Annotated in this window: 59 protein-coding genes and 3 pseudogenes (1 of these 62 only partly in view); 21 read left to right on the plus strand and 41 right to left on the minus strand. The window is 66.8% G+C overall.

From position 1 onward, the window contains the following. Positions 1-171 precede the first annotated feature (171 nt). The 3 genes from merB to merA form a co-directional block, all read right to left on the minus strand. The gene (gene merB, locus NS1_RS19195) at positions 172-816 is read right to left on the minus strand and encodes an organomercurial lyase MerB (RefSeq protein WP_062986571.1); all 645 of its coding nucleotides are present in this window, start codon (positions 814-816) and stop codon (positions 172-174) included. A gap of 66 nt (positions 817-882) precedes the next feature. Beyond that, entirely contained in the window at positions 883-1,335 is a 453-nt protein-coding gene (locus tag NS1_RS19200; RefSeq protein ID WP_255284599.1) for a MerR family transcriptional regulator, read from the minus strand. 21 nt (positions 1,336-1,356) lie between these two features. Next, positions 1,357-2,796, minus strand: coding sequence for a mercury(II) reductase (gene merA / locus NS1_RS19205; protein ID WP_062986573.1), 1,440 nt, complete (start codon positions 2,794-2,796; stop codon positions 1,357-1,359). Between the two features lie 123 nt (positions 2,797-2,919). Here merA and NS1_RS41710 point away from each other — a divergent pair, with 123 nt between their 5' ends. Both NS1_RS41710 and merT read left to right on the plus strand, forming a co-directional pair. Beyond that, positions 2,920-3,309 (plus strand): ArsR/SmtB family transcription factor, encoded by a 390-nt coding sequence (locus NS1_RS41710; RefSeq protein WP_084503835.1) that lies wholly within the window; start codon positions 2,920-2,922, stop codon positions 3,307-3,309. A 62-nt stretch (positions 3,310-3,371) separates the two neighbouring features. After that, positions 3,372-3,446: pseudogene (gene merT / locus NS1_RS42705) on the plus strand (mercuric ion transporter MerT); the annotation flags it as partial. A 51-nt stretch (positions 3,447-3,497) separates the two neighbouring features. On the opposite strand, the pseudogene NS1_RS41715 reads toward merT, so the two are convergent. Beyond that, positions 3,498-4,058 (minus strand): annotated as a pseudogene (locus NS1_RS41715) (MFS transporter); the annotation flags it as partial. Positions 4,059-4,301: 243 nt separating this feature from the next. Between NS1_RS41715 and NS1_RS19215 the strand changes: the two are divergent. Beyond that, positions 4,302-4,718: a MerR family DNA-binding protein gene (locus tag NS1_RS19215; RefSeq protein WP_255284600.1), complete on the plus strand. Its 417-nt coding sequence runs from the start codon at positions 4,302-4,304 to the stop codon at positions 4,716-4,718. Positions 4,719-4,810: 92 nt separating this feature from the next. On the opposite strand, the gene NS1_RS19220 is transcribed toward NS1_RS19215, so the two are convergent. The 6 genes from NS1_RS19220 to NS1_RS19245 are packed head-to-tail and all read right to left on the minus strand — an operon-like array spanning position 4,811 to position 7,817. Next, the gene (locus tag NS1_RS19220) at positions 4,811-5,083 is read right to left on the minus strand and encodes a hypothetical protein (protein WP_062986579.1); all 273 of its coding nucleotides are present in this window, start codon (positions 5,081-5,083) and stop codon (positions 4,811-4,813) included. Then, complete coding sequence (locus NS1_RS19225; RefSeq protein WP_062986581.1) at positions 5,080-5,760, minus strand: methyltransferase family protein; 681 nt, start codon at positions 5,758-5,760, stop codon at positions 5,080-5,082. The genes NS1_RS19220 and NS1_RS19225 overlap by 4 nt, the downstream gene beginning before the upstream one ends. 49 nt (positions 5,761-5,809) lie before the next feature. Continuing rightward, positions 5,810-6,010 (minus strand): zf-HC2 domain-containing protein, encoded by a 201-nt coding sequence (locus NS1_RS19230; protein ID WP_062986583.1) that lies wholly within the window; start codon positions 6,008-6,010, stop codon positions 5,810-5,812. Positions 6,011-6,047: 37 nt separating this feature from the next. Next, on the minus strand, positions 6,048-6,404 hold the full coding sequence (locus NS1_RS19235; protein WP_157125300.1) for a DUF2933 domain-containing protein: 357 nt from the start codon (positions 6,402-6,404) through the stop codon (positions 6,048-6,050). Positions 6,405-6,409: 5 nt separating this feature from the next. Next, the gene (gene lgt, locus NS1_RS19240) at positions 6,410-7,411 is read right to left on the minus strand and encodes a prolipoprotein diacylglyceryl transferase (protein ID WP_084503851.1); all 1,002 of its coding nucleotides are present in this window, start codon (positions 7,409-7,411) and stop codon (positions 6,410-6,412) included. 13 nt (positions 7,412-7,424) lie between these two features. Next, positions 7,425-7,817: a hypothetical protein gene (locus tag NS1_RS19245; RefSeq protein ID WP_062986587.1), complete on the minus strand. Its 393-nt coding sequence runs from the start codon at positions 7,815-7,817 to the stop codon at positions 7,425-7,427. 356 nt (positions 7,818-8,173) lie between these two features. On the opposite strand from NS1_RS19245, the gene NS1_RS19250 reads away from it, so the two are divergent. The 4 genes from NS1_RS19250 to NS1_RS19265 are packed head-to-tail and all read left to right on the plus strand — an operon-like array spanning position 8,174 to position 13,143. Next, complete coding sequence (locus NS1_RS19250) at positions 8,174-10,684, plus strand: heavy metal translocating P-type ATPase (protein WP_169812806.1); 2,511 nt, start codon at positions 8,174-8,176, stop codon at positions 10,682-10,684. Then, on the plus strand, positions 10,681-11,382 hold the full coding sequence (locus NS1_RS19255) for a response regulator transcription factor (protein WP_062986591.1): 702 nt from the start codon (positions 10,681-10,683) through the stop codon (positions 11,380-11,382). The genes NS1_RS19250 and NS1_RS19255 overlap by 4 nt, the downstream gene beginning before the upstream one ends. Beyond that, entirely contained in the window at positions 11,375-12,757 is a 1,383-nt protein-coding gene (locus NS1_RS19260) for a HAMP domain-containing sensor histidine kinase (protein WP_062986593.1), read from the plus strand. The genes NS1_RS19255 and NS1_RS19260 overlap by 8 nt, the downstream gene beginning before the upstream one ends. A 59-nt stretch (positions 12,758-12,816) precedes the next feature. Continuing rightward, positions 12,817-13,143: a metal-sensitive transcriptional regulator gene (locus NS1_RS19265; protein ID WP_062986595.1), complete on the plus strand. Its 327-nt coding sequence runs from the start codon at positions 12,817-12,819 to the stop codon at positions 13,141-13,143. 34 nt (positions 13,144-13,177) lie between these two features. On the opposite strand, the gene NS1_RS42260 is transcribed toward NS1_RS19265, so the two are convergent. The 5 genes from NS1_RS42260 to NS1_RS19290 all read right to left on the minus strand — a co-directional run bounded on the left by NS1_RS42260 (position 13,178) and on the right by NS1_RS19290 (position 19,120). Continuing rightward, positions 13,178-14,710 carry a 2Fe-2S iron-sulfur cluster-binding protein gene (locus NS1_RS42260; protein WP_084503836.1) on the minus strand — a complete coding sequence of 511 codons (1,533 nt, stop codon included), beginning with the start codon at positions 14,708-14,710 and terminating at the stop codon, positions 13,178-13,180. Beyond that, positions 14,683-15,615, minus strand: a complete 933-nt coding sequence (locus tag NS1_RS19275) for an FAD:protein FMN transferase (protein ID WP_157125301.1) — start codon at positions 15,613-15,615, stop codon at positions 14,683-14,685. The genes NS1_RS42260 and NS1_RS19275 overlap by 28 nt, the downstream gene beginning before the upstream one ends. Further along, on the minus strand, positions 15,605-15,985 hold the full coding sequence (locus tag NS1_RS19280; protein WP_062986599.1) for a hypothetical protein: 381 nt from the start codon (positions 15,983-15,985) through the stop codon (positions 15,605-15,607). The genes NS1_RS19275 and NS1_RS19280 overlap by 11 nt, the downstream gene beginning before the upstream one ends. Positions 15,986-16,171: 186 nt before the next feature. Next, positions 16,172-16,750, minus strand: coding sequence for a hypothetical protein (locus NS1_RS40115; RefSeq protein ID WP_062986601.1), 579 nt, complete (start codon positions 16,748-16,750; stop codon positions 16,172-16,174). A 57-nt stretch (positions 16,751-16,807) separates the two neighbouring features. Further along, a complete protein-coding gene (locus NS1_RS19290; RefSeq protein WP_373864348.1) occupies positions 16,808-19,120 on the minus strand; it encodes a heavy metal translocating P-type ATPase in 2,313 nt (770 codons plus the stop codon). Between the two features lie 135 nt (positions 19,121-19,255). Here NS1_RS19290 and NS1_RS19295 point away from each other — a divergent pair, with 135 nt between their 5' ends. Then, positions 19,256-19,714, plus strand: coding sequence for a heavy metal-responsive transcriptional regulator (locus NS1_RS19295; RefSeq protein WP_062986603.1), 459 nt, complete (start codon positions 19,256-19,258; stop codon positions 19,712-19,714). 536 nt (positions 19,715-20,250) lie between these two features. Here the strand turns inward: NS1_RS19295 and NS1_RS19305 are convergent. Genes NS1_RS19305 through NS1_RS19315 form a run of 3 tightly spaced genes read right to left on the minus strand, consistent with a single transcriptional unit; the run spans position 20,251 to position 22,200 of the window. After that, entirely contained in the window at positions 20,251-20,535 is a 285-nt protein-coding gene (locus tag NS1_RS19305) for a glutaredoxin family protein (RefSeq protein ID WP_062986610.1), read from the minus strand. Next, entirely contained in the window at positions 20,532-21,257 is a 726-nt protein-coding gene (locus NS1_RS19310; protein ID WP_062986611.1) for a peroxiredoxin family protein, read from the minus strand. The genes NS1_RS19305 and NS1_RS19310 overlap by 4 nt, the downstream gene beginning before the upstream one ends. Beyond that, complete coding sequence (locus tag NS1_RS19315; protein ID WP_062986612.1) at positions 21,238-22,200, minus strand: cytochrome c biogenesis CcdA family protein; 963 nt, start codon at positions 22,198-22,200, stop codon at positions 21,238-21,240. Before NS1_RS19315 ends, NS1_RS19310 begins: the two co-directional genes overlap by 20 nt. A gap of 374 nt (positions 22,201-22,574) precedes the next feature. On the opposite strand from NS1_RS19315, the gene NS1_RS19320 reads away from it, so the two are divergent. After that, positions 22,575-22,985 carry a heavy metal-responsive transcriptional regulator gene (locus tag NS1_RS19320; RefSeq protein ID WP_062986613.1) on the plus strand — a complete coding sequence of 137 codons (411 nt, stop codon included), beginning with the start codon at positions 22,575-22,577 and terminating at the stop codon, positions 22,983-22,985. 80 nt (positions 22,986-23,065) lie between these two features. After that, the gene (locus NS1_RS19325; protein WP_062986614.1) at positions 23,066-23,515 is read left to right on the plus strand and encodes a DUF2752 domain-containing protein; all 450 of its coding nucleotides are present in this window, start codon (positions 23,066-23,068) and stop codon (positions 23,513-23,515) included. On the opposite strand, the gene NS1_RS19330 is transcribed toward NS1_RS19325, so the two are convergent. From NS1_RS19330 to NS1_RS19340, 3 genes are all read right to left on the minus strand, one after another. Continuing rightward, positions 23,516-23,731 (minus strand): heavy-metal-associated domain-containing protein, encoded by a 216-nt coding sequence (locus NS1_RS19330; RefSeq protein ID WP_062986615.1) that lies wholly within the window; start codon positions 23,729-23,731, stop codon positions 23,516-23,518. It abuts the gene before it with no gap. Between the two features lie 14 nt (positions 23,732-23,745). Then, the gene (locus NS1_RS19335) at positions 23,746-24,831 is read right to left on the minus strand and encodes an urease accessory protein UreH domain-containing protein (RefSeq protein ID WP_062986617.1); all 1,086 of its coding nucleotides are present in this window, start codon (positions 24,829-24,831) and stop codon (positions 23,746-23,748) included. A gap of 116 nt (positions 24,832-24,947) precedes the next feature. Next, positions 24,948-25,415, minus strand: a complete 468-nt coding sequence (locus NS1_RS19340; protein WP_062986619.1) for a hypothetical protein — start codon at positions 25,413-25,415, stop codon at positions 24,948-24,950. 365 nt (positions 25,416-25,780) lie between these two features. On the opposite strand from NS1_RS19340, the gene NS1_RS19345 reads away from it, so the two are divergent. After that, positions 25,781-26,227, plus strand: a complete 447-nt coding sequence (locus NS1_RS19345) for a heavy metal-responsive transcriptional regulator (RefSeq protein ID WP_062986621.1) — start codon at positions 25,781-25,783, stop codon at positions 26,225-26,227. A gap of 245 nt (positions 26,228-26,472) precedes the next feature. Here the strand turns inward: NS1_RS19345 and NS1_RS19350 are convergent, their stop codons facing one another. The 6 genes from NS1_RS19350 to NS1_RS19380 form a co-directional block, all read right to left on the minus strand. Beyond that, positions 26,473-27,276: a cytochrome c biogenesis CcdA family protein gene (locus NS1_RS19350; RefSeq protein ID WP_062986623.1), complete on the minus strand. Its 804-nt coding sequence runs from the start codon at positions 27,274-27,276 to the stop codon at positions 26,473-26,475. Continuing rightward, positions 27,273-27,926, minus strand: a complete 654-nt coding sequence (locus NS1_RS19355) for a TlpA disulfide reductase family protein (RefSeq protein ID WP_157125302.1) — start codon at positions 27,924-27,926, stop codon at positions 27,273-27,275. Before NS1_RS19355 ends, NS1_RS19350 begins: the two co-directional genes overlap by 4 nt. Next, positions 27,923-28,576, minus strand: a complete 654-nt coding sequence (locus NS1_RS19360; RefSeq protein ID WP_062986625.1) for a TlpA family protein disulfide reductase — start codon at positions 28,574-28,576, stop codon at positions 27,923-27,925. Before NS1_RS19360 ends, NS1_RS19355 begins: the two co-directional genes overlap by 4 nt. Before the next feature lie 63 nt (positions 28,577-28,639). Next, positions 28,640-29,287 carry a vitamin K epoxide reductase family protein gene (locus NS1_RS19365; protein ID WP_084503838.1) on the minus strand — a complete coding sequence of 216 codons (648 nt, stop codon included), beginning with the start codon at positions 29,285-29,287 and terminating at the stop codon, positions 28,640-28,642. Then, entirely contained in the window at positions 29,268-29,906 is a 639-nt protein-coding gene (locus tag NS1_RS19370) for a DsbA family protein (RefSeq protein WP_062986627.1), read from the minus strand. Before NS1_RS19370 ends, NS1_RS19365 begins: the two co-directional genes overlap by 20 nt. 859 nt (positions 29,907-30,765) lie before the next feature. Then, positions 30,766-31,398 (minus strand): class I SAM-dependent methyltransferase, encoded by a 633-nt coding sequence (locus tag NS1_RS19380; protein WP_062986631.1) that lies wholly within the window; start codon positions 31,396-31,398, stop codon positions 30,766-30,768. Between the two features lie 537 nt (positions 31,399-31,935). On the opposite strand from NS1_RS19380, the gene NS1_RS19385 reads away from it, so the two are divergent. The 4 genes from NS1_RS19385 (at position 31,936) to NS1_RS19400 (ending at position 35,171) form a co-directional block, all read left to right on the plus strand. Then, positions 31,936-34,092, plus strand: coding sequence for an MMPL family transporter (locus NS1_RS19385; RefSeq protein ID WP_062986633.1), 2,157 nt, complete (start codon positions 31,936-31,938; stop codon positions 34,090-34,092). Positions 34,093-34,179: 87 nt separating this feature from the next. Beyond that, positions 34,180-34,449 (plus strand): metal-sensitive transcriptional regulator, encoded by a 270-nt coding sequence (locus NS1_RS19390; RefSeq protein WP_062986635.1) that lies wholly within the window; start codon positions 34,180-34,182, stop codon positions 34,447-34,449. Positions 34,450-34,497: 48 nt separating this feature from the next. Then, entirely contained in the window at positions 34,498-34,737 is a 240-nt protein-coding gene (locus NS1_RS19395; protein WP_062986637.1) for a YgaP family membrane protein, read from the plus strand. 26 nt (positions 34,738-34,763) lie between these two features. Further along, a complete protein-coding gene (locus tag NS1_RS19400; RefSeq protein ID WP_062986804.1) occupies positions 34,764-35,171 on the plus strand; it encodes a DUF302 domain-containing protein in 408 nt (135 codons plus the stop codon). Between the two features lie 72 nt (positions 35,172-35,243). Here the strand turns inward: NS1_RS19400 and NS1_RS19405 are convergent, their stop codons facing one another. Further along, positions 35,244-35,588: a DUF3703 domain-containing protein gene (locus NS1_RS19405; protein WP_062986639.1), complete on the minus strand. Its 345-nt coding sequence runs from the start codon at positions 35,586-35,588 to the stop codon at positions 35,244-35,246. Positions 35,589-35,617: 29 nt separating this feature from the next. Next, entirely contained in the window at positions 35,618-36,490 is an 873-nt protein-coding gene (locus NS1_RS19410; protein ID WP_062986806.1) for a sterol desaturase family protein, read from the minus strand. Positions 36,491-36,782: 292 nt separating this feature from the next. On the opposite strand from NS1_RS19410, the gene NS1_RS41730 reads away from it, so the two are divergent. Then, positions 36,783-38,795 carry an N-acetylmuramoyl-L-alanine amidase gene (locus NS1_RS41730; protein ID WP_063816196.1) on the plus strand — a complete coding sequence of 671 codons (2,013 nt, stop codon included), beginning with the start codon at positions 36,783-36,785 and terminating at the stop codon, positions 38,793-38,795. Between the two features lie 25 nt (positions 38,796-38,820). On the opposite strand, the gene NS1_RS19420 is transcribed toward NS1_RS41730, so the two are convergent. From NS1_RS19420 to NS1_RS19445, 6 genes are all read right to left on the minus strand, one after another. Then, positions 38,821-39,519, minus strand: coding sequence for an AraC family transcriptional regulator (locus NS1_RS19420; RefSeq protein ID WP_255284603.1), 699 nt, complete (start codon positions 39,517-39,519; stop codon positions 38,821-38,823). Between the two features lie 171 nt (positions 39,520-39,690). Continuing rightward, positions 39,691-40,278 carry a cadmium resistance transporter gene (locus NS1_RS19425; RefSeq protein ID WP_062986641.1) on the minus strand — a complete coding sequence of 196 codons (588 nt, stop codon included), beginning with the start codon at positions 40,276-40,278 and terminating at the stop codon, positions 39,691-39,693. 267 nt (positions 40,279-40,545) lie between these two features. Then, the gene (locus NS1_RS41735; protein WP_255284604.1) at positions 40,546-41,175 is read right to left on the minus strand and encodes an MFS transporter; all 630 of its coding nucleotides are present in this window, start codon (positions 41,173-41,175) and stop codon (positions 40,546-40,548) included. A gap of 119 nt (positions 41,176-41,294) precedes the next feature. Next, entirely contained in the window at positions 41,295-41,825 is a 531-nt protein-coding gene (gene lspA / locus NS1_RS19435) for a signal peptidase II (RefSeq protein WP_062986642.1), read from the minus strand. Then, positions 41,822-43,786 carry a heavy metal translocating P-type ATPase gene (locus NS1_RS19440; RefSeq protein ID WP_062986644.1) on the minus strand — a complete coding sequence of 655 codons (1,965 nt, stop codon included), beginning with the start codon at positions 43,784-43,786 and terminating at the stop codon, positions 41,822-41,824. The genes lspA and NS1_RS19440 overlap by 4 nt, the downstream gene beginning before the upstream one ends. Continuing rightward, positions 43,783-44,172 (minus strand): ArsR/SmtB family transcription factor, encoded by a 390-nt coding sequence (locus NS1_RS19445; RefSeq protein ID WP_062986810.1) that lies wholly within the window; start codon positions 44,170-44,172, stop codon positions 43,783-43,785. Before NS1_RS19445 ends, NS1_RS19440 begins: the two co-directional genes overlap by 4 nt. 209 nt (positions 44,173-44,381) lie before the next feature. Between NS1_RS19445 and NS1_RS19450 the strand changes: the two genes are divergently transcribed. The 5 genes from NS1_RS19450 to NS1_RS19470 all read left to right on the plus strand — a co-directional run bounded on the left by NS1_RS19450 (position 44,382) and on the right by NS1_RS19470 (position 51,447). Beyond that, the gene (locus tag NS1_RS19450; RefSeq protein ID WP_084503841.1) at positions 44,382-46,553 is read left to right on the plus strand and encodes an MMPL family transporter; all 2,172 of its coding nucleotides are present in this window, start codon (positions 44,382-44,384) and stop codon (positions 46,551-46,553) included. Between the two features lie 1,051 nt (positions 46,554-47,604). Then, positions 47,605-48,024 (plus strand): putative copper homeostasis (lipo)protein LpqS, encoded by a 420-nt coding sequence (lpqS, locus tag NS1_RS19455; RefSeq protein ID WP_062986648.1) that lies wholly within the window; start codon positions 47,605-47,607, stop codon positions 48,022-48,024. Between the two features lie 105 nt (positions 48,025-48,129). After that, positions 48,130-49,245, plus strand: coding sequence for a PLP-dependent cysteine synthase family protein (locus NS1_RS19460; RefSeq protein WP_084503842.1), 1,116 nt, complete (start codon positions 48,130-48,132; stop codon positions 49,243-49,245). Continuing rightward, a complete protein-coding gene (locus NS1_RS19465) occupies positions 49,239-50,657 on the plus strand; it encodes an MDR family MFS transporter (protein WP_373864350.1) in 1,419 nt (472 codons plus the stop codon). Before NS1_RS19460 ends, NS1_RS19465 begins: the two co-directional genes overlap by 7 nt. Positions 50,658-50,766: 109 nt before the next feature. Next, entirely contained in the window at positions 50,767-51,447 is a 681-nt protein-coding gene (locus tag NS1_RS19470) for a YcnI family copper-binding membrane protein (RefSeq protein ID WP_062986651.1), read from the plus strand. Positions 51,448-51,528: 81 nt separating this feature from the next. On the opposite strand, the gene NS1_RS19475 is transcribed toward NS1_RS19470, so the two are convergent. From NS1_RS19475 to NS1_RS41740, 6 genes and pseudogenes are all read right to left on the minus strand, one after another. Next, positions 51,529-51,744: a heavy-metal-associated domain-containing protein gene (locus tag NS1_RS19475; RefSeq protein ID WP_062986653.1), complete on the minus strand. Its 216-nt coding sequence runs from the start codon at positions 51,742-51,744 to the stop codon at positions 51,529-51,531. 15 nt (positions 51,745-51,759) lie between these two features. After that, positions 51,760-52,836, minus strand: coding sequence for an urease accessory protein UreH domain-containing protein (locus NS1_RS19480; protein ID WP_062986656.1), 1,077 nt, complete (start codon positions 52,834-52,836; stop codon positions 51,760-51,762). Between the two features lie 106 nt (positions 52,837-52,942). Next, positions 52,943-53,404 carry a hypothetical protein gene (locus NS1_RS19485; protein WP_062986658.1) on the minus strand — a complete coding sequence of 154 codons (462 nt, stop codon included), beginning with the start codon at positions 53,402-53,404 and terminating at the stop codon, positions 52,943-52,945. A gap of 56 nt (positions 53,405-53,460) precedes the next feature. Beyond that, positions 53,461-53,940 carry a DUF2752 domain-containing protein gene (locus NS1_RS19490; RefSeq protein WP_063816197.1) on the minus strand — a complete coding sequence of 160 codons (480 nt, stop codon included), beginning with the start codon at positions 53,938-53,940 and terminating at the stop codon, positions 53,461-53,463. Between the two features lie 95 nt (positions 53,941-54,035). After that, positions 54,036-54,983: a M56 family metallopeptidase gene (locus NS1_RS19495; protein WP_062986660.1), complete on the minus strand. Its 948-nt coding sequence runs from the start codon at positions 54,981-54,983 to the stop codon at positions 54,036-54,038. Positions 54,984-55,375: 392 nt separating this feature from the next. Beyond that, a pseudogene (locus tag NS1_RS41740) lies at positions 55,376-55,385 on the minus strand (M23 family metallopeptidase) (its annotated part continues 335 nt past the right edge of the window); the annotation flags it as partial.

Consider the following 55,385-nt stretch of genomic DNA (forward strand, 5'->3'; position numbering starts at 1 on the left):
TTCGATCCCCTCTCAAGCAATGGTGAGCGTGCCGGAGTACATGCCCATGCCGCAGGTGTAGTCCAGACGGCCGGGTCGCAGAATCCCGAGGTCGATGCGGGTTTCACCGGTGCTCGGCAGGGTGTCGAAGACGATCCGCGCCGTGGCGATGGTTTCGGTTGGACCTGTAGCTCAGCAGCAGTGCGACTTTCCGGCACCGGTGCGCACACTGTCGCTGATCGGGCGGAGCTGGTCGTAGGCGTCGGCGAGCGGCAGCAGCACTCCGGTGGGGTGCTGGGCCTGCCAGTCGGCGCCGGCCTGCGCGGAGGCGAAGTAGCGGCCGGGGTTGCAGGTGGTGGCCCGCACCTGGGACATGTCCAGCTCGTCGGGACCAGGCAGCGAAACCACTGCGGTGGCCGGTTCCAGACCGCTGATCCCGGAGTCCGGGTCAACGGTCAGCCGGATCGTGGTTCCGGTTGCCGGGCAGGGTGATTCGACCTGGGCGGGGCGAACGAGGATCGCGGGGAACAGCAGGGTGTCGGCGGCGCACCAGGCGTAGAGCAGGTGGCCGTCGACGGTGAAGCGGTGTGGTGTGGGGTTGCTGGTGAGTCCCCAGCCGAGGATGCGGTGCCGCTCGTCGTATTCGATGTCGCTGGCTGCGGGCGCGGATTCGATGTCGGCCACGCTGACTCCGGCGGTGGTGGCGAGCTGTTCGACGGTGATCGGTTCACCGTGGGCGAGCAGCCGCATCGCGGTGCCCATCAGCGTGGTTCCGGTGGTTCCAGCGGGGTCGAACAGTTTGCCGATGATGGTGTCGGTGAATTCGTTGGCGGTCATGCCGGTGGTCCCTTCCTGTGGAGGTGCTTCCGACATCCAGCGTGGCGTCTGCCCCCGGTGGGAGAGTCAAGCGCAACCGGTGGATTCCCGGGCCCGGTCGCAGCTACGCGGGTTCCCGGCCCAGCACAGGTCATCGGCGACCAGGTGCGCGCGGTACTCGGACTCGAACTCGTCGATGCGGTCCAGGATCTGCTGGTAGTCGGTGATGCGTTGGCGTAGCCGCTGGCGGGACCGCCGCAACAGCTCGGCCAGGCGGGAGCCGACCGACTGCCCAGCATCGTCGTCCAGGGCGGCCACCAGGTGGCAGATCTCGGCGATGGTCAAGCCCAGGCCCCGCAGTTCTCCGATGAACCGGACGCACCACAGGGCGTCGGTGGTGTAGAGCCGGTAGCCGGCCGGGCTGCGGCCGAGGGTGTAGATCAACCCGAGGTCGCTGTATTCGCGCAGCGCCTTCACCGGAACACCGCTGCGGCGGGACAATTCACCGATCGTCATGGGCTGGATGGTCGTGGTACCCATTCAATGTCTCCTTCCTCGGTCTCAGCCGGCGCAGCAGGACAGCTTGGCGACATCGGCGGTGAAAGTTTGTGCGGTGAGCATCAACGCCTCGGCCATGGTCAGGTACGGGGCCCAGGCGCGGGCGAGCTGCTCGACAGTCATGCCTGCGGTGATCGCGTATCCGGCGGCGGTGATCAGATCGCCGGCGCCCTCGGCGATCGTGTGCACGCCCAGCACCCGCCCGGTACCGGCCTCCGCGACCAGCTTCACCACACCGCGGGTATCACGATTCACCAGCGCGCGCGGCACACTCGCACCGCCGAGCACCCGGAACTCGGTCCGGTGCCCGGCCTCGGCGGCCTGGGTGTCGGTCAGCCCGACAGCGGCGAGGGCCGGGCTGGTGAAGGTCACGCGGGGCACCGTCGTGTAATCCAGCACCCGGGCCTGATCTCCGAAGGCGTTGTCGGCAAACAGCGTTCCCTGCGCGGCGGCGACGTACACGAACTGCGGGCCACCGGCCACGTCCCCGGCCGCCCAGATCCGCGGGTTGACGGTGCGCTGATAGTCGTCGGTGACCACCGCGCCGCGCCCGTCGGTGGCGACTCCCACCATTTCCAGGCCCAGCCCCGCGGTATTCGGACGGCGACCAGTGGCGATCAGCACCTGCTCGGCGCGCAGCTCGGTGGTGGAACCGTCGCGGGTGCGCACGGTGGCGACCTTCTCGCCGTCGACGGCGAGCACTTTGTCGAGGGTGGCTCCGGTGAGCACGGTGATCGCTTCGTCGGCGAACACCGCTTCGATCGCAGCCGAGAGTTCGGGTTCCTCGAACGGCGCCAGCCGATCCAGAGACTCGACCACGGTCACCCAGGTACCGAGGCGGGCGAACATTTGCGCCTGTTCGAGCCCGATCGCGTTGCCGCCCACCACGATCAGCGATTCCGGCAGGGACTGTAGGTCCATGGCGGTGGTCGAGGTCAGATACCCGGCCTCGGCCAGACCGTCGACCGGTGGGATCCACGGCGAGGCGCCGGTCGCGACCAGGTACTGATCGGCCACGATCGTCCGCGAGCCGCCGTTGTTCAGCGCGACCCGCAGCGTGGGCGACCCGACCGTGCCGTCGAATACGGCTGTGCCGAAGACGATCTCCCACCCATAGCCGGTGGCCAGGTCGACGTACTTGTCGGCCCGCAACTGGTCCACCAGGGCGTTCTTGCCCGCAATCAGGTCGGCGAAATCCACCGGCACCGCAGCGGAGCCCAGTCCGGGGAACCGGTCGGCCGCAGTCGCGGTATGCCGGGCCTCGGCGGCAGCCAGCAGCGCCTTCGACGGCACGCAGCCGACGTTCACACAGGTCCCGCCGACGGTGCCGCGTTCGATCATCACTACCTGTTTGCCGAGGTTGGTGGCCGCGATGGCGGCGGCGAACGCGGCCGAACCGGAACCGATGATCGCCAGATCGATACGAGGACTCGTGGTGGTCACAGGTCCGTCTCCTCACTCGGAACCCCCAGGCCCCGCACAGTTGCTATTCGTGTTGACGAATATCTTCCATCACCATACTATTCGCTTACACGAATTTTTCACCCTTCTGTGGAGGCAATCCGTATGGCCCGGCGTAGTGCCGCCGCTCTCACCCGAGATGCTGACGAGGAGGCGTGTACGCATCTGGATACGACAGCGAAGTTCTTTCGCGCCCTGTCGGATCCGACGCGATTGAAGCTTCTGGAATTCATCCTGGCCGGCGAGCGCACCTCCGCCGACTGTGTCGAGCACGCCGGGATCTCCCAGCCGCGGGTATCGATCCACCTGTCCTGCCTGGCCGACTGCGGATATGTGGTGGCGCGCCGCGACGGCAAGAAGCTGCGCTACTCCGTCGGTGACCCACGGGTGGCGGATCTGGTGATGCTGGCCCGCTCACTGGCCGCCGACAACGCCGCGGCCCTGACCTGCTGCGACCGCATCGCCCCAGCCCAGGAAGGTGGTGAGCCGACATGAACGACCAAGACGGCTCCCCGGGGCTGCGTGGCCCGCTGTCCGTGACGGGCGCCGCGGTCGCCATGATCGCGTGCTGTGCCCTGCCCGCACTCATCGCCGCAGGCGCGCTCACCGCGGTCGGTGCCGCACTGCGCAGTTGGGGGCCGATCGCGGCGGCGTGGAGCGTCGCCGTCGAGCACCGAGCGGTGTGCCACGAGAACGACGAGCACGATCGCGGCGAGGCCGGCCACGCCGAGGAACAGGCCCCTCCATCCGATGACCGGCTCGAGCAAAGCTCCGGCGCTCGAGCCAAAGGCCATCCCGCCCGCCATCGCGCCGAACAGCCACCCCAGCGCGTGGCCACGCCGCTCGTAGGGGAACAGATCACCGATCAGCGCCAGCGAGATCGGCACCACGCCGCTGGCGCCGACCGCGGTCACCGCGCGGACGGCGACGAAAGCCCCCGCGCTGTCGGCGAGTGCGGTCAGTGCGGTGAGCGCGACGAACGCCGTGGCCGACCCGGCGATCACCGCCGCCCGGCCGATCCGGTCCGACAGTGGACCCCACAGCAGTGTCTCCACCCCGTAGGGCACCAGATACGCCGGGACCGCCAGCCCCACCACGCCGGTCGAACTGCCGAACTCGCGAGCCAGCTGGGCGATCAGTGGCGCGATCATGAACGCCTGGAAGAAGACGAGAAAGGTTGCCGCGCACAGCAATCGCAGCAACCATTCCCGAGTCGGCGCTTCCGGCCCCGCCGGGGGACGCACTCAGCTGACCTTTGCCATCGTGTTCCCGCAGCAACAGGTGGGGTTCTGTTGCCCCTGACAGGACGGCGGCGCGCCCTTGGTCACCGTCAATTCGCACCCGCACTGCGGGTCAGGGCAGCGGTACACCTCGTGCTCGACAAACGCCATGATTCGGCCTCCTTGTAGTGTTGTTCCTGCACAACGACGCTAAAACCTGGCCCCGAGGGCCAGGTCAAGCCGGAGAGAGCAGTGATGGAGTCAGCGATGCTCACCGCGGGACAGGCCGCCACCCGGGCCGGGGTCACCCGCAAGGCCATGCGCCTGTATGAGGCCAAAGGACTGCTCGACGAGCCCGTACGCACCGCCGTCGGGTACCGGCTCTACACCACGGGCGACATCGACGTGCTCGTCTTCATCCGACAGGCCCGCACCCTGGGCCTGCACCTGGACGACATCGCCACGATCCTGGACATCCGCCGCCACGGGGTCGCGCCGTGCCCGACGGTGCACACGCTCATAGGCACCCGCATAACCGAGATCGACACCGCCATAGCGGACCTGCGTGCGCTGCGCCGCTCCCTTGTCCACACTCGAGATACCCCATCCTCGGAGCGACCGGCGGCGGACAGCGAACCGGCCGCGGTGTGCCCGATCGTCGAACACACCCGCCACGCGCGCTGATCCGGGTCGGCGGACGACACCCGCCACGCCCCCAGCACGACCGAGAGTTCCACGGCCCCGGCTGATCTGCGCATGCCCCTGCGTGAAGCCGGTCAGTGCGGAGGCTCAGGCGGGCCGGTGTTGCGGTACATCGACATGTTGCCGTGTTCGCGTTCGGCCGCTTCGAGTTGGTCGATCCTGGCTTGCAGGCGCATGATCTCTGCGTGGTTTGGACCGAGGGCAGGGCGCACGGTCTTCCGGTCGTGCAGGCGATCCCATTGGTCGCGGATGTCCTTGCGGTAGCGGCGTTCCAGCCATACCACCACGCCCATCTCCGTGGCGCAGGCCAGTAGCACGATGAGCACGACGGCCTCGGACAGGTTCATGGCATGTGCACCTGCCGATTGTCGGCCGGCGGTGTCGGCGTGGAGTTCGCCGTCGTTCGGCGGGTGGGGAGGAACCTGGGTGTGCGGGCAGCGTATTCGGTCCATTCCGGTCCGAAGCGGGCGGCCACTTCTGTTTCCTCACGGATCGCCAGGCGCCGATACATCCATGCCAGCACCGGGAACATGATCAGGGTGGGCAGGGTCGGCCACATGAGCAGGAACCCGATCATGATCGCCAGAAAGCCGGCGTACTGCGAGTGACGCGCATATCGGTAGACGCCGGAGGTGGCGAGGGTTCCGGATCGCGCGGAGGCATGCAGGTGCTGCCGGCCCGCACCGATGAGAAGGAATCCACCGATGATGAATGCGTAGGCGGCGAGGTGGAACGGGCTGATGTGGGGGTCGAGTTCCCAGCCGATCAGGTCGTTCCAGAGGTGACCTTCTGCATGGGTGAACCCGAGGTTGGGGAACCGGTTGCCCAGCGGTCCGGCCAGCAGGTAGATGGTGAGCGGGAAACCGTACATCTCGGTGAACAGCGCTACCGCGAAGGCACTGAAGCCGCCCAGGGCCCGCCAGTCGCGGCCGGTGTGTGGGTGGAAGAATCCGGCGGCGAAGACCACCAGCACGACCGTGTTGATCACCACCAGCGCCCAGAGGCCGTATCCATAATCGTTCATGGGACCTTCTCCTCAATCGCGGTGGCGGTGTGCACGTCGATCACGATCACTACCGGAACCCCGAGACGAACGGGCGGGCCCTAGCCAGGAGTTCGACCACTTCGGTCAGGTCGTCGCGCTCGGATCGGCATGGGGCACATCGTGTCAGGTGCTCGGCCACCCTGGCGGCCCCGTCCTCTTCCAGCGCTCCGAGGGCGTAGGCGCCCAGCAGTTCGCTGATCTCGCCGCATTCCGTCGAATGATTCGACATGTGCCATCACCACCTGCGCCGCTCGCGGTCTGCGTCCTCAGGAGCGTTCGTTGCGCCACGTGCCGGAGCCGTGGCTCGTCGGTTCGGCAGAGCCAGCGGCGAAGTCCCCGCTCGGGTCGGTCTTCGGCTGGTTCCATACGGCGTCGAACCGGTCGATGATCGTCGCCTTGCCGATATTTGGTGCCGCCTGCAGGCCGCCTGGTTCGGCGGCAGAGCCCTCGACAGGGGTCTTGGCCTGGTCGGCGTTCATGGATTTCATCATGAACACCATGCTCAGTGGGCAGGCCGCGAGGATCAGCAGGGGCGCCGCGGCTACGATCCAGCCCGGTTGCAGTACGAGTACGGCGACGGCGATGATGCCGAGGGTGATGAGGATCTTCTTGTTGAAGCACATGGTGATCACTCCGAGGGGGATGGCCGTGGGGATCGCGGCGCCTTGTATATCGGTTGTAATGAGACGGTAGGTGTCGGCTGTGAAGAATCTGTGAGCTCGGGATGGGTGCTCGATGTGCGTCCGGGTCCCACCGCGATCACACTGTCGGCGGGTGGTGAATCGGATGCGGGAACAGTGGTATCCGCGGCGGCGGGCGGGCCGCTGTGACGCCGCGGTCGGCGCGCGTAGAGGAACGCAGCGGCTGCGGTGAACAGCAGTGCGCTGGTCCACACGTTCAGCCGCAGTCCGAGTATCTGGTTGGCGGGGTCCACGCGCAGCATCTCGATTCCGCCGCGGCCTGCGGTGTAGGCGGCGATGTAGAGGGCGAATACGCGGCCGCGGTCGAGGTGGAACCGTCGCTCGGCCCACAGGATCAGTCCCACGGCCAGCAGGTCCCAGGTGGCCTCGTAGGCGAACACCGGGTGATAGGTGTCGGTCAGCGGGGTCGCCGCAGGTCGATGTGCTGGGTCGATGACCAACCCCCACGGCAGATCCGTGGGCCGGCCGTAGAGTTCCTGGTTGAACCAGCAGCCCACCCGTCCGATCGCCTGACCGACCAGCAAGGCCGGTGCCATGGCGTCGGCGAAGCCGGCGAAGCCGGCGAAGCCGATACCGCGACGACGCAGCGCGATCCACGCGCCGAGCACACCACCGGCGACCGCACCCCAGATGCCAAGTCCTCCCTGCCAGACATACAGGGCGGCAACCGGATTGCGGCCGGGTCCGAAATAGAGCTGCCAGCTGGTGAGCACGTGGTAGAGGCGGCCACCGGCGATGCCGAAGGGCACCGCGAGGACCGCGACGTCGACAACGGTGCCCGGTGCGCCGCCGCGCGAACGCCACCGCCACTCACCGACCGCGACTCCGGCAAGGATTCCCAGGAGCACCATGATCGAATACCAGTGCAGCATCAGCGTGCCCACCTCCAGGTAGGGGCTGGGCGGGCTCGGTATCGACGCCAGATTCATCGGCACGGGTTTCCTACCCTCGGCACGGTGTCACGGTCGAGCGCACCGGTGACATGGCGGCCGCGCCGGTCATGCCATGATGGCCACTCTCGGCGCTGGTGCCGCCCATCATCGGCCCCGGCATCATCTGGCCACCGGTCATCGGCGCCGACATCATGCCGCCGGTCCGCATCATGTCCTGCATCGTCGCTCGCGCTTGGTCGCGGTCACCGGAGGGTAGGGCGTCGGTGCAGTGGCGGATCATCGATTCCTGGTCCTGCCCGGAGCCGGGGTCCTGTTGTGTGGTGGAGGGTGGTTGTGTGCCGGGCCCGGTGGGTTCGGGTGTCTGGGCGGTGGCGATACCGAAGGCACCGGCGCCGAGCAGAACACTCCCGGCGATCGCTGCGATTGCTGTGCGTTTCTTCATGGGTTTCGCCCTCTTTCAGGTGAGATTGCCGGGCCCAGTTTGTGGTGGTGAGCCTCGGGTGATCTCGAAATTAGGCAGCGGCTGTGAAGAAGCCGTGAAGGGCTGATGTGGGACCGCTGTGCGCATGCCTCGACCGGTATCAGCGCCAGGGCAGCGCCGGTTATACCTACCGGTACCGCGCATCGGTAAGTGAGTTCGACACGACTCCACGCGGTGCGGTGGTCTGTCCCGTCTCGTGGGACGAGAGACAACAATGGAGGTGAGCGTATGCGGAATCGGATTCACCGACGGCAGGGCCGGGTGAGCGCGCTAGCGCGTCCGGTGTCGGCTCGGCAGCTGAGGAGAAGGTCGTGAGTATGGACAAGATCGCGGTCATGATCGGGTCGCTCGCCGCGATCGCGGCGTTGGCGTGGTTCTTCTTCGGGCCGCGCAAGTCACGGACCGCGCAACTGCGGGAAGGGATTCAGCAAATCGGTGTCACCGTCAAAGGCGGGTATGCCCCGGACCTGATCCGGGTCCGCCAGGGCGTCCCGGTGCGCATGCTGTTCGACCGGCAGGAAAGCGGCGACTGCACCTCACGGGTGGTTTTTCCCGACCTCGGCCTCAGCAGGTCGCTGCCGGCGTTCGAAACGACGGCGGTCGAATTCGTGCCGGACACGGTGGGCCGGTTCGGGTTCGCCTGCGGAATGAACATGGTCCACGGAACGCTGATCGTCGACCCGAACGAAGAAACGAGCCAGACCACCAGGCCGGACCAGTCTGCCCAGCATCCGACGGATTCGGTGGCCGGGGACGGCGCGGCCGAGGAGGACGCCGAGGCCTCCGAGCGGCGCGCCGAGATCAAGGATCTGTCGCGTCGGGTGCTGGTCGGCGCTCTGCTGTCCGCGCCGGTCGCGCTGGCGGTGATGCTGCACGAATTCTTCGGTGTCGACGTGCCCGGGCTGTTGTTGAACCACTGGTTCCAGTTCGCGTTGATCACTCCGGTGATGTTCTACACCGGTTACCCGATCCATCGCACCGGTTGGCGGGCGCTGCGCAACCGGTCCGCGGAGATGAACTCGCTGATCACGTTGGGTACGTGCGCGGCGTACGGGTACAGCGTGCTGGTCACCGTCGCGCCGGGGTTGCTGCCGGAGTCGGTGCGGGAGGTCTACTACGAGGCGGTCGGGGTCATCTTGACTCTGATCCTGCTCGGGCGGTTGTTCGAGGCGAAGGCCAAAGCCGGTACCGGGCAGGCGATCCGGGAGCTGCTGGGCCTGCAACCCAAGACCGCGCGGGTCGTGCGCGACGGCGTTGAGGTCGATGTTGCGGTCGAGGAGGTCGTGGTCGGTGATGTGATCGTGGTCCGGCCGGGTGAGCAGGTGCCGGTGGACGGTGTCATCGTCGATGGCCGGTCCTCGCTGGATGAATCGATGGTCACCGGGGAGTCGATCCCGGTGACCAAGACTGTCGGCGACGAGGTAGTCGGTGCGACGGTGAACCAGACTGGTGCGTTCCGGTTGCGGGCCACCCGGGTGGGATCCGATACCGCGCTGGCGCAGATCATCCGGCTGGTGCGCCAAGCCCAGGCGTCACGGGCGCCGATCCAGCGAATCGCCGACCTCGTGTCGAGCTACTTCGTGCCCGCTGTCGTGTTCATCGCCATCACCGCGTTCGCGGTCTGGTACGTCGTGGGGCCCAGTCCAGCGTTCACCCTCGGTCTGGTCTCGGCGGTGGCGGTGCTGATCATCGCGTGCCCATGCGCACTAGGGTTGGCGACTCCGCTCTCGATCATGGTCGGCACCGGAAAAGGTGCTCAGTCAGGCATTCTCATCCGGTCGGCCGAAGCGCTCGAGACCGCGCACCGGTTGCAGACCATCGTGCTGGACAAGACCGGCACCATCACCCAGGGTCGCCCTGCCCTGACCGACATCGTCCCCGCGGCGGGGTTCGGCACCGACGAGATCATCGCGCTGGTCGCCTCCGCCGAACGGTCCTCCGAGCATCCGCTCGGGCGAGCCATCGTGGACGGGGCTACCGAGCGCGGCGTCGTCACCACGGATCCGGTCGAGTTCGACTCGGTCACCGGCCAGGGCATCCTCGCCACGATCGCAGGACGCCGGGTGCTGGTGGGTAAGGCCACGCTGCTCACCGAGGCCGGTGTGGACGTGGGCCCGCTGCGCGGGGATGCGGATCGGCTGGCTGCTCAGGGCAGGACCACTATCTTCGCCGCGGTCGATGGACGCCTGGCCGGTGTCGTCGCGGTCGCCGATACGGTGAAGGCGGATTCGGCCGCGGCGGTTGCCGCGATGCAGGGGCTCGGCTTGGACGTGGTGATGATCACCGGCGACAACCGGTACACCGCCGAAGCCATCGCCCGCGAGGTCGGGATCGGCCGGGTGCTGGCCGAGGTGCTGCCGGAGAACAAGGCGATCGAGGTCCGCCGACTGCAGGAGGAAGGTCGGCGGGTCGGCATGGTCGGCGACGGCATCAACGACGCCCCCGCCCTGGCGCAGGCCGATGTCGGGTTCGCGATCGGCACCGGCACCGACGTGGCGATCGAAGCCTCCGACATCACGCTGATTTCCGGCGCGCTGGGTGGGGTGGTGACCGCGATCCGGCTGAGCCGGGCCACGATGCGCAACATCCGCCAGAATCTGGTGCTGGCCTTCGTCTACAACACCGCGGGCATCCCGTTGGCGGCCGGAGTGCTGTATCCGTTCACAGGGTGGATGCTCAGCCCGATCATCGCGGCCGCGGCGATGGCATTGTCCTCGCTGTCGGTGGTCGGCAACGCCAACCGGTTGCGCGCGTTCACCCCGGCGCCACTGCCCGCGGTGCCGGCGCAACGTATCGATGTTCGTCCAGTGGAGGTGGCGACCCCATGACGGGCGAGACGGTGCTGGTCGTCGACGACGAAGCCAAGCTGCGGGCGCTGGTGCGCGACTATCTGGAACGCGACGGATACCGGGTGCTGGAGGCGGTCGAGGGCCGCGGGGCACTCGACCTGGCGCGCACCGCCCAACCCGATCTGATCATTTTGGATCTGGGCCTGCCAGGGCTGCCCGGTGACGAGGTCGCGCGGCTGCTGCGCCGCGACTGCGATGTACCGATCGTGATGCTCACCGCCCGCGCCGCCGAGCACGACCGGGTGGCGGGGCTGCGGCTGGGCGCCGACGACTACGTCGTCAAACCGTTCAGCCCCCGAGAACTGGTGGCGCGGGTAGAGGCGGTGCTGCGGCGCGCCGGCAGCGGTCGCGCCGACACCGAGACCGCGGTGTCCTACGGCGATGGGCGGCTGCGGATCGACACCGAGCGCCGGGAGGTCTACTCCGGGGGCGAGCCGGTCGAGCTCACCCGCTCGGAGTTCGACCTGCTCGCCGCGCTCGCGTCCCGGCCCGGACGTGCCTGGAGCCGCATGGAATTGGTCGGCCGGATCCAGGGCCACACGTTCGAGGCATACGAACGCACCACCGATGTGCACGTGAAGAACCTGCGCCGCAAGCTCGGCGACGAATCCCCGTTCCAGATCGTGGTGACCGTCGCCGGGATCGGGTACAAGCTGGGAGTCGAGCGCGATGGGTGAGTTCTTGCGTGGCCGCTTCGCGCGCCGCCTCGCGTTGGCTTTCGCGACGCTGGGCGCGGGCGCGGCCCTGTTGACCGCGGTCCTGGTCAATCTTGCCTTCGGCGCCCGTTTCGACGACTATCGCGCCGCACAGCAGCAGATCCGCCAGCAACAGCTGGTCGCCATGTTCGCCGCAGAGTACGCCTCTGTCGACGGCTGGAACCGGCAGAAGCTGAACGAACTCGCCCCGACGGTCACCATGACCGGCTCCCAGGTCGATCTGCGCGCAGCCGACGGCACGAAGGTGTGGTCGCTGGCCGACGCCGATGTCGATGACTCGGTACTGGCGATGCACCGGGACATGATGGGCGTGGGAGAGCTCGGCCCACCTCAGCAACTCCCCGTCGTCGTCAACGGTCGCCAAGTCGGCATCCTCGACGTCCAGGTTCCGCAGGGCCCGATCCCCGCGGTGGACCGCACCTTCCGCTCCGATGTCAACAAGTTGCTGATCGCCGGGGGGCTCATCGCCTCGGTGATCGCCCTCGGCGTCGGTCTCTACACCGCGCGCCGCGCGACCGCGCCGATCGCCGAACTCACCCACGCCGCAGCCGATCTCGCCGACGGCCGCAAGGACCGGCGGGTGACCCGAATTCCGGACAACGAAATCGGCCTGCTGGCAACCACCTTCAACACCATGGCTGATCGCATCGAACGCGAAGAGGAACTACGCCGCCTCTTCGCGGCCGACGTTGCCCACGAACTACGCACACCGCTGGCCATCCTGCGCAGCGAACTCGAAGCCGTTCAAGACGGCGTCCGCGCACCCACACCGGCCGTGATCGCTTCCCTGCACGAAGAGACACTGCGGATGGGCCGTCTCATCGCCGACCTGGAAACACTCGCCTCCGCCGACGCCGCCGCCTTCACCCTGCAACGCCGCACCCTCTCGCTCACCGACATCGTCGCATCCACCGTGGAGGATTTCCGCGACCGATTCAGTCAGGCCGGTATCACTGTGAACATCGAACTCACCGACGTCTTCGTCGACGGCGACGACGACCGGCTCCGCCAGATCATCACCAACCAGCTCACCAACGCCCTGAAATTCGTTCCCCCCGATGGGACCGTCACCGTCACGGTTCAGCGTGTCGGAGGCTTGGCCGAGCTGCGGATCCGCGACACCGGGCCGGGTATCCCCGACCCCGACCTGCCACACATCTTCGACCGTTTCTTCCGTAGCCGCACCGCCCGCGCCGACGGCTCCGGCATCGGACTCGCTGTCGCCAAAGAACTCACCACAGCCCACGGCGGCACCATCACCGCCACCAGCGGCCCCGGCCGAGGAACCACCTTCACCACACGGCTACCAGCCACACCCAACCCGACCACACGCTGAACCCACCAACTCGAATATCCCTGGAAGACACATCAACTCGATCCGCTGCAGAGGCCACGATGGACACCGACCACTCCGACACCCTGAACACCGACGTCGCCACGACCGGCGGCGACCACTACATCACCGCCAAAGATTCCTCTCTCCAGAGGTTGCGCCGCATCGAGGGTCAGGCCCGCGGTCTGCAGCACATGGTTGAGCAGGAGAAGTGCTGCATCGACATTCTCACTCAGGTATCGGCCATGACCAGAGCACTGCAATCGTTCGCTCTTGCCGTGCTCGATGACCACCTGCGCCACTGTGTTCTCGACGTCGCCGAAACGGGCGACCCCGCTGCGCAAGCACACGAAGCAGCCGCGGCGATCGCGCGCCTCGTACGCTCCTAGGTCAGGAGCGAACCTTCCGATTCTTGGCGCTGGTCTACAGGTCGAGGGTCAGCGTGGCACTGCGCGCCCGCGATACGCACGGGTAGATGACGTCGTGGCGGTCGCGTTGTCCCGGGGGGAGCACGGTGTCGCGGTGCTCGGGTACGCCGTCCAGGACCGGGGTCTCGCAGCTGCCGCAGAACCCCTGCTCGCACGAGGACGACACCGCTCCCGGCACGGCGTCGCGCAGCGCATCGAGCAGGCTGCGGTCGGCCGGAACCACTATTGTCTGTCCGCTGCGCCGCAGCTCCACTTCGAACTCTCTGTCCGGGCCCGAGGTCGTCTCCCTTGGCCGGCCGGGACCGAACCGTTCGGTGTGCAGGCGGCGATCGGGGAAATCGGTGGAAACCAGTTTCTCGAGCGCGGTCAACATCGGCTCGGGTCCGCACGCGTAGATCGCCGTCGCGGGTGAGGTGGCGGCCACGGCCGCAGCGAGATCGGGCAGCCCCTCGGCATCGGCCGAGACCAGCCGGACACGATCACCACCCAACGCGACGAGTTCGTCGGCGAACGCCATCGCCGGCCGTGACCGGGCTCCGTAGACCAGACGCCATGGCAGGCCCGCGGATTCGGCGGCACGGACCATCGGCGCGATCGCCGTGATGCCGATACCACCGGCGACGAACAGATACCCCTCTGACAGCACCAATGGGAAATTGTTTCTCGGACCATCGATGCCGACCCGCTGGCCCACCCGCAAGGTGTGCACCTCGGCCGAGCCCCCCCGGCCATCGACGACGTGTGCGACCGCGATCCGATACGACCCGCCGGCGTCCGGATCCCCGCACAGTGAGTACTGCCGGATCAGGCCGGAGGGCAGCCGGACATCGATGTGCGCGCCCGGCTCCCACCCCGGCAGCGCTGCGCCATCCGGGTCGGCCAGGTCGAGGGTGACCACACCGTCGGCGGCGGTGTACACCGCCTGTATCTGCATCGATCGTGTTCGCGGGCGGGGTGTTTGCGCGGTCGTGCCCGGGTCGGGGCGGGCGGAGGAACCGTCACCGTCGTTGCGGCGCCCGACCAGTAGCCGGTAGATGCTGAGGAAGGCGACCAGGGCGACCAGGGCCAGGGCGGTCGTGCGTACGAGGGTCTGGTCGGTTCCGGCGGTGAGTGCGTGCACGGTGGCCAGGATGAACAGCACGAACGCGGTGGTGTGTACCCAGCGCCACCACCGGTGGGGGATACGTGACCGCATCAGCGACGTCGCCTGCACCGCGACAAGCAGATACACCGCGATCACACCCCACCCCACGGCGACCGGCCGGTACTGCGAGGTGAAGGGGACCAGTATCTCGAGCACGCCGAGCCGCACCCAGCGGTCGGTCAACAGCCCGACCAGATGCAGCCCCAGGAACACCAGCGACAGCACCGACACGAACCTGTGTAGATCGAGCAGCCGGGCGGGCATCGCCCGCGCGCCGAGCACCCGGCTCGACATCAGCAGTCCCCACACCACCGTGGCCGAGAGCAGCCACCAGGAGACCAGTCCGCCCGAACGGGCTACATACCAGGACAATTGGGAGCCCACGTCTCAAACCCTTTCCACGGGCCGACCGGGTGCCGGGCCCCGTCTTCTGTCACGATCAGCCCGGCCACACCCCACTTCTCCAAGAGGGCAGCACCGGCCGCGGCGCCCGCGATGAGCGCGGCCTTGGCCAGGACCTCGGCCCAATACGTTTCGCCCGCGATCACAGTGACGCTGTCGACGTCGTTAGTCGTCGAGGTCCCGGTGCGCGGGTCGATCAGGTGGTGGCGGTCGCGTCCGTGCTGTTGCCAGCGCCTGCGCAGCCGCGTGGAGGTGGCGACCGCCCCCTCGGCCAGCGCCACATGAACGAGGTCTGTTTCGGGGGCCTGCTCATCGGCGACCGCGACCACCCAGGACTGCGCGCCGGGCGCGATCCCTGATACGCGCAGATCACCGCCGAGGTTCGCGCTCACGCCTGCGGCGCCGGCCGCGATCAGTTCCGCCACGATCAGGTCCGCCGCATATCCCTTCCCGATGCCGCCCAGATCGATCCGCACCCCACGCGGCAGCCGGACCATGTCGCGCCGGAACTCGATCCCCGCACACCCCGGTGTCGGCATCGGCACCGAATCGACCGGCGAGTCAGCCTGCGGCGCACCGAAACTGCGGGCGTAGCCAGCGGACTCCAGTGCGGGTAGCACGGTCGGGTCGAACAGCCCGCCGGTCACCTCCCACGCCCGCACCGCAAGCGACACCAGCCCCAGCGTCGGGGGTGAGAGCCGAACCCAACTCCCCGCCGCCGCGTTGAGAGCACAGAGCTCACTGCCCGATCGAAACCGCGACCACTGTGCCTCGAACTCCTCGAGCCTCGCGCGCGCGACCGTGAGTAGCTCCGGGTCGCCGACCACGATCAGATGGCAGTCGCTGCCCATCAACGGGAACCGGGTCTCGGCTGTGTCAGCTACCACGGCTGCGCGTCATCGGGGCAGGCGTCGCCTGCCTCTGCGGCCCCGGCGCGGCGGCCGAGGGAACCGGAACTGTCGGCGGCACTGTCGTGGCGGTCTCGGCTTCTCCGGGGCAGCCGCTTCCGCTGCTGCGTGTCACCGGAAGCGGTGTCGTGGTCGTGCTCGGCGCAGGGGTGGCGGTGGTCGGCACCGGTTGGCCCGGTGAAATGTCGGCTGTCGCCGCGACCGTCACTGTCGCGGGAGCGTCTTGCTGCGCGTTGGTGATCAGCACCGTGGTGACCGCGATCGCGCCGACAATGCTGGCAGCACCCACACCGATCCGCACCGCGATCCGGCGGTCCTTTTCGTCGGCCGGATCCGGCTGTTCAGCCATTACTACCTCCCCATCCCACGGCAGATCCGGCTCGCGTTCGACGGCGGTTACGGTCGTATCCCGGCGCAGCCCAGCAGCCGATCCTGTCGACGGTCGAACCGATTGTGTGCATGTCTGAGGCAACCTCTCGCTCGGCGCGCCGCCGGGTGGCGGTCGCGGGCAGTTCTGTGCAGGCGGCGGGCTGGATCACTTCCCGCCCGCTTGGCCGCCCGTCGCGCCGGTGCCGCCGTTCATGCCGCCCATCTCGTTCATGCCCATGCCCCCGTTCATGCCACCCATGCCCATACCCCCGTTCATGCCACCCATGCCCATACCCCCGTTCATGCCACCCATGCCCATGCCCATGCCGCCCATGCCCATGCCGCCGTTCATGCCTCCGTTGCTCATTCCGCCGCCGTTCATGCCGGGATTCATGCCCATGCCCATGCCGACTCCGGTCTGCATGCCCATGCGCATGGCCTCGAGCCACATCTGCATCTCCATCTGGGACATGCCGGCGGTGCCGTTCGGAGCCGGTGTTGCCGGAGCGGGAGTGGCCGCCGGTGCGGTGCTGGGTTGCGGGGCCGGGGCAGTCGGTGCCGGTGTGTTGGTCGGCGATGTGTTGTGTGAGGGCATGTCCGCGGTGCTGGTCGCAGCGGCGGTGCTGATCACTGGGGTCTGGGGTCCGGAGCTGATCGCCACTCCGGCGACGACGACAGCGACGCCGACTGTCACGACTCCGGCCGCGATCGCCAGTGCGGAGCGGTGTTTGATGTCATTGGCCATGGTTTCGTCTTCCTTGTTGGGTGTTTCCGATGGGTTTTCTCGGGCAGTGTGCTGGGGTCACTGGCTGCGCAGCGGCTGGAATCGGCGTAGTCGCAGGCTGTTGGACACCACGAATACCGAGGAGCTGGCCATCGCGGCGCCGGCGATCAGTGGGTTGAGCAGTCCGAGTGCCGCCAGCGGCAGTGCCGCGACGTTGTAGGCAAACGCCCAGAACAGGTTGCCCTTGATCGTCGACAGTGTTTTGCGGGCCAGCCGGATCGCGTCGACGGCACCGCGGAGGTCGCCCTTGACAAGGGTGAGGTCCGCGGCGGCGATGGCGGCGTCGGTGCCGGTGCCCATGGCCAAACCCAGATCGGCTTGGGCGAGTGCGGCGGCGTCATTGACCCCATCGCCGACCATTGCCACCACCTTGCCTTCGGCCTGGAGCCGTTTGACCTCGGCGACCTTGTCTTCGGGATGGACCTCGGCGATGACCAGCTCGATGCCGACCTCGGCGGCGACGTGCTCGGCGGCGGCGGTGTTGTCGCCGGTCAGCAGGATCGGGGTCAGCCCGAGCGCTTTCAACTGCGAAACAGCCTCGGCGCTGGTCGGCTTCACCGTGTCAGCGACTTCGAACGCGGCGCGCACGAAGCCGTCCCATGCCGCGAAAACCACGGTGCGTCCGGCCCTTTCGGATTCTCGCTGGGCGCGCAGCAGCGCCGGGGGAATCTCCAGATCCCGGTCATCGGTGAGCCAGCTCGCCCGCCCGGCCAACACCTCACGGCCCTCGACGGTGCCCGAGACGCCGCGCCCGGCATGGTTGCGGAACCCGGTCACCGGCGCCAGGTCGCCGGTCTCCTGCACAGCGGCTGCCGCGATCGCGGCGGCGATCGGGTGTTCGCTCGCGTGTTCCACCGCGCCCGCCAACCGCAAAACCTCGAAACGGTCCTCGCCGTCGGGCAGCACGACACCGACCAGGCGCATCCGGCCCTCGGTGACGGTGCCGGTCTTGTCCAGCACGATCGTGTCGATGCGGCGGGTCGATTCCAGCACTTCGGGGCCCTTGATCAGCAGACCGAGCTGGGCGCCGCGGCCGGTGCCGACCATCAGCGCGGTCGGTGTCGCCAAACCCAGCGAACACGGGCAGGCGATGATCAGCACCGCCACCGCCGCGGTCAATGCCATCGCGGCGGGGTAGCCCAGGATCAGCCAGGCGAACAAGGTCTCCACGGCCAGCAGGATCACGACGGGGACGAAGATCTCCGAGATCGAATCGGCCAGGCGCTGCACCTGTGCCTTTCCGGTCTGCGCGTCCTCCACCAGCCGCGCGATCTGCGCGAGCTTGGTATCGGCACCAACCCGGGTGGCGCGCACCAGCAGCCGGCCACCGGCGTTCACTGTCGCACCGGTCACCGGATCGCCCGGACCGACCTCCACCGGCAACGATTCACCGGTCAGCAGTGACTCATCCACTGCCGACGTGCCGTCGACCACGACACCGTCGCTGGCGATCTTTTCACCCGGCCGCACCACGAACTCGTCGCCGACGACCAGTTGCTCGATCGGGATCCGTGTTTCGCGCCCCTCGCGCAGGACGGTGACATCCTTAGCGCCCAGGTTCATCAGTGCCCGAATCGCTTCCCCCGCCCGTCGCCGGGCCCGAGCTTCGAAGTAGCGGCCGGCCAGGATGAACGCCGTCAGCGCGGCCGCCACCTCGAGGTAGATCTCGGCCTGCCCGGTCGCCCCGGCATGCGGGAGCAGCGAAAAGCCCATGCTCATGCCCGGTTCGCCCGCGCCGCCGAAGAACAGTGCGTAGATGCTCCACAACCACGCGGCCAGCACGCCGAGCGAAACCAGGGTGTCCATGGTCGCGGCCTTGTGCCGCAGGTTCAGCACCGCCGCGCGATGAAACGGCCACGCACCCCACAACGCCACCGGCGATGCCAGGGCGAACACCAGCCACTGCCAGAACCGGAACTGCAATGCGGGCACCATCGACAACAGCACCACCGGCACCGTCAGCGCGACACAGACCATCAAACGGTCGCGCAGCGCACGAACATGGCGTGCCTCGCCGTCGTCGGTGCTCGCATCGGCCTCGGTACCCGCCGAATCGGCGGTGGACGGCGGAGCCGGGACGCTCGCGCCGTACCCGGCAGCCTTGACCGCGTCGATCAGATCCTGGGCGGCCAGATCCTGAGGGCCCTCGACGCGGGCGCTGGCCGTCACGAAGTTCACTGTCGCGCTCACATCGGGCAGCTTGTTCAGTCTGCGCTCGATCCGTGCCGCGCATGACGCGCACGTCATCCCGGTGATGGACAAATCAATGGTGCGCGCCGGTACTGCCGAGCCGGATGACTCGGCAGCAGGCAACTCGATGGTGGTCGTCACTACGGGGACGTGCCCTTTCTGTCCGAAGCTGTGCACACCGCGCGGCACACAGGGGTACTGCTCGGCGCCGGGCAACTCCCGGGCTCACAGAAAGGGTTACACTTCCAGTCGACTGGAAGATCAAGGGGAAAACGCATGAAAATCGGTGAAGTGGCCGAACTCACCGGCGTGAGCACCAAAACCATCCGCTTCTACGAGGATTCCGGCCTGGTTCCACCCCCCGGCCGCACCCACAGTGGTCACCGCCGCTATGGCAACGACACCGTCGACCGGCTGCGGTTCATCCGCCGCTGCCAGACCGCGGGCATGTCACTGACCGAAGTGCGGGAGATCCTCGCCCTGCACGACCGCGGCGAAAGCCCCTGTGGTCAGGTCGAGCAGACCCTCACCGATCGACTGCATCACGTGCGCGCCCGCATCGCCGAACTCGAGGTGTTCGAAACGTATCTGACGACCCTGCTCGCCCACGCCGCCGACAGCGGCCGATCCGCCCGCCAAGCCGACGCCGAGGTGTGCTGGATCCTCGAAAGTGCCCCCGACGCCACGCGGGCGCTCGGCCGATCCGCCGGCAGCGGTCTCACCGAATCCCGGTAGTCGCCATGCGCCCGGAAAACCGCCGACGGGCACCCCCGAATCACCCGGCAGCCGGTGGTGACAACAGCGTCCAACCGCCCTCGCGGGGAAGCCGGGCGCGACCCCGTACTGGTGCTGCCGTGGCTGAAGCCGCCTGCGGCCGGTGCCGCTGCCTGCCGGGTCGAGGCCCGAAGGGGTTGGCTGGGCAGCTGCCGTGGGCGGCCCCGCGCCGGTCGGGCCAATCGCCACGCTGACCGATCCGGCCGGGCCGGGATATCACATCGACGGACAGCAGGATCCCATTGCGCGGCATAGCATGTCGCAGATCATCTGCAGGGGATTCATTTGGATCACCTCCTTTCGCGTCGAGGTCCCCCCGTCGGGGGACTTGCTGAATGAGCCCTCGATGGTCGCGTTGCGGGTCGGGCGGATCAGGCGCAGCCGAATCCCCATGCACTCATCAGCGGGCCCGCAGTAGATGGAGTAGCGCCCACGCCGCTGTCGTGGTCCGCTCCCGACGGATCCGACCCAGATCGGCCGACGGCGCGGGTTCGGCATCACATCGACAGTTCGGTCGCAGCTCCTCTGGGTCGGCCGAGGTTGCGGCGAAGTTTGCGCTCGGAGAGCCGACCGAAGGAAAACGGTGCACCGTCGACGAGGACGCCGGGGGCGAACAAGACACCCGCCCGTTCGGCGAGTCGGCGGCCTTCTTCGGCGGCCAGATCGACCTCGGTGATCCGCAGCGGGTAGTCGCGGGCCACCCGTTCCAACACCTGTTTCGCGTGAGCGCAGTAGGCGCAGGCGTGCTGGGTGAGCAGGGTGATCTCGATGGGCGCGGTCACGAGCTGCGTTCCTTGCTCAGGTCGGCGAGCATCTTGTCGGTCGGCACGAACATGGTGTAGTCCGGTGCGCCGCCGTAGTCGGCGCGCCAGGTGATGGTGCCGTCCGGGCCGACCAGGACGAAGCTGTGCCCGGCCATCTGCCCCTGCATCATTCCGTACTTCTGCGCGTCGTAGGAGCGGATGACCTGCTGGGAGGGGTCCGACAGCATCGGGGTCGACAGGTTCTCGTCGGCGGCCTTGCGTGCCTGCTGATCGACCGGGTCGTGCGAGATCGACACCACCGCATCGATCCCGGCCGCCTGCAGCGCGGCGGTGTTGGCCTCGAGGTTGGCGATCTGGGTCCAGCACGGCTGGCACATCAGACCCTCTTGGAAGTAGAGCAGCACGTTGCGGCCGCGGAAGTCGCCGAGCGCCACGGTTTCTCCTGTGGTGGAGGTCAGCGCGAAGTCGGGGGCCGCGGCGCCGATGCCGGGTTCTCCGGCCACATGCCGGTAGCCGCCACCGCCGTCGGTGGCGTTGCGGCCGCCTTGGGCATTCTGGTAGATGAGGAACAGCGCCCCGACGGCGAGGACGGCCAGCACCGCGACGATCATCGGCCACCGCCGCGGCGTCGACGCACGCGAGGACGCCGCGAGACGGGCTGTTCGCTGCTGCCGGTCTTTGGTGCGGTCGCGTTGACCGCGCGTCGGTGTGATGGAGATCTTACCGCTGCTGGTGTTCATGTCGGTTCTCCTGCCCGGACTCTTGGCTCGTCCCGGAGGTGTCGTTGTCGTGGCAGCAACCGGCCGCCGTGTTTTCGGTGAACGCGACGGAATGCGCTGTCCTTCGGATGGCACGGCGGATGAGTACGGCAAGCCCGAGTAGCAGCAGCGCGGCGAATACCCAGCCCGGCAGCCAGGACACGGTGTCTTGAATGCGGGTGCTGGCGTGCTGTAGCCAGGCGCTGACCTCGGACTGCCAGCCGCCGGCGTTCATACCCGCGCCGGTGAAGGCCAGCACGCCCGACAGCAGGCCCATAACGATCAACAGTGCACCACCGGCGGCGGTGCCCAACGCCAGCGGATGTTCCCAGCGCCCCACCCTCAGCCGCAGCGTCTTCTCGGTCAGCAACCGGGTGGCGCCCTCGCGGCGGCGGTCCCACACGAGCGCGATGAGCGCCAACGGCGCGACCATCCCGGCGACATAGGCCAACCCGACCGCGAGCGCCACCGGGAACGATGACGATGCGCCCGACAACACGGCCACACCGATCAGAACAGGCGCACAGCAGGCGCTGGCGACACCGGAGAACGCGCCGAGTACGTAGGCGGAACCGAAGCTGCCCTCGCGCACCGCGCGGGCGCCGGGCATGGGCAGATTCGGTTTCCACCCCGACAGGACCGCGATCCCGCCGAGCACCATCAGCGCACCGCCGATCGAGAACAACCACACGTGCTGTTCGATGAACAACCTGCTCAGCGCGGTAGCTCCGAGACCGATCGGCAGAATCACCGTCGCCACCCCGGCACCGAAGACCAGGGTCGCGGGCACCACCCCGCCCCGATGCCGGAACCCGGTGGCCAGATACGCCGGCAACATCACCGACACGCAACAGGGTGCCAGCAGGGCTACCACTCCGGCGAAGAACGATGCCAAAAGCGTCGTCCCGATCAGCAGTTCACCCACGGCGATTGTCCTTACTCGACGAAGCGGAATCAGCCGAATAGCTTTCCGTTTTACGTAGTTGGTTGCTGTCAACGGCGGTGCAACAGCCGAATATTCAGATCGGCAATGTCACGCCACCAAGCCCCGGCTTACCGACACGCTAGATACGGGTCGTGAAGATTCCGTGAAGGCGCCGTGTGCAAATCCTGTTTCCGGCAGGTGTCACCAACCATCGTCGGCACTGCGCAGTCGGCAGCGATTCCTCGATTCCAGTTGCGCTTCCACTCGACTGGAAGGTTCATGATGAAGTGTGTGATCCGGAAGTGCCGGACGCCCGATTCCGGAGGATTCAGCGGCGGACAGCAGCGCGATGCCGCCGCTCAGGAGGTGCGGGGATGAGGATCGGTGAACTTGCCACGGCGAGCGGCACGACGGCAAAGACCATTCGATTCTATGAAGGCCAAGGCCTCATTCCCGAGCCCGCCCGGACTCCAGGCGGATACCGCGACTACGGCCCCGATCAGATCACCCGGCTGCGGTTCATCCGACGAATGCAGGCGGCGGGGCTTTCGTTGACCGAGGTCAGGCAGGTGCTCGCCATCATCGATCGCGACCAAGCGCCCTGCGGCCATGTCGAGCAGCTTCTGCGGTCGCGACTTGCGCAGGTCCGTACCAAGATCTCAGACCTCGTCATGCTGGAATCTCATCTCGCGGCCCTCCTGGCCGCCGTCGGAGGCGAGCACAGTGCCAACGGTCCCGGCGAAACGTCGATACGCGACATTCTGCCCGGTCGACCCCGTGCTTGACCTTCACCTAGGGGAAGGTTTCAGCGTCTCCGCGTTCGGCGAACGAGTTTTCGTATCCAGTACTAGGCAAGGAATCGATGATGACAGACCGGTCGATAGCCCCTGACACAGCCGCCCGGCGCGGCGGTGACCGGTTGCTGTGGCTCACGGTGTCCGCCGTGGTGATCGCGGTCGCCGCCACCGCATTGCGGGTGGTCGGGGTGCCGTCGGTGGATCTGCATGGACCGACGCATTTCCTCGGGCTCATGGACCCTTTCTGCGGCGGAACGCGGGCCACCTACCTGTTACTCGCCGGCGATGTGTCCGAGTCGCTTCGCTACAACCCGGGCGTCCTCGTCCTCGCCACAGTTGTTGTCCTTGCGCTGGCCCGCGGCGCGGTCGGCGTGCTCACCGGCCACTGGTTGCAGATCGCGTTGCGTCCCGGCATGGGCCGGGCATTGCGGATCGTCCTCGGGGTTGCGGTGCTGGCGTTGTGGGTGCGTCAGCAGATCAACGCGGACCTGCTGACGCAACCCTGGCCGGTCCCGTAACTATCCGTCGACTACCGCGGTGTAGCCGAGCTCGGTGATCGCGGCGATCACGTCGTCGGGGGTGGTGATCGTGGCATCGAGCTCCACGGTGCTGCGGCCCTTCTTCATCGAGGTTTGTGTGCTGGTCACGCCGGGCAGGTCCTCGAGGGTGTCGTCGATGAGCAGTGCGCAACTGCCGCAGTGCATGCCTTCGATCCGGAAGATGTGGGTTGTCATGCGGAGTTGTCCCTTCAGAGAATGGTGATCATGCCCGAGTACATGCCCATGCCGCAGGTGTAGTCCAAGCGGCCGGGCTGCAAAGTGCCCAGGTCGATGCGAGTTTCGCCGCTGGTCGGCAGCGTCTTGGTGATGCCGAGGCTCGGGAAAACCATCGACCGGATACATCCCTGGGTGCCGCTGGTCTTGACGACGACTGTGGTCGGCACGCCCGAGACGGCTTCGATATTCGCCGGACTGTAGGAGCCGGTCTTCGCGGTGATCGTCAGAGTCTGCACGCCGTCGGCGACGATGGCGGCCGAGGCATCCGCCGCCGGCGGTTCGAATCCGATCGACTCCCCGATCCGGCTGGCCGCCAACGGCGAGCCGGCGAGTTCCAGGCCTCCATTGAGGGTGTAGAAGCCCATCGCGAGCACTACGAGACCGGTGGCCAGGGTCAATCGGCCCTGCCACACGGTGGCCGCGACTCGGGCGGCGTATCCGAGGACCGCGAACAGCGGACTGGTACCCAGCACGAAGACCGCCATGATCGCCGCACCCCACCACGGTGACCCCGACGCCAAAGCCAGCGCTTCCACCGACAGGGTGACTCCGCACGGGATCAGCACCGTCAATACACCCAACACTGCCGGCGCCATCGCGGCCTGTGAACGCGCCCGCTTGCGCAGTACCCGCATCCAGGACGCGGGTGGTTCGATCACGATGCCCCGGAATCCCGGCACGCCCAGTTGCGCGAGACCGAAGGCGATGATCAGCAGTCCGGCCCCGATCTGCAGCCAGGTCCGCGCACCGGTCGACAACTGCACGGCACCACCCACCGCACCCAGCACCGCACCGAGCACGGTGTGCGAGGCCAGTTTCCCGGCGAGGAAACCGCCGACCGGGGCGAGATCGTCGGCCACGCGCCGGTGCCAGCCCGGCTCCGTTGTCGATGTCGCAGTCGGGTCGGCGGAGGCTCCCGCGGTGGACGGCGCCGTGGCGACCACTGATGTCGCGGCGCGCTGGCGGGTGATCAAGCCGGTGAGCAGGCCGCCTTGCACGGCGGCACAGGACACACCACCGGCGAACAAGCCGGTGACGAGAACAGGAACAAGATTCACAAAGACTCCTGCGAGGAGAGGGAAGAGAACGGCATGAGTGACCGCACCGACGACGAAGCCGTCGGTGCGGAACCCGAGACGGTCGCTACATCCGACACATCCCGGGCGAGTGCTCTCTATGTCCGCAACACGCAGAGTTGCGCCAAAGTCGGTGCACGCGGCAGGACCGCCCGCACCCCTGTCATCCCCACATCCTGAGCCTGCAGCAGCACAGTGGCGACGACTCCTCGACGCGCAAAGACGAACGCCGCCAGCAACGCCAGGAATGCCGCCAAGCACGCCATCACCAGGCCCACCGGCGGCGCAGGCGCGGCATCATCGGCCATCGTCATCGGCGAATCGGACGCATTGACGCCCGTCCCGGAACCGAGGCCGTGGTCATGCTCGTGCGGGCCGGGATCACTGGCCACTGTGTCGCACTGACCCGCCGCGCCATCGAGCACGACGACCGACTGCACCATCCCCATCGGCATACCGGTCTGACACTGCGCCCCGTGCACGAGGGCGATCCCGACGAACGCCGACAGCACCACCGCGAGCCGCAGCAGCGCGGCCCGTCGGGGAATCATCGGCGCGAAGATCACGCGGCGATACTACTAAGCGATTCGGTAGGTCGCGCGGACAGCTCGCAACACCACGAATATCAGGTTCGGAGGCCTGGGTACTCAACAACTCGCTCGCCGCCGCCGCCAACCCCACCAACGCGTTCTCAGTAGCGATTCCCGAGGGCTCTTCCAGCCGTGCCTCGTCACTCTGAAAGTGGCGCTTGACCAGCTGTTTACTGACATCTCGTGACGAATGCTACTGACACGAGTGACGAATCCCCAGGTCGCCAACTGACATCGAGATGACGAATCTCACATCGATCCACACGCGTCCCGCGTGACAGTCCCATCCTGAACCTTCCAGTAAGATGGAATGTCAAGGGGCGGATCCGAGGGAGTATGCGATGAAGATCGGTGAACTGGCCGCAGCGGGCGGGGTCACGACGAAAACGATCCGGTTCTACGAGGGCGAAGGCTTGATGCCCGAACCGGACCGCACCCCGACCGGCTACCGCGACTACAGCTCCGAGCACCTGGCCCGGTTGCAGTTCATCCGCCGCGCCCAAGCGGCCGGGCTGAGTCTGCGCGAAGCCGGTCAGATCCTGTCCGTCCACGACCGCGGCGAACAACCCTGCGGCCATGTCCAAGCCATCCTCAGCGAGCGCCTCGACCAGGTCCGTGCACAAATCGCCGAACTCATCACCCTCGAAGCCCACCTGCAAACACTGCTGGACACTTCCCGCACCGACCAGCCCACCAGCCACGACGACTCCACCGTCTGCTGGATCATCGAATCCAACATCGCGGTGTCGAACGACCAACCGCTCGACGCCGACCGTTCGGTCATGTGAGCGAAGCAGGCTCAGCTCCTCCAGGTGGTGGAGTTGGCAAGTGAGAGTTGCTCTCGCTCATCGAAGTTGGCCACCAGACGGCGTGCAGGTAGTCCGTGACCCAGGATCGCGGCCAATCCGCCGGCCTTCACAGATCGACCCCGTCGGCCTGCTGGCGGGGAACGGCGTAGTCACCGAACAGCATTGGGGCACCGGATGATCGTCGGCCGACCGTATCGGAGGTACTCTGCTGGGTCGGCACGGTGTCATATCGGCAGCACGACCGCGGTGACGAATTCATTGCGCAGCCAGCCGATGAACACCGACCACACACCGCTGACCAGCGCCGCGCCCACCAGGATCAGCATGACGCCACCGGCGATCTGGATGGTCCGGGAATGTCGGCGCAACCAGCCGACACCACGCAAGGCCTTCGCGGAGCCGAAGCCGAGAACGATGAACGGTGATCCGAGTCCGACGCAGTAGGCGACGATCAGCGCCACGCCGCGCGCGGCGGTCGTGCCTTCGGTTCCGGCGGCGACCGAGAGGACTCCCGCAAGAGTCGGCCCCAGACAGGGCGTCCACCCCAACCCGAACACTCCCCCGAGCAAGGGCGCTCCGGCAAGCGAGGAGATCCGCAACGGGGCGAAGCGGGTGTCCTTCTGCAGCGCCGGGATGAGCCCGACAAAGGTCAGCCCCATCACGATCGTGACCACTCCACCGATGCGTTGGAGCAGATCCTCGTTGATCCGCAACGCTCCGATCACCCCGAACACCGACGCGGTGGCAAGGACGAACACGACGGTGAACCCGGCGACGAACAGTGCCGCCGCGCCGGCCACCCGCCAGCGGTCGCCACCCGAGCCCGGCTCATCGGCGCCCCCAGGTGAGGTGCTGGCACCGGAAACACCGGCGAGGTAGGACAGATACCCGGGCACCAACGGGACAATACACGGCGAGGCGAACGAGACCAGCCCGGCGAGTACGCAGGCAGCGAGCGCGAGCAGCAGCGGCCCGGTCGCGGCGGCAGTCTGAAAACTGGTGCCGATCCCCTGGGCGAGCGCCGTCATCGTCCTGCCGCCACACGCTCGATCACCGGTTGCAGATCCTCTGCCAGCAGGGCACGCAGGAACACGGCCGCTACCCGGTGCTGCCGATCCAGAATCAAAGTGGATGGGATGACGCTGGTGGGATAGCTGCCGCCGAGCGCGATCAGCGTCCGCATCGAGGGGTCATAAATCGACGGGTAGCCAACTTTGTAGTCGATGACGAAATCCTGGGCTTTGTCACGCTGGGGATCGCGGACGTTTATCCCCAGAAACTGCACTCCCATGTTCTTGGTGGCCGCGTATACGCGTTCGAGGTCGTCGGCTTCAGCGCGGCACGGCCCACACCATTGACCCCACAGGTTGATCACCACCACCTGCCCGGCATAGTCGGCCACCGACACAACCTTGTCTTCGGCCATGAGGTCGGGCCCCGACAAGACCCCGATCTGCCCGCGAGACTCCGGCGGATCGTAGAAGATGTCGGTCTGCCCACCCGGCGAAACGAAATCGAACGTGCCACCACCGGTCGCGACCGAATCGGAGCCCGAGGCGCAACCGGTCACCGTGATCACCGAGCAGATACCCAGGGCGAGCACGGTGATCAACCGGGATCGCCGAGCTCGAGTTGGAGTGGGTCGTGCGGTCGTTCGCGTGCCTTGTCGCTGGATCATCGGGTCATCTCACTGATCGCGGCCCGAATCTGGGCAGGGTTGTCGAACACAGCGGGTGTAGTGATGCGCGCGACCGAACCATCCGGCTGGACAAGAAAACTCAGCGGCAACACCGGGGGCGCGGACAATGCCCCGCGCACGTCGCCGGAATCGACGAACGACGCGTAGCTGGCGCCCAGTGCTGTCAGCAGATCCAGGGCCACGACAGGGTTGTCTTGCACGTTGATCCCCACGACGCGAACCGAACCGGGCTCGTTCGCGTACGCATCGAGCACGGGAATCTCTTCTCGACACGGCCCACACCAGGATGCCCAGAGATTGATCAAGGTCGGTTCACCACTGAGCGCGGCGCCGAGGTCGACCACGTCGGTCGACCCGAGACACCGCGCCGAGACGCCGCGCAAGTCGGCGTCGGCGGGCGGCGATACGGCGGGAGTCGGGCAACGCCGCAGTTGGGCCAGGCCCGCGTGCCCCACCTCGGGAGCGCTCACGGCGGAGCCGGTGACCGTATCCGCCGACGCACCTGGTTGCCCGAATCGGGTCTGCGACGAAGCTGATCGCGGCCAGATCGCCACGATCAACGCGACAATCACCAGCAGGACAACGATCAGCCATCGAGTAGTCGGCTGTACGCGCGATATCTTCTCCATTATCACCACCCGTCTACTATGCATCGTAGTAGACGGGTGAGTGGCGCGGATCGGCGCCCACCTTCACAGCAGCGTGCTCCAGTAGCTCCAGAAGCGGATGCCGATCAACGACACGATCGTGAGAGCCCACACGGTGAGAACGACCCCGTGGTAGTCGGCTATGACGTCGGCCAGCCCCCGAGCAGCGGCGGGGACAGGGAGATCACCCACCACGACGTTGCGCAGGGTGACGTAACCGAAGATCGGGATCGTCACCGCCCATACCACCATGCAGTACGGGCACAAGGCCCCGATGCTGTACAGCGTGTGGTAGATCAACCAGTGCACGAACACCACGCCGAAGCCGACACCGGCCTGCAGTCCCAACCAGAACCAGCGCTGAAACCGTGCTCCGGCCAGCAGCCCGGCACCCACAGTGGTGACGACCGCGAACCCGGCGATCCCCAACACGGAATTGGGGAGACCGAACGCCGCCGCCTGCGGGCTGTCCATGACCGACCCGCAGGACACGATGGGGTTCAGACTGCAGCTCGGCACATAGGAGGGATCCCGCAGTCGCGCCATCTTCTCTACGGTGAGCACACTCGCGGCCACCGTGCCGAGGAGACCACCGATCAGCAACAGCCAGGGCAGCAGCCGCGGGAACGGGTCCCGATAGTCCCTTCTCCGAGTCGGCGTGGCGATGCTTGCCTCACTTGGCGAGTGCGGCATCGATGGCCTCGATGAAGTCTTCGGTAGAGCGCGGTTGGAGTTTGACACCGTCGAGGAAGAAGGTGGGCGTTCCCTGCACACCGAGGGTTCGGCCGTCGGCGACGTCGTCCTTGATTCGTTGCAGGGTGGCAGGATCGCTGTAGGCGGTGTCCCATTGCGTCATGTTCAAACCGAGTTCGCTGGCGAAGCCGCGGAAGACGTCGTCCTTCGGAACGCGCTGCTCGGCCCACTCGGTCTGTGTTTCATACATCTTCTTGTACATCGCCTCGAACGCGCCCTGCCCGGCGGCGGCCTCCACTGCCCGTGCCGCGCGTTCGGCGTTGAAATGCGACGGGATCGGGAAGTAGCGCACGACGAATGTCACTCGCCCGCTGTAGGTTTCGCGAAGTTGCTCGACGAAGGGAAACGCCGCGCCGCAGGCCTCGCATTCGAAGTCGAGAAATTCCACCAGCGTGACCTTGCCGTCGCCGACGGGACCGACCCGATGACTGTTGTCGCGGACGAGCACGCTCTGAATGTCGGCCCCCGCGACGGGCTGGCCCTTCTCGGAGCCGGAGTTGATCGCGACGATCACGGCGGCCACCGCGACGAAGACTGCAACGATCACGGCCGAGATCATCAAGTTTCGCGCTCGGCGAGAGACTCGTTTGTCCGGGGTTGACGTGTTCATACGCTGGGCCTCGCCAGCCTTGCTCTGTCTTTGCGGCATGTCGGTTCCTTACTATTTTCCGAAAGCGGGAATGTCGGACGGGTCTCGGTGCGCGCGGTTTCCCGCCATAGAGGGCGCATCCGATGCCGACGACAGAGACCGCTCGCTATGGATGACGGTGATGGGCAGTTTGCCGTGCGTCGAACACGACACGGCCGCGTCAAGCAGTTGCCCCGAATGGTGCGTCGGCGGTGCCGACTGCGGATGCCGACAACATTAGGACGCACCGAGAGAAGGCCTGCTCCTATGTGCGCAACACGCAGAGCATGGCCAAGCTGTGCGCGTGGCAGCGCCGCTGAATGTTGCGCGGGCGCGGCCCCGCGCGTGCCGGTACAACAAGGATCGGACGGGCGCGGGCTGGCCGAGCCACGGCGAACAACACGCGCAGGAGCAGAATCACACACAGCCCGAGCACTCCGACCGGAGCCGCCGGCCCCAGCACGGCGCCGGCGAGAAGATCAGCGCCAGCGTCGAGGTCGTCCGCCACTTCCGACGCTGACGGAGCAGAAGTGCCCTCCTCGCTGACAGCAGCTGACGACACATTGATGGTCGCGCACCGCATGTCATGACCGAAGGCGCGAACCTCATCCGCGCACGGTGAAGTCTGCATCATCGCCAGTCCCACCAGAGCTGCCAACACCGCGGTCAACCGCGCGAGTCCCACTCGCACAGCTACACCGCGACGCCTGCTCTGCACGCCGCCAGGGTAATAGATGATCCGAAACCGCCCAGACGACCGGGCCGACGACTACTCGCGACAGACGACTGCTCAATCAGCGGGCTTTTGCGCCAGGACCCGGAAGGTGACCCCACCGCGGCCGGTGCGACGTGATTCGGAAATCACGAATCCGGCGGCTTCCAGGTAGGGAATCGGGTCACGCAGCAGATGGTCGGCCCCGAACCTGACGCTGATCGGCTCGATCAAGCGCATGAAGAGCCGAGCCGGTGCTGAGGTGGATGGTCCGTGCTCAGCGAGCACGAAAACCCCACCCGGGACCAGCGCCCGGTACGCCTGCGCACAGGCACGTCCCGGGTCGGGAATGGTGCAGAAAGTGTAGGTCGATACCACCGTATCGACGCTCGAGTCAGGAACATCGAGGTCCTGCACGTCACCCAGACGGAGCTGCACCGCGAGATCCTGGCGGTGCGGACGCTGTCGAGCGATATCGAGGACACCTTGGGAGACGTCGACGCCGATGACCCGTTCCACCTCGCTGCCATAGCGGGGCAAGTTCAACCCAGTGCCTACGGCAAGTTCAAGGACCCGTCCCCTGGCATGACCCACGGCCCAACCACGCGCGTCACCGAGCATAAATCGCTCGAACGCGCCGATCTGGCGGTCATAACGTGTGGCGTTTCTGTCGAAAACCGCGGCGATGCGGTCGATGCTCGGCTGCTGCATGATGCCTCTGTTCGGTGGTCCGTCGGGTGAGTCCAAGTCTGCGCTGCATCTCCAACAGTCACTATCGGGAAAACCCCTGAACTCTCTAGGTAGCGGCTTGGTGCCGCCAGCGCGTCCAGGTCCCGCGGGGTCGGCGTGGGCGGGCTGATCTGGTCACAGACCCGAGCCCGGCGTCGGGCTGCGGCGAACACTCGGCCCAGGCGGCGTGAGCGCTCAATGATCGGCGTCCACGTCGTCGCTTTCGTTGAGCACGGCCGTGCATATCTGCCGCAGTCGCACCGTACGCGGGCCGTCGTAGGCAGCAGCGAGCAGCCACCAGCAGGGCACCCACGCGAACGGGCACGCCGGATCAAGATGCAGGTCGATTTCGGCAGCGATACAGCCCAGTCCCCGGCGGTGGCTCGCATGAACTCGACGATGCCCATGAGGCTGCAGTTGGTTGCCGCGAGTAGGGGGCGGGATGCGCCCGCCAATACCCCCTCGGGTATCTTTTCCTCGACACGAGGTATACCCCCTAGGGTATTTACGAAAGGTGGAATGGTGGACACGAAACTCGCTGTCACCGAACCCGCTCACCACGGCACCGGGCACTCCGGTGCGCTGGGCCGGTGGGGTGCGTTCATGGCCGGCCACACCAAGGCGGTGATCGGGGTGTGGTTGCTGGTGCTGATCGCACTCGGAGCCGCCGCGCCTAGCGTGTTCACCTCTCTGGCCGGGGCGGGATGGCAGGCCAACGGCTCGGAATCGGTACGCGCACGAGAACTGGCCCAGCGACACTTCGGCGGCAATTCCTCGGCCGCGGTGCAGGTGGTGATCCATTCCGAGGCCGCCAGGATCGGCGATCCGGCGATGACCCGTACGGTCGAGCAGGTCACCGCGGTGTTCGCCGGCGACAAGCGGATCGCGCAGGTGATCGCCCCGCAGCCCGGATTCACGATCAGCCCTGATGAGCACACCGGAATCGTGATCGCGGGCGCAAACGCCTCCACCGACGACATGGTCAAGGCCGTCGACGAACACAAGGACGCGTTGAGCGCGCTGTCCCGGGACGGGATCGAGGTCTACCCGACCGGGGCCTCGGCGTTGTGGAGCGATTTCAACGTCGCCAACCACGACGCGATGATCAAGGCCGAGATGTACTCGTGGCCGGTCACTTTGGCGATCATGGTGCTCGCGTTCGGGTCACTGGTCGCTGCCGGGCTGCCGTTGCTGCTGACCCTGGCGGGCCTGGTCGCCTCCGCGGGTGGGCTGGTGTTGCTGAACCAGATCACCCCGATCTCGGTGTGGGCGATGAACTTCGCCATGATGTTCGCTCTGGCCCTGGGCATCGACTACGCGTTGTTCCTGGTGGCTCGCTTCCGCGACGCCCTGGCCCGCACCGGCGATCCCCGCGCCGCGGTCGCCGAGACCATGGACACCGCCGGCAAGGCGGTCCTGCTCTCGGGGTTGACGGTGCTGGTGAGCTTGTCGGCGGTGCTGATCGTGCCCGCCCCCGCGGTGCGGACCATGGCCGTGGGGATCATGCTCGCGGTGGTGTTCGTGCTGGCCGCGACCCTGACCCTGCTGCCCGCCGCGCTCGGCGCGCTCGGTGGCAAGGTCAACGCTGCGGCGTTGCCGTACGCGCGCCGTCAGCAGCACCGCTCCCCGGTGTTCGCGCGCTGGGGTCAGATCTTGCACAAGCACCCGTGGCCCTTCGCCGCGGTGGCGCTGGCCGTCCTGATCGGGCTGGCGATACCGATGTTCGGGCTCAAGACCGCGATGCCCTCGATCACGGTGGTGCCCGCCGAGGCCCCCGTGCGGCAAGGCTATGAACTGATTCAGCAGCAATTCGGACCTGGAGCCCCGGGCATGCTCTCGATCATTGCTCCCGCCGCCGAGGCCGAGGCCATCGCGACCATCGCGCGCGCCAGCGACGGCATCCTCATGCTCACCCCACCCCAGCCCGCCGCCGACGGCGCCGGTCTGGTGATGATGCAGGCGATGCCCGCGGTGGATCCGTCCGCACCGCAGATGGCCCAGATCCTGGACCGTCTGCGCGCCGATCTACCCGAGAACGCCGTCGTTGGCGGTGCGGCGGCGGAGAACCTCGACCTGCAACAAGCCCTGAACGACTACCTGCCCATCGTGGTGGCGGTCATCCTGATCCTGGGGTTCGTGCTGTTGCTGATCGCGTTGCGGGCTCCGCTGATCGCGGCCCTGGGCACCCTGGTCAGCTTGCTCTCGACCGCGGCCGCGTTCGGGGTGGCCAAGCTGATCTTCCAGGACGGGCACGGTTCCGGGCTGCTCGGTTTCACCCCGCAAGGGTTCCTGGACGGGTGGGGGCCGGTGTTCTTCTTCGCGATGATCTTCGCCATAGCCATGGACTACACGGTGTTCCTGTTGGCTACCGCCAAGGAGCATTACGAACGCACCGGCGACCCGCACGCCGCGCACCTGGACGGGCTGGCGGATTCCGGGCGGGTCATTTTCGCCGCCGCGGCGGTGATGGTGGCGGTGTTCTTCACCTTCGCCCTGGCCGAGCCGTTGCCGCCGAAGGAGATGGGCATCATCCTGGGTGTGGCGGTGCTGCTCGACGCGCTGCTGGTTCGACTGGTATTGCTGCCGGTGATCCTGCGCCTGACCGGGCACGCGGCCTGGTGGAGCCCGGCGTGGTTGCACCGGGTTCTGCCCGCCATCAGCTTCGCCCACCACTGACCCAGCGACACCGACCCCTTTCCTGGATCCTCACTTCAGATACCCCTAGGGGTATTGTGGGGTGAGGATCCGAGAAAGGGACACATCATGATCGGCAACGACGGCGAAATCGCGCAGGTCCTCAACCGGCTGCGCCGCGCGCAAGGCCAACTGGCCGGGGTGATCGCCATGATCGAGGCCGGGCGCGACTGCAAGGACGTGGTCACCCAACTCGCCGCGGTCTCCAAAGCCCTCGACCGCGCCGGATTCAAGATCGTCGCCACCGGTCTGCGCGAATGCCTCACCGAAACCCCCGACGGTGAGCGCGCACCCCTCAGCATCGAGGAACTGGAAAAACTCTTCCTCGCCCTGGCCTGACCCCAACACACGCCCGGGGTCTGGAACTCACCGAAAGGACTCCCGCCGATGGCACTGCCACCGCGACCGCGCGAATGGACCATCACCCGCCTCGTCCCGGCCCTGGCCGGAACCCTGGTCCTGCTCAGCGCACTGCTGAGCGCGACCCTGTCGCCCTGGTGGTTGATCCTGACCGCCTTGGTCGGGGCGAATCTGCTGCTCTACAGCGCGATGGGCTGGTGCCCGGCCACCCTGGTGATGCGCCGGTTCGGCCTCGCCGACACGTCCTGCCCAACCCCTACCGCCTGACCACTCGTCTCGGATCGGAGCACATGATGGACCTAGCCCTCTCGACGAGCCTGCACACCACCTTCGACGACGCGATCGAACGCACCCGAACCGCGCTGGCCGAGCAAGGATTCGGCATCCTCACCGAGATCGACATGCAAGCCACCCTCAAAGCCAAACTCGGCCACGACATGGAGGACTACCGCATCCTCGGCGCCTGCAACCCGCCCCTGGCCCACCGCGCGGTGGAGACCAACCGCCAGATCGGACTCCTGCTGCCCTGCAACGTGGTGGTCCGCCGCGACCGGACCGACCCCGACACCATCATCGTCGAAGCCATGAACCCTCAACTGATGGTCCAAGTGACCGACCAACCCGCCTTCGACACCGTCGCCGACGAGGCCACCACCCGGCTGCACGCAGCACTGGCCGCGCTCGACTCGACCCGGACCTGACACCTCGCCCGACCCACCGCGGCCGAAGGAGGCGCCCGTATCGAGACACCGTCTGACCGGGTGGCTACCGGATCAGCTCAACTCCAGCAGCGCGGCGAGATCAGGCGGAGTGGTCATGGTTTGGCGCAATCCGACATCGGCACGGCCGGTGTTGCCTTCCGGGGCGAGCCCGGCCATCGATCCTGGTGCGGCGACGATGATCCGGATGACCTGCCCGAAGGCTTCGCGCCGGTCGCGTTGACGTACCGCGAGGGCGAACATGGCGACGTGGTTGGCAGTGTGCAGCCAGGGATCGGGTTGGGACAGGATGTGGGCGCGTTCGAGATGGCTCCAGCGTCGTGCCAGGTCGGTCGTGGTGTTCGCGGCCTGCATCTCTTCGTGGTAGCGGGCACGGGCAGCGTCGGGAATCTTCGCCATGGGGGTGCTCCTTCGTGTTGAGCTGAGCGTCAGGCTTTCTTCGCCTGTTCGGCGGCGCCGAGCACAGCCGTCGCCTCCGGGCTGGGCTGGACGGTGCCGTAACGGGTGAAGGGTTCGGCGAGTTGGGCGAGGTAGCCACTGGGATAGTCGGGTTTGGCTGCCATGCCGAGGTCTGCGCTGGAGAACCGTCGGTGCGGGTCGTAGCTGTAGGTGCGCAGAAGGTGATCCCAGACGAGGGTGAACAACCCGAAGTTGACGTCACCGATACCTGCCCACTTGAGGTGGTGGAAACGGTGGCCTTCGTTAAGCGCCAGAACGTATCTGAACGGGCCGACGCGATAGTCGGCGTTGGAGTGTTGCAGCAACAGTTGCACCGCCACCGCTAGCGATAATGCCGCCGCGACCGGGACCGGGATCCCGACCAGCAGCAGCGGCGTGACTCCGGCGGTCATCTCGACGGTTTGGTGCAGCGGGTGTTTCATGAGGCCGTTGAGGCCGTAGAACCGTTGAACGCTGTGGTGTACGGCGTGGAATCGCCACAGGATCGCGATCTTGTGGCTGGCGTAGTGAGCCAGGGTGATGCCGAAGTCGGCGACGAGTATCGCGATCAGCACCTGGACAATGAAAGGCCAACTGCCAGGCCAGATCCCGTCACCAGGAATCAGCGCGGCCAGTGCGGGGATGGCGGCGACGCTGCCCAGGATGAGGGTTTCGTTGACGAAGCCGTGTGCGGTGTCGCGGCCGGTATCACCGTGGGAGGTGTTCCAGTCCGCCCGATACGGCAGAAGCGCTTCGGCGGTGAACGACACCGCCACCGCGATCCCGAGTAAGGCGAGCAGCCACAGTTTGTTGGCACCGGCGGCGGCCAGGGCGACACCGGCACCGTTGATGCCGAGCAGCATCAACGGCGCATAGCCGAAGCGGACGAGGGCAGAGATGAGAGTGGACACGGATTCAGCTTCGCGCCCAGGCAGTAGGTCGGGCTTGAAGAAATCAGCTGACTCTCCGCGCCGGTGACGTCTCATCGATCAAGCGGATGCCCCGGGTGTCGCACCGAAGTATGGCTACACCCTGGCTACAGTCTCAAGTAACACTTCATTCTTTGAGGTGGCTGTGGCTGGTGTGATCGGTGGTGCCGGTTCGGACGCATGATCCGGGCCCGCCATCGTGGTTTCTACTGACGTAGGAGTATTCGTGCCGAACTACACCCGCAAACGAAGCTATGTGCTTCCCCTGGTCGCGGTCGCTGTGGTCGCGGCGCCGGTCGCGGCCGGTTTCCTCGGTGGTGACGGACAGTACCGGTTCTCCAACGACAGTGAAACCGATCGGCTCCGGCCTACTGCGACGACCCAGATCGGGTTGGCTGGGGCGCCGAGGGTCGTGTTGCCGTTGCGCGAGCTGGCCGGCATGCAGTTGCCGGACCTGAAGGTCGCGGATCTTCGGCTCGTGCCCGGCGCCCCGCCGCTGCCGGAGGGTTCCCGGGTCGGGCCGATCGGGTTCGTCACCGACGAGGGGGCTGCGCCGATATCGGCGCGGACCCCGGCGTTGAATCCAGGTGTGGTGCCCGAACACTTGGCAGATCGGGTCGGTGCTCAGGTCACTGAGCTCACCAACGGGAGTCGTTTCAGCATGGTCGGGTTGACCGCGCCGGATCTCGCGGGTGTCACCACGATGGTGCGGGCCCGCCAACTCGACAGTTCCTGGGGTCCGTGGTTCGAGGCCGGGACCGACGACAGTGTTTCGGCTCGCCGCCCCGGTCCGGGCCGCATGCAGGGTAGTGAACCGGTCTATGTCGGTGACACCGACGCGGTGCAAATCCTGAGCACGCGCAAGCTAACCGACACAGCGGAGCCCGGATCACGGGGACCGGCCCCGGTCGCGGGCCCGGGCCATCTCGGTCCCGCAGTCCCGCAGATGAGCGCGGTGTTGCTCGATCCCGGCCGTGGTGAGGAGAACCTGTCGGCGATCGCGGCACCGCTGGCTGGTGGCGGGCCCCGGGTGATCAGCCGCGCGCAGTGGGGCGCCGACGAATCGATCCGGTGTGAGGATCCGACCTACGACGACGGCCTGGGCGGGATCGTGGTGCATCACACCGCGGGCCGCAACGACTACAGCAAGGCCGAGTCCGCGGCGATCGTGCGCGGGATCTACGCCTACCACGCCGAAGCGTTGGGCTGGTGCGATATCGGCTACCACGCGCTGGTGGATAAATACGGCCAAATCTTCGAAGGCCATTTCGGCGGTTTGGACGAGCCAGTGCAGGGCGCGCATACCGGTGGTTTCAACGAAAACACCGCTGGGGTGGCGTTCATGGGCAATCACGAATCCGAGGGCCCGACCCGGGCAGCGATCACCGCGATGGGTCAGTTCGTCGGATGGCGTGCTCGCGTCGCGGGATTGGATCCGCGAGGGACCACCACGATGATCTCCGAGGGCACCGAATTCACCCCGTATGGCGAGGGTGACCAGGTGCAGTTACCGGTGGTGTTCTCTCACCGCGATGTCGGTAACACCACCTGCGCCGGGGATGCCGCCTATGCGCTGATGGACCGTATCCGTTCGATCGCTGCGGGTGTGGGTTCGGGTGCGGGGCCGAGACAGGCTCCGAGCGGCCAGGATTCGGTGCAGGTGCCCGCGCAATCCGATCCTGATGTTGATGCCGATGTGTCGGCGCTGGCGGCGTTGACGGGCAAGCTGTTGGATCTGGTCGACAACAATATGTTGGCTCGGCGTTGGGTCGATGCCGGTGGACCGCAGGGGCGGCTGGGGTTGGCCGCCTCGGAGCCGGTGCCCACCGCCGAGGGCGGGCAGTACGCCAGGTTCGTCAACGGTTACCTGTTCCAAGCCCCCGACGGTCAGGTCTATGAAGTCGCCGGGCGCATCGGGCAACGGTTCGCCCAGCTCGGCGGGGACAACGGCGTGCTGGGCACGCCGCGCAGCAACGAGTACCCGGTCCCGGGTGGCGTGCGGGTCGATTTCGGTCGCGGGTCGTTGGTGTTCAACGAGGCGACCGGTGTCGTCACCACACTGGGGCTGCCCCAGCCAGGTTCCGATCATCCGAGCCCGCCGGCCACTCCCACGCCTGCACCAGCAGACACTCCACCAGCACCTGCACCGCTACCGGCAGAGCCTGCACAGGTTCCGTCTCCGGCGCTGCCTGATACTCCAGAAGTTGGGTCCGGCGAGGTGCCGGTGGCCGGGCAGTGAGGTAGTTCGCGCGCTGCCAGCAGCGTTATTCGGTGGTGGCTCGATCGCGTGGGGGTGGTGGCCGCCATCCGGTGGCGACGAGTGCTTCGGTCGGAGAGATGCCGATCAGATCACGGCAGGTGCGAGTGAGGTGGGCGCTGTCGGCGAACCCCGCTGTGTGCGCGGCTTCGGTGAGGGAACCGCCTTCACGCACAACAGCGAATCCGAGCTGCAGGCGCACCCACCGCCGCCACGCCACATACGGCAATCCGACCTGCGCGGTGAATATGTGGGAGAGGCGGCTCGCCGAAATCCCGATGTCGGCGGCGAGTTCGCCCAGCGAGGGTGGCCCTCCCACCCAGCAGGTTGCCCGGCGCAGCGCCTCGGCCACGACCGGATGCGAGGACCGGCGCACCGATCTGGTGACCGGACCGCCGACCGGCGGCGCCGGTACGGGCGCAGCGACGCTGACCCAGCTGGTGACTGCGTGGCGCGGTTGCCCGCCCAGTCGAGCCAGTGCTGCGTGGGCGGTGATGCTGTCGGGATCGAGGAAGGCGAGGAATCCGCTGGTGCCGGGTTCGGTGCGGACCTGGTGGACTACACCGGGTGGGATGATCGCGGCGAGCGCGGGTGTGGTGTGTCCGGTCTCGTCGGTGAGGGTCAGTCTCCCGCGCGCGACGAAGAGCACCTGTACTGCTGCGTGGGCGTGGGCAGCTGCGTCGCCGATCTCGCCGGTGAATGTCATGAGCCCGGGAGTCAACGAAACCCCTCCGGACCATCGGTGCTCGGGAGCGCTCACCTCGACACGCGCCATGTCCGGTTGTTCCCGGACAGCCATCGACAACACGAGCGCGGGTACAGACAGGTCACCTCGCGTCCTCCCTCCTGGTGATCTCGTGTGTAAACAGCGTGGCGGTCAGAGGCCGAACGCACCGCCGCTGACGAGGATGACAATTCCGAGAACGACCAGAACGAGCGGAAAGAGGACATGTTCCCACCGCTCCAAGATCTCGGCAATGCCCTTGCGGGTGGTGAGGAACTTCGCGGCGAGCACCAACACCCCAACCAACAGCAGGAACACAACCGAGTAGGCGAAAATCGCCGCCGTTCCCACGGTGGCGAAGACAGGGACATAGACGCCGATGTTGTCGCCTCCGTTGGCGAAGGTCACCGCGGCAACCGTCCACACCGCCACCTTCTTGCCCTCGACCCGATCGTCGTCGTCGTGGTTTCGCCACGCTCGCCATGCGGCGAGCAAACCGAGCAGCAGCGGTATCAGCCCGAAGTAGGCGATAGCGTGTTCCGGCAGCAACGCGGTCACACCGAGCGCGACGAGGATGGATGCGGCGAGGATCGCGCCGAAACCGAGATATTGCCCCGTCGCGATGGCAAGGGTGGTTCCGCGAGTCCCCGCGCCGCGGGCGAAAAATAGTGACAGCACGATGATGTCGTCGATGTTGGTCACCAGGAAGAGCCCGATGGCCTGCAAGATCGTGGTAACCATTGGCGTGGATGCCTTTCTCCGGGAGCACACAGTGATTGGGCGGACGTGCGTTGTCGGGCTGCACCCTCGCGGCTGGCTACCGACTGTCTACCTCATCGCGGTCTGGGCGCGGGTGATGTCCGCCCTGGCGAGGGTGTCTGTTTGGGGAGCTTGGCGGCGATGGCCGCGGCGAGCAGGGCGCTGACAGCGGCGCTGGCCAGGAACACCGCAGATATAGCTTCGGTGTAGGCGTGGGCGCTGGTGGCGGCAAGGTCGGCACCAGCTGGGTCAGGAAGCCCGGTCGCGACCAGTTGTGCTCCAGCGATGTTGTCGCGTGCCGCGCCGACCACGGCCTCGGGTAGCCCGTTCAGGTGGGGGGTCGAGGTCGCGGGTGTAGACGACGGTGAGCAGGGTGCCCAGGATGGCGACGCTGAACGCGGACCCGACCTGTCGGATGGCCATCAGCAAACCAGCTCCCGCGGCGCTGCGGTGTTCGGGCAGGCTCGCCATGACCGCGTCGACCGCCGGTGCCAACGCCAGCCCGGCGCCCAAGCCGATAACCGCGAGGCACACCGCCACATAGCCGGAGCCGGAGTCGACAGTGATACGGGAAGCGAGCACGAATCCGGTTGCGGCGATCACCATTCCGGTGACAATCGGGACTTTGGCGCCGACGCGGGTGACGATCTTGTCGACCGCGGCCGCGGCGACGATGATCGCCAGCACCAAAGGAACCGAGCGCAGCCCGGTGCCGAAGGCGTCGTGGTGGCGCAGGATCTGCAGGTATTGCGGCAGCACGAACAGCACTCCGACAAGGGTGAACGTGCCCGCGGTAGCGGCCAGGGTGGGCCAGGTGAAGGCGGGATTGGCGAACAGTGCCAGATCGACCAGAGGGTGGCGGGCCCGCCGTTCCCACATCACAAAGGTCCTGGGCCAGGGTAGGCAGGGCGACGTTGAGGACCATCAGGTCCAGCCCCACGGTGAGCAGGGCGACGACCAGCGCCGCCAACCCTGCCCACCGACGCGATGGGCTCGGTTCAGTCCCGATTGTCGGTGTGGTGATCGGGTGAGAGTTGTTCTCGCTCATCGGAATTTCCGAACAAGGTGGTGATGATCAGGGCGATCGCGCCGAGCACGATGAAGGTGTCGGCGAGGTTGAAGGTCGGCCACCAACCGGTATGCAGATAGTCGGTGACCAACCCGTCGGGGGCCCGGTCGATGACATTGGCAGCGGCACCGCCCAAAATTGCGGCGAGTGCGACCCGGGTGAACAGGTTCGCGCGCGGTGCGACAACCCATCCGCCGACCGCGACCGCCGTGGTGATCAGCGTGGTGATCGACAGCATCACCCAGCTCGGTGCGTCGGCAGCGATCGAGAACGCGGCGCCGGGGTTGAATGCCAACCGCAGATCCACCGGCCCTGCCTCGATCGGCGACCCGTCCAGCGCGGACTGCGCCCACGCTTTGACCGCGAGGTCGATCCCGGCGAGCGCGGCCGCAGCGGCCGCCCACCGCAGTCGCCGCCCCCACCGCGAAACGGTGGGAGCAGACGACGAGGTGGCGATCACGCGGAGGCTCCGGCCAGCGCCGGGGCGGGCTTTGCCGTCGAATCGGGCAGCGAGGCCAGGGGTTTGGTGCGTCCGGCGCGGACACCGTTGGCGATGACGACGATCTCGGCGAGTTCGTGTACCAGTACCACCGCCGCCAATCCGAGGATTCCGAACAGTGCCAGCGGGATCAGGATCGTGATCAACCCCAGCGACAAGCCGACGTTCTGCAACATGATCCGCCGGGCCCGTCGGGCGTGTTCGAGTGCGCGCGGCAGATGCCGCAGGTCCTCCCCCATCAGCGCGACGTCGGCGGTTTCGATGGCGACGTCGGTGCCCATCGCGCCCATCGCCACACCGAGGTCGGCGGTGGCCAGGGCGGGGGCGTCGTTGACGCCGTCGCCGACCATCGCGGTGAACCGGTCGGTGCGCAGTTCACCCACGATGCGGGCCTTGTCTTCCGGGCGCAGGTCCGCGTGCACGTCTTCGATCCCGGCCTCTGCGGCCAGCGCGGCGGCAGTGCGCGCGTTGTCGCCGGTGAGCATCGACACGCGAATACCCAGGGCATGCAACCGGTCGATGACCTCACCCGCCTCTGGACGCAGTTCATCGCGCACAGCGATCGCACCGATCACCTGGCCGTCGAGCTCGATCAGCACCGCGGTCGCCCCCGCGTGCTGCATTCGCTCCACGTCGGCAGCCAGCGCACCGGGTTCTATCCAGCCCGGGCGGCCCAGTCGTGCCGCGCGGCCGTCGACCAGACCGGTCAACCCGGCGCCGGTGACGGCCTCGACGTCGGTCGCGGGAGCGAAGGTGTCGACGGCGGCGAGGATGGCACGGGCGAGGGGATGTTCACTGCGCGATTCCAGCGCCGCGGCGACACCGAGCACAGTTTCCTGATCGACGCCGGTGACCGTCGAGATCTCGACGACAGCAGGCTTGTTCGCTGTCAGCGTGCCGGTCTTATCGAGCGCGACTTCACGCACCCGACCCATCGCCTCGAGCGCGGCGCCACCCTTGACCAGCACACCCAACTTGCTCGCCGCACCGATCGCGGCAACGACGGTGACCGGCACCGAGATCGCGAGCGCACACGGCGACGCTGCGACCAAGACGACCAGCGCGCGTTCGATCCAGGTGACCGGATCGCCGAAGATCGCCCCGATCACCGCGATCGCGGCGGCCGCGATCATGATGCCGGGCACCAGCGGTTTGGCGATCTTGTCCGCCAAGCGTTGGGCATCGCCCTTGCGGGCCTGCTCGGCCTCAACGATCCGCACGATCCGCGCCAGCGAGTTGTCCTCGGCGGTCGTGGTGACCTCGACGGTCAGCACGCCGGTGCCGTTGATCGATCCCGCGAACACCTCCGCGCCCGGTCCAGCCTCGACGGGTACCGATTCGCCGGTGATCGCCGAAACATCCAGCGCGCTACGGCCTTCGACGATCACGCCGTCGGTGGCGACACGCTCGCCGGGGCGAACCAGCATCCGGTCCCCCACCAGCAGCTCCGCCGGGCTGATCACGGTCTCGGTGCCGTCACGCAGCACGGTGGCCCGGTCGGGGACGAGGTTCAGCAGGGCGCGCAACCCTCGTCGGGTGCGGGCGACCGCGTACTCCTCGAGGCCTTCGCTGATCGAGAACAGGAACGCCAGCATCGCGGCTTCGCCGACCTCGCCGAGGATCACCGCACCGATCGCGGCGATCGTCATCAGCGTGCCGACACCGATCTTGCCCTTGGCTAGTCGTGTGAACGTCGACGGGACGAAGGTGTAGGCCCCGACCAACAGCGCCGCGATCTCCAAACCCAACTCCACTGGGCGTGGCCCGCCGGTCCAACCGACGATCAGTGCTGCGACCAGCAGCACTCCGGCGACTGCGGCGGCGCGCAGTTCGCTGACTTCCCACAGCTTTTCGGGTTCCCGTTCCTCGGCTTCGCCGTCACCGGTAGTTTCGTCGTGACCACAGCCGCACGCGTCACTCATCCCCGTACCTCCACAGTCTTGTCCGTCGAGGTGGAGTCGGTGCCGTAGTTCGGGCACAACGCCACCGCATTGCCGGTCGCGGCCAACAGAGTCTCCGCCGAGGCCAGCAGGTCCATCAACTCCGGCCGTGCGAGGCTGTAGAAGACTTGCCGCCCCTGCGGGCGACCGACGACCAGCCCACAGTCCCGCAGGCAGGCCACATGCGCCGACACCGTCGACTGCGCCAGCCCCAGTCCTGCCATCAGGTCCGATACTCGCGACTCCCCAGATGCCAGCCGGTGCACAATCGCCAGTCGCGTCGCATCCGAGAGGCTGTGGAACAGCGCTACCGCCGGATCCAATCCTTCTGTCCCGACGAGGCAGCCCTCGCCATGATCAATCGTCATAAAGCGATGATAGCGCCTTTGGGTATTGATATCGTCGCACTCAGTGATTAATCTCATTTCACCGATCTCATCGTCTTTCGGCGATCAATCCCGGTCGGTTACAGAGGAGAGATCACGTGAACCAGCCGCAGGCTGTCGCAGAAGCAGCGTCGCACCAGCGAGCAAGAGCGGACCGCACCTCAGGTTTGCTGTATCGGTGGGGTGTTTTCATGGCACGGCACAGACGCGTGGTCCTGGTGGCGTGGGGACTGTTGCTGGTCGTGTGTGCGGTGGCCTATCCGCTACTAGAAGACCGGCTCGGTGCGATGGACTTCGGCGTCGAGGGCTCTCAGTCAGCCGAGGTCGACCGCCTTGTTGCCCAGCACTTCCCGCAGTTCGGCGCCGAGCAAGCGGTCATCGTGCTGCAATCACCCGCCCGCACGGTCGACGACACCGAGTTCCGAGCTGTGCTCACACGCACGGTCGCCGCCGCCAAAGATGTGGCGGGTGTGGTGGATGTCGTCGGACCTGATGAAGGTCTGCCCGCATCCCAGATCTCCGCGGACCGTCACGTCGCGATCGCGCTGGTCGGCATGAACGGCGACATGGCCGAACGCGCTCGAGTCGCCCGCGACCTGCAAGACACCGTCCGGACAACGAGCAACGACTCCGTCGAAGTCGGAGTGACCGGATACTCGGCAGTCCAGAACGCGGCCACCGAACTGCAGAACGCCGATCTTGCCCGCGCCGAGGCGATCGGCATCCCCGTCGCCATGGTCTTGCTCGTCCTCGCACTCGGCGCCCTGGCCGCCGCGGCGGTCCCGATCGGCGTGGCCATCGCGGGACTGCTGACCTCGGTTGGGGTGTTGTTCACCCTCACCATGGTCACCGCGTTCGATTCGCTGACCGTGGCCATGGCCACCATGGTCGGCCTCGGCGTCGGCATCGATTACGCGATGTTCATCGTCAGCCGGTTCCGCGAAGAACTCGCCCACCACACCGTCGCCGACCGCCCAGCCATCGCCGCTGCCGTCGGCCGCTCACTGGCCACAGCCGGTAAGACGATTCTGGTCTCGGGGCTAGTGGTGATGATCTCGCTGTGCGCGTTGATCGTCATCCAGGCACCGATCTTCCGCGGCATCGCCATCGGCGTCGCCACCGCTGTGACCAGCATGCTCATTGTCGCCGTCACCCTGCTGCCCGGCCTGCTCGCAGTCCTCGGTCCTGCCGTCAACCGCGGTGCGCTCCCGGCGCGCTGGCGGCCCGCCGACACTGCCGCTCAGGGTGCTCGACCCGGCCGGTGGGCGCGGTGGGCGTATCTCGTCATGCGCAAGCCCGTGCTGTTCGGCACGGCCGCGGTCGCGGTACTGGTGCTGGCGGCGCTGCCAGTCTTCGGAATCCGCTACGGCCTCGATATGGGCACCACAGCCCTCGACGACACCCCCACCGGACAAGCGACCACCGCCCTGACCGCCAACTTCCCAGCAGGGGCGCTCTCACCTGTCGAAATCGTGGCCACCGGCACCGACAACACCCCACTCACCACCACAGCAGCCGCACAGGTCAACCTGTTCCTCAACGAAATCGACGGCGACGACCGCATCGCTACCGTGCTCCCCGCACAGCTCAGCGACGGACGAGTGCTCGCCATGGCGATCCCATCGGTGGCTTTCGACTCGATGGACGCCACCGACCTCATCCGTGATCTCCGCACCAGAGCTGCCGCCACCGACACCGCGACCGGAACCGATATCCGCATCGGCGGCAGCACCGCCGAATTCGTCGACCTCTCCGACGAAATGACCTCCAAACTGCCGCTCGTCGTTGCCCTGGTGCTGACCGCCTCGCTGATCTTCCTCATCGCCGCGTTCCGCAGCATCGCCCTGCCGATCAAGGCCATCGCGATGAACCTGCTCGCCACCGGCGCCGCCCTCGGCATCACCGTCGCGGTATTCCAATGGGGCCTCGGCGAAAACGTTCTCGACTTCACCAGTCCCGGCTTCGTGCAGGTCTACCTCCCGACTGTCGTGTTCGCGCTGCTGTTCGGGCTCTCGATGGATTACGAGGTCTTCCTCATCCGACGCATGCGCGAATACTGGGACAGCACCGGCGACAACCAGCACGCCGTCGCGGCCGGACTCACCCACACCGCCCGCCCCATCACCGCAGCCGCCGCGATCATGATCGCCATCTTCGCCAGCTTCCTCACCGCCGACATCCTCGAACTCAAACAACTCGGGCTCGCCCTCGCCGTCGCGGTCGCCATCGACGCCGTCCTGATCCGCCTCGTCCTCGTCCCCGCCCTCATGCGACTGCTCGGTGACTGGAACTGGTGGCTGCCAACCACCCCCCGCATCCGCACCGTCACCAGCACGACCAAAACGCGGACGGCAGATGATTAACACGGCGATGATGAGCGAACCGGACGAGCGGAAGCCCTTGCGAGCCTACGACTTCGAGAAAGGTGCGGACAGACCACGCATTTGGACTTGACCTAGCCCGCCCGGCTGCCAGAGGTAGGTAACCACCAAGCAGCCGGGCGTTACCCGGTCACGCGACCTACATCATCTGACAGCACGAAGGCATCATCGCGCACATCCAGTCACACAGCATTTTCATCGGGTTCATTCGGGTCACCTCCTCTCATTTCAGGTTGGTCGTCATTTCAGGTTGGTCTGCCAGATTCCTGGCGCCACGTTGGACGGAGCACGACGAGGTTGCGGCTAGCGCGGTCCGGTGCAACGCGGGACGCAGATTCCGCCATCGCGGTGTCCGATATCCGGACGGTCGTGGCCGTGGCTTTGCCCGCTGCCGTTGTCGTGGTGGCCGTTTTCGGCACGGTAGTTCCCGTGCCAGGTGCTGTCGCGATTGTCGGCACCGCTGGCGCGGTCGGCGCCTGCCGAAGCAGGGGCGGCGAGCGCCGGCCCTGCTGTCAGTAGTGCTGCCGCCGCCGCGAGGCACGCGACCGCGAGTAGCCGAGCGGTCGGTCAAGAGCTTGTCGGCATCGATGTGGCGGTGTTCATGGTGACCTTTCTCGGGGTTCCCAGGAATTTGCTGTGTCGCGCGGGTAAGTGCTCGGCCTCCGAGGAAGGACGACGCAGCGTGACAATTTCGTCACCGGCGGATGTCACCGATGTGACGATGCCGAGGTCGATGGGTCCGACACGCGGCGCGTGCGCCTGATCACACAACTAAAACTATTTACGTACCGAGATAGTAGATTGATCGGCGAGGTTGTCAACCAGGCTCAGAACCGCGAATGGTCTGACATCCCGAAGTTGCCCCAAGCATTGCGATCGGTCGGGAGGTGTGATGTTGCGCGATGGTCGGAGGCCGCCGAGGCAAAGCCTGGCCGGAGGACCTGCCTGGGTTGCACCCATGGCAGCCGCCACACGCAGTCCTGGCTCGATGACATTGCCACTGCCGTTACATATTCGTTACCATCGGCCCACAGTGAAACTCTTCATCCGATTGCGCCGTGGTGGCTGGCTAACCGCGCTGCTGATGGCAGCGCTGCTTGTCGTCCCGGCTGTGGACTGCTCACTGGTGCGCGAACACACTCACTCGGACAACCATCACGCCGTGGATTCAGCCGAAACGTCCGCCTCGGACGCGGGCCTGGCCGAGTTCTTCCTGCCCACCGCCACGACCGCGCACTGCAATGTCGACCCTGTCCATTGCATCGCGAAAGCACTTCCTCCGGGCGTCATCTCACTGACGCTGGCGGCTATGCTGCTCGCCGCCTTCGCAGCGGTGATGCCGATTTCGCCGACTCCGCCTGCCGGTGGCGGAGGCGTACGCGGACCACCGGGCCAACCGCCCGGCACGCGTGGCCGCCATATCCTCTCTCTGCACTGCATCGCCCGACGGTGATCGGTCAGCGCCAGGTCGAGTTCTCCTTCTCGGCCGGGGACCGCTGCCCGAATCATCACGGTGCCCGTCTGACGTGGCCACCGATGCAGGAGAGAGACACCCCACATGAACAAAGTCATGCTCGCCAAGCCGATCCAGCACCAGACCGGATTGCTCGGAGTCCCCGGAGCGACGCATCAGCCACGCGGACTCGTCGGTAACACCCCGGCGCTGTGGATCGGCCAACCATTGGCATCGGCCGGACGCGGCTTCTGGGCCAAGCTCGAAGGATTCAACCCTGGCGGAATGAAGGATCGGCCCGCGCTGCACATGGTGCGTTGCGCGGAAGAGCGCGGCGACCTGGCACCTGGCGCGCGGATCGTGGAGTCGTCCAGCGGCACCCTCGGCCTGGGCCTCGCACTCGCGGGCATGGTGCATCAACATCCGGTCACCGTTGTGACCGACCCCGGCCTCGAGCCGATCGTCGCGCAAATGCTGGCTGCGTACGGTGCGAAGGTCGATATGGTCGCTGAGCCCCATCCGACCGGCGGCTGGCAACAAGCCCGCCGAGACCGCGTGACTGAACTGCTGGCGCGGGAATCCGATGCTTGGTGCCCCGACCAGTACAGCAACCCCGACAACGTCGACGGCTACGAGTCGTTGGCACTCGAGCTGATCGAGCAGGTCGGCAACGTCGATGTACTGGTGTGCGCAGTCGGGACGGGCGGCCACTCCGCCGGCATCGCACGAGTGCTGCGCCGCTTCAACCCGGCGATGAAGCTCATAGGCGTCGACACCATCTCCTCGACGATCTTCGGCCAACCGGCAGGACCACGGTTGATGCGGGGGCTGGGATCGAGCATCTTCCCCGCCAACGTCGACTACACAGCCTTCGACGAAGTCCACTGGGTCGCGCCCGCCGAATCGGTGTGGGCTTGCCGAACTCTGGCCGCAACCCACCACGCCACGGGCGGGTGGAGCGTCGGAGCCGTCGCCCTGGTCGCGGGCTGGACAGCACGCGTCCAGGACGCGGGTACCCGCGTCGCGGCCGTGTTCCCGGACGGGCCCCACCGCTACTTCGACACCATCTACAACGACGACTACTGCAATGAGCACGGCTTGCTCGACGCCGACCCACCGGTCGAACCCGACACCATCACCCACCCCACCGAACGGGTCGTACAGCGTTGGACGCGCTGCACAACGGTGTGGAAGCCGTCCGCCGAGGAGCTCGCATCGTGACAGTATTCGCCAAGTTCGCGAGCTTCGACCGGCCCGCACAGCTGCTCATGGTCAACCAGTTCGGCATCAACCTCGGCTTTTACATGCTGATGCCATTTCTGGCCGGATATCTGGCAGGCCCGCTGGGACTCGCCGCATGGGCGGTCGGGCTGGTCCTGGGCGTCCGAAACTTCTCCCAGCAGGGCATGTTCCTCATCGGCGGGACACTGGCCGATCGCCTCGGCTACAAACCGCTGATCGTCGCGGGCTGTCTACTGCGGACCGGCGGCTTCGCGCTGTTGGTCTTCGCCGACTCCCTACCCGCGGTGTTGATCGCCTCCGCTGCGACCGGCTTCGCCGGTGCGTTGTTCAACCCGGCGGTGCGCGCGTATCTCGCGGCCGACGCCGGTGAACGTCGCGTCGAGGCCTTCGCCGTGTTCAACATGTTCTACCAGGCAGGGATCCTCGCGGGCCCGCTGGTGGGGTTGGCGCTGATGACGGTCGACTTCCGGGTCACCGCGGGCGTTGCCGCGATCGTGTTCGCGGCGCTGACCATCGCCCAGCTGTTCGCACTTCCCGCCCGACGAGGCGAAATCTCCACTGCGAAGACCTCCGTGCTCGAGGATTGGCGCACGGTGGTGTCCAATCGCCGATTCCTTGCCTTCTCGGTGGCCATGATCGGCTCCTACGTCCTGTCCTTCCAGGTCTATCTGGCGTTGCCGTTGCAGGCGGAGTTCATCGCTGGCGCGCAGTCTCAGACTCTGGTCTCGGCGCTGTTCGTCGTCTCCGGCGTGGTCGCGGTCGCCGGCCAGCTCCGCATCACCGCCTGGTTGCGGGCCAGGTGGGGCCCGGGCCGAAGCCTGGTCGCCGGAATGACCGTCCTCGCGGCGTCGTTCATCCCGCTGATCATGGTGCCGACTCCGAGCCGATTCGGAACGATCGCCGCCGTCGTAGCCCTGTTGAGTACGACGACGCTGCTGGCGATCGGCACCGCCGCGGTCTTCCCCTTCGAAATGGATACCGTCGTCACCCTGTCCGGCGACAAGCTCGTCGCCACGCACTACGGGTTCTACAACACCGTCGTCGGCGTCGGCATCCTGCTCGGCAACCTCGCTACCGGTGTCGTCGTCGGCGCCGCCCGCAACGCCGGAATCGACTGGGCGGTCTGGGCGGGACTCGCCGCCATCGGTGTCATCTCGGCCTACGCGCTGGTGCGCTTGGAAAGAGCCGACAATCAGCCCGTCACGGCGGAGGCACACCGCGGCGGCCGCCACCGACTTCCACCAGGGCGCCACCGACTCGAGGAGCGCCCGGCGCCGACTCGGTCCAGCCCGCAGCGGACCAGCCCATCACGCATGAGTCCACCACCGCGCCCGTCCATCGGCGAGGACCGCCGCCGCAATCCCGCAGGTTCACCAGCGGCCAGGCGGTGAACCGCCCCCGCCACCGAGTCAGGAACACCGCATCCGGAATTGAACGCCGAGGCCCCCCAATCGGGTCCTCGGCCATCCGACATTTCTGACCATGACAAGGACATATGACATGAACACCATCCTGCGGCGGATCGCCCTCACCACCGGTGCCGTCGCGGCCGCGACCGTGCTAGGCGGCGGCGTCGCCTCCGCGCATCTGGCAGTCGAGGCCCCCGGGGCGAAACAAGGTTCCTCCGCGGTCCTTTCGTTCCGGATCTCCAACGAATCCGAGGAAGCCTCCACCACCACATTGACCGTCGAGGTGCCCGGCCTCAAGACCGCACGCACCGAGCCCATGCCGGGCTGGGACGCCGTCGTGCAGCGCGATCCGAACAAAATGGCCACCTCGGTAACCTGGACGGCAGCACCCGGCGCCGGCGTCGGGCCGGGCCAGTTCCAGCGGTTCGTCCTCTACGCTGGTCCACTGCCCAAGCAGGACACTGTCGCGTTCAAAGCGGTGCAAACCTACAGCGACGGCAAGGTCGTCACCTGGGATCAGCCCACCGCCGCTGGTGCGGCAGAGCCGGAGTTCCCGCTGCCAGTCCTTGCTTTGACGGCAGCGGAGCCGGGCGACGGACATTCCCACGGCACCGAACCCGAGAAGCCGCAGGCAGCAGCGCCCCACGCCGAAACCGACACCGAAACCGACTCGGCCGCACGCTGGCTCGGTATCGGTGGACTCGCACTGGGTGGGCTCGGCGCTGTCGCGGGAGTGGGCGCCCTTGCCCGCACCCGTCGCAGTTCTGAGTAGCCGATCTGCCCACGGGCAGGCGTAATAAGGGCGCCGGGTTCACTATCGAACCCGGCGCCTTGCCTTGTCCGGTCGACCGGGCTACTCGACGATCGCCGCTACATAACCGAGTTCCGTGATGGCCGTGACGATGTCGTCAGGGCTACTCAGCGCAGGGTCGAGTTCGACGGTGGCACGACCCTTCTTCATCGACGTCTGGGTGGTGCGAACGCCGGGCAGGTCCTCGAGTGCGTCGTCGACGAGAAGTGCACAGCTACCGCAGTGCATGCCCTGGATCTCGAAAATGTGTGTTGCCATGGAATTTCGGGCCTTTCAGGAGATGGTGACGACGCCGGTGTACATGCCCATGCCGCAGCTGTAGTCCAGGCGGCCGGGCTGCAGAACGCCCAGATCGATGCGGGTTTCGCCGGTCGAAGGCAGCGTCTTCTGAATGTCGAGTTCGGGGATGATCAACGACCGGATGCAGCCCTGGGTGCCTTTGGTCTTGATGACGAGAGTGGTCGGTATGCCGGACTTCACTTCGGCGTTGCCGGGGCTGTAGGCGCGGTTGCTCGCGGCGATTGTCACCGTCTGCATGCCGTCGGCGACTACCACGGTACTGGCGTCGGCCGGAGCCGGCTCGACCCCGACTGTCGCAGCCAACCGGCTCGCGGCCAACGGAGAACCGGCCAACTCCAAGCCACCGTTGAGGGTGTAGAGGCCCATGAGCAAGACGACCACACCGGTGGCGAAGGCCAATCGTCCGCGCCAGACGGTGGCGGCAACGCGGGCCGCGTAGCCGAGAACAGCGAACAAGGGGCTGGTCCCGAGAACGAATACCGCCATTGTCGCCGCACCCCACCACGGCGAGCCCGAAGCCAGGGCGAGAGCTTCCACCGACAGTGTTACTCCGCACGGAATGAGGATCGTCAACACACCGAGCATTGCCGGCGCGACGGCGGACTGTGAGCGGGTCCGCGTGCGGATCAACCGCATCCAGGAGGCAGGCGGTTCGATGACGATGCCACGGAATCCGGGGACTCCCAATTGCGCGAGGCCGAAGACGACGATCAACAGCCCGGCGCCGATCTGCAACCAGGTACGAGCCCCGACCGATAGTTCGAAGACGCCACCCAGCGCGCCGAGCAACGCGCCGAACACAGTGTGCGAGAAAAGCTTTCCAGCTAGGAATCCACCGACGGGGGTGAGGTCGTCCCCGATACGGCTGCTCCACCGACGCAGCGCGGGTGCCTCCGTCGGGGACGAGGCAGAGACAGAGGTCGAATCGGTGATGCCCGCAGCGGCGGCGCGCTGGCGGGTGATCAATCCGGTGAGTAAACCTCCTTGCACGGCGGCGCAGGAGACACCGCCGGCGAATAGGCCGGTGACCAGGACAGGGAAAAGGTTCACGAGAAGAACTCCTGTGGACAATAGAGCGAGATCGATGTGGACCGGCACGGGAATGTCGGCCGACGGAGGCCACGTGCCGCCGGTTGGCGAATCGGGCCAGCGTGCTCTATGTGCGCAGGATGCAGAGTTCGTGGAGGCTCGGTTTCCGTATCGGAATCGTGCGCCGAGGTAGCACTCGGCGCCGGTGGAACACCGGCAGCGGAGTGACGATTGTGTCCGGCCGCACCGTTACGAGCGCGCCCAGCAGAGCCAGGAATACCGCGAGGCACGCCATCACCACGCCGACTGGGGTCGGCGAAAGACCTTCGTACTTCATGTCAATCGGCTGCTCGGGATAGCCGGCGACCGCTTCATGGGTGCCCTCCGCTGCGCGGTGGACGCCGCTCGTCGGCAGCAGGTCGGTCTGCGCCGTGACAGTGGGCCGCGAGTGTTCCATGGTCATCGAGCTGGTCGACATCGCGGCGGCTTGGCAGGGACTACCTTCGATCATGGCGATAGCGAACAGGGCCGCGAACACCGCGACGAACCGCGCGAATCCGACGCGGCTCAGTGTCGGGGCAGCACTCACCCCGCAGATACTACTAACTGGATACGTAGAACTGGCAGGCGGCCGGTCAACCGCCCTCAGCCACCCCACCGCGCGATGAGCAGTGGCGCGTTCATCTGCTGATTGATCTGGAGCGCGACCGTCGCGACGAGCAGAATTGGAAGGTAGACACGCCGATCAACGACAATGTTCACCCATCGTCCGGTGCGCATGCCGATTGCGGCCCGCATCAGTGCCGTCACAGTGATCGACATCAGTAGCGGCCCGGCGGGGTTGTACCGCAGCGCATCCCGGACCTGCCCGTGTAGCAGCAGGTACCACGACCTGGTCCCTCCACAGAACGGGTCCATGATTCCCAGCTGATGCAGCGGGCCGTGCAAGTCCATCGAGGGGATTCCGAACAGCACCAAGACCAGTGCGCCCATCGCCCCGACGAGTGCCGACCAGGTCAACCACCGATGCCCGTCGGACGACTCGACCGCTACACGCGGAGGCCACGCCGCCACCGTGTGTGTCGGCCTCGGACCGACGCGGTCGCGTGCGTCCGGTTCATCCATGATGGCCCCTCGATATGACAACCCACACCTACTACATGGGTACACAGACAGTAGACGATAGGAGAAACTTCCGCCGCAACCAACGGCCGAGACCGCTAGTCAGGATGGCACACCCCGAGCCCGATCACAGCGACGAGCGTCGCGATCATGGGACCGGCAAGAATCGTGGCGATGATCAGCGCTGAGACGATGCCGACCATCGAGCGGCCCACTGGGGCGGGGGACGCAAGCCGAGCCACACGATCAGCGAGCCCGACTTCGGTCGCACCGAGCGTGCCTGCACCGTTCGAGTCGGCCAGGGTGAGCAACGCCTCGCGAACGGTTTCCCGACCATGGGAGGCGGCGGCCACATCGTCGGCCGACATTTCGACAAGACGGGCAACCTGAGCCGCCCCGACAGTGAACAGATCGATCCGCGGGAACGCCCCGGCCAAAGCTCGGGTAACAGCAAGGAGAAGGTGATGCTTGCCTGCGAGGTGAGCACGCTCGTGCGCCAATACGGCCGCGAGGTGCTCCTCATCGAGCGCGGCGACAATTCCCTGAGTGAGAACAATCGTGTGCGGATCCCCCGCAACCGAGTACGCGGCGGGCTCTGGATGATCGATGACCACGGCATCGTGACCAGCATGCGGTCTCCCGACGATCCTGGCGGCGCGCGCGTGCCCATGGGTCACCGAACGTGCCCGCACCAGCGCACGACCCACTCCCCCTATCAACACGACCCCCGCGGCAACGCCGCACGTCACCAGGACCAGCAGGCCAACCTGGACAGCAGTTCCGTACTCGCCGATCGCCGCGTCATGGAGCTGATCGAAGCACCGACTCAGGTTCAGATGCTGGTCAGCGAGCATGTCGCGGACGACATCCCCGATGACGAAGCCGATCGCGGCCACCCATGCCAGCACGACCGACCCGATCGCACTGAGCCACGCGATCAAGCTCAGGCGCGGGCCGACACCGCAGCGCGTCGTCCGAATCAGGGTCGGCGGAGCGAGAACCATGACGACCAGGCTGTAGACGAGCAGGCAGATAGCGACGCTCATCGTCGGTCACACTCCGACGCCACCAGCAGGGTCGGCAACGACTGCACTGCTGGCACGAGGGGACTCCTTGCGGATCGAGATCCGAGGTCAGCGACGGATCAGAGAGGCGACCTCATTGTATCGGCCCCTCGCCAAGTATCTCCGACACAGATAGGGTCGAGCCCCTTTCCTCCATAACCAGCGATGTTGCGCCAACCGGTAACACCATCTACTGTCTACTAACGTAGACAGTAGATGCTTGCGTCAGCAGAACGAGCTGGCGCGAGACGCTCCCTCCTGGGGCGTCGACTGCGGCGGAGATGGCACGATCCCCTCATCTCGTGCTTTCGCCGCGATCACCTGAAGTGGGGCGAGAGATTGTGGCGATCCGGCCCCACTTCAGGACAATCCCGTCAGTCAGCA

This window comes from Nocardia salmonicida NBRC 13393 (assembly GCF_001613085.1).
GTDB classification, from domain to species: domain Bacteria; phylum Actinomycetota; class Actinomycetes; order Mycobacteriales; family Mycobacteriaceae; genus Nocardia; species Nocardia salmonicida.

What these genes read in the sequence shown, in the direction of transcription:
- merB (WP_062986571.1), bottom strand. Translation starts at nt 816, where the DNA reads ATGACCGCCAACGAATTCACCGACACCATCATCGGCAAACTGTTCGAC.
- NS1_RS19200 (WP_255284599.1), bottom strand. Translation starts at nt 1,335, where the DNA reads ATGGGTACCACGACCATCCAGCCCATGACGATCGGTGAATTGTCCCGC.
- NS1_RS41710 (WP_084503835.1), top strand. Translation starts at nt 2,920, where the DNA reads ATGGCCCGGCGTAGTGCCGCCGCTCTCACCCGAGATGCTGACGAGGAG.
- NS1_RS19215 (WP_255284600.1), top strand. Translation starts at nt 4,302, where the DNA reads ATGCTCACCGCGGGACAGGCCGCCACCCGGGCCGGGGTCACCCGCAAG.
- NS1_RS19220 (WP_062986579.1), bottom strand. Translation starts at nt 5,083, where the DNA reads ATGAACCTGTCCGAGGCCGTCGTGCTCATCGTGCTACTGGCCTGCGCC.
- NS1_RS19225 (WP_062986581.1), bottom strand. Translation starts at nt 5,760, where the DNA reads ATGAACGATTATGGATACGGCCTCTGGGCGCTGGTGGTGATCAACACG.
- NS1_RS19230 (WP_062986583.1), bottom strand. Translation starts at nt 6,010, where the DNA reads ATGTCGAATCATTCGACGGAATGCGGCGAGATCAGCGAACTGCTGGGC.
- NS1_RS19235 (WP_157125300.1), bottom strand. Translation starts at nt 6,404, where the DNA reads ATGTGCTTCAACAAGAAGATCCTCATCACCCTCGGCATCATCGCCGTC.
- lgt (WP_084503851.1), bottom strand. Translation starts at nt 7,411, where the DNA reads ATGAATCTGGCGTCGATACCGAGCCCGCCCAGCCCCTACCTGGAGGTG.
- NS1_RS19245 (WP_062986587.1), bottom strand. Translation starts at nt 7,817, where the DNA reads ATGAAGAAACGCACAGCAATCGCAGCGATCGCCGGGAGTGTTCTGCTC.
- NS1_RS19250 (WP_169812806.1), top strand. Translation starts at nt 8,174, where the DNA reads ATGGACAAGATCGCGGTCATGATCGGGTCGCTCGCCGCGATCGCGGCG.
- NS1_RS19255 (WP_062986591.1), top strand. Translation starts at nt 10,681, where the DNA reads ATGACGGGCGAGACGGTGCTGGTCGTCGACGACGAAGCCAAGCTGCGG.
- NS1_RS19260 (WP_062986593.1), top strand. Translation starts at nt 11,375, where the DNA reads ATGGGTGAGTTCTTGCGTGGCCGCTTCGCGCGCCGCCTCGCGTTGGCT.
- NS1_RS19265 (WP_062986595.1), top strand. Translation starts at nt 12,817, where the DNA reads ATGGACACCGACCACTCCGACACCCTGAACACCGACGTCGCCACGACC.
- NS1_RS19280 (WP_062986599.1), bottom strand. Translation starts at nt 15,985, where the DNA reads ATGGCTGAACAGCCGGATCCGGCCGACGAAAAGGACCGCCGGATCGCG.
- NS1_RS40115 (WP_062986601.1), bottom strand. Translation starts at nt 16,750, where the DNA reads ATGGCCAATGACATCAAACACCGCTCCGCACTGGCGATCGCGGCCGGA.
- NS1_RS19295 (WP_062986603.1), top strand. Translation starts at nt 19,256, where the DNA reads ATGAAAATCGGTGAAGTGGCCGAACTCACCGGCGTGAGCACCAAAACC.
- NS1_RS19310 (WP_062986611.1), bottom strand. Translation starts at nt 21,257, where the DNA reads ATGAACACCAGCAGCGGTAAGATCTCCATCACACCGACGCGCGGTCAA.
- NS1_RS19320 (WP_062986613.1), top strand. Translation starts at nt 22,575, where the DNA reads ATGAGGATCGGTGAACTTGCCACGGCGAGCGGCACGACGGCAAAGACC.
- NS1_RS19325 (WP_062986614.1), top strand. Translation starts at nt 23,066, where the DNA reads ATGACAGACCGGTCGATAGCCCCTGACACAGCCGCCCGGCGCGGCGGT.
- NS1_RS19330 (WP_062986615.1), bottom strand. Translation starts at nt 23,731, where the DNA reads ATGACAACCCACATCTTCCGGATCGAAGGCATGCACTGCGGCAGTTGC.
- NS1_RS19345 (WP_062986621.1), top strand. Translation starts at nt 25,781, where the DNA reads ATGAAGATCGGTGAACTGGCCGCAGCGGGCGGGGTCACGACGAAAACG.
- NS1_RS19350 (WP_062986623.1), bottom strand. Translation starts at nt 27,276, where the DNA reads ATGACGGCGCTCGCCCAGGGGATCGGCACCAGTTTTCAGACTGCCGCC.
- NS1_RS19355 (WP_157125302.1), bottom strand. Translation starts at nt 27,926, where the DNA reads ATGATCCAGCGACAAGGCACGCGAACGACCGCACGACCCACTCCAACT.
- NS1_RS19360 (WP_062986625.1), bottom strand. Translation starts at nt 28,576, where the DNA reads ATGGAGAAGATATCGCGCGTACAGCCGACTACTCGATGGCTGATCGTT.
- NS1_RS19365 (WP_084503838.1), bottom strand. Translation starts at nt 29,287, where the DNA reads ATGCCGCACTCGCCAAGTGAGGCAAGCATCGCCACGCCGACTCGGAGA.
- NS1_RS19370 (WP_062986627.1), bottom strand. Translation starts at nt 29,906, where the DNA reads ATGATCTCGGCCGTGATCGTTGCAGTCTTCGTCGCGGTGGCCGCCGTG.
- NS1_RS19380 (WP_062986631.1), bottom strand. Translation starts at nt 31,398, where the DNA reads ATGCAGCAGCCGAGCATCGACCGCATCGCCGCGGTTTTCGACAGAAAC.
- NS1_RS19385 (WP_062986633.1), top strand. Translation starts at nt 31,936, where the DNA reads ATGGTGGACACGAAACTCGCTGTCACCGAACCCGCTCACCACGGCACC.
- NS1_RS19390 (WP_062986635.1), top strand. Translation starts at nt 34,180, where the DNA reads ATGATCGGCAACGACGGCGAAATCGCGCAGGTCCTCAACCGGCTGCGC.
- NS1_RS19395 (WP_062986637.1), top strand. Translation starts at nt 34,498, where the DNA reads ATGGCACTGCCACCGCGACCGCGCGAATGGACCATCACCCGCCTCGTC.
- NS1_RS19400 (WP_062986804.1), top strand. Translation starts at nt 34,764, where the DNA reads ATGGACCTAGCCCTCTCGACGAGCCTGCACACCACCTTCGACGACGCG.
- NS1_RS19405 (WP_062986639.1), bottom strand. Translation starts at nt 35,588, where the DNA reads ATGGCGAAGATTCCCGACGCTGCCCGTGCCCGCTACCACGAAGAGATG.
- NS1_RS19410 (WP_062986806.1), bottom strand. Translation starts at nt 36,490, where the DNA reads ATGCTGCTCGGCATCAACGGTGCCGGTGTCGCCCTGGCCGCCGCCGGT.
- NS1_RS19420 (WP_255284603.1), bottom strand. Translation starts at nt 39,519, where the DNA reads ATGACATTCACCGGCGAGATCGGCGACGCAGCTGCCCACGCCCACGCA.
- NS1_RS19425 (WP_062986641.1), bottom strand. Translation starts at nt 40,278, where the DNA reads ATGGTTACCACGATCTTGCAGGCCATCGGGCTCTTCCTGGTGACCAAC.
- NS1_RS41735 (WP_255284604.1), bottom strand. Translation starts at nt 41,175, where the DNA reads ATGTGGGAACGGCGGGCCCGCCACCCTCTGGTCGATCTGGCACTGTTC.
- NS1_RS19440 (WP_062986644.1), bottom strand. Translation starts at nt 43,786, where the DNA reads ATGAGTGACGCGTGCGGCTGTGGTCACGACGAAACTACCGGTGACGGC.
- NS1_RS19445 (WP_062986810.1), bottom strand. Translation starts at nt 44,172, where the DNA reads ATGACGATTGATCATGGCGAGGGCTGCCTCGTCGGGACAGAAGGATTG.
- NS1_RS19450 (WP_084503841.1), top strand. Translation starts at nt 44,382, where the DNA reads ATGGCACGGCACAGACGCGTGGTCCTGGTGGCGTGGGGACTGTTGCTG.
- NS1_RS19460 (WP_084503842.1), top strand. Translation starts at nt 48,130, where the DNA reads ATGAACAAAGTCATGCTCGCCAAGCCGATCCAGCACCAGACCGGATTG.
- NS1_RS19470 (WP_062986651.1), top strand. Translation starts at nt 50,767, where the DNA reads ATGAACACCATCCTGCGGCGGATCGCCCTCACCACCGGTGCCGTCGCG.
- NS1_RS19475 (WP_062986653.1), bottom strand. Translation starts at nt 51,744, where the DNA reads ATGGCAACACACATTTTCGAGATCCAGGGCATGCACTGCGGTAGCTGT.
- NS1_RS19490 (WP_063816197.1), bottom strand. Translation starts at nt 53,940, where the DNA reads ATGGATGAACCGGACGCACGCGACCGCGTCGGTCCGAGGCCGACACAC.
- NS1_RS19495 (WP_062986660.1), bottom strand. Translation starts at nt 54,983, where the DNA reads ATGAGCGTCGCTATCTGCCTGCTCGTCTACAGCCTGGTCGTCATGGTT.